General features: G+C 71.8%; 53 protein-coding genes, 1 tRNA gene and 1 riboswitch (1 of these 55 only partly in view). Of the genes, 16 read left to right on the forward strand and 38 right to left on the reverse strand.

Going from position 1 to position 55,140, the window contains the following annotated elements; genetic code table 11:
* Nucleotides 1–68 precede the first annotated feature (68 nt).
* Nucleotides 69–1,400 carry an aldehyde dehydrogenase family protein gene (locus ACFZDK_RS46220; protein WP_390982615.1) on the reverse strand — a complete coding sequence of 444 codons (1,332 nt, stop codon included), beginning with the start codon at nt 1,398–1,400 and terminating at the stop codon, nt 69–71.
* An 8-nt stretch (nt 1,401–1,408) separates the two neighbouring features.
* Nucleotides 1,409–2,383: an ornithine cyclodeaminase family protein gene (locus tag ACFZDK_RS46225; protein ID WP_390982617.1), complete on the reverse strand. Its 975-nt coding sequence runs from the start codon at nt 2,381–2,383 to the stop codon at nt 1,409–1,411.
* 153 nt (nt 2,384–2,536) lie between these two features.
* On the opposite strand from ACFZDK_RS46225, the gene ACFZDK_RS46230 reads away from it, so the two are divergent.
* The gene (locus ACFZDK_RS46230; protein ID WP_390982620.1) at nt 2,537–3,241 is read left to right on the forward strand and encodes an FCD domain-containing protein; all 705 of its coding nucleotides are present in this window, start codon (nt 2,537–2,539) and stop codon (nt 3,239–3,241) included.
* On the opposite strand, the gene ACFZDK_RS46235 is transcribed toward ACFZDK_RS46230, so the two are convergent.
* Nucleotides 3,238–4,146, reverse strand: coding sequence for a TIGR01777 family oxidoreductase (locus ACFZDK_RS46235; protein ID WP_390982623.1), 909 nt, complete (start codon nt 4,144–4,146; stop codon nt 3,238–3,240). The genes ACFZDK_RS46230 and ACFZDK_RS46235 overlap by 4 nt on opposite strands.
* A gap of 147 nt (nt 4,147–4,293) precedes the next feature.
* On the opposite strand from ACFZDK_RS46235, the gene ACFZDK_RS46240 reads away from it, so the two are divergent.
* The 6 genes from ACFZDK_RS46240 to ACFZDK_RS46265 all read left to right on the forward strand — a co-directional run bounded on the left by ACFZDK_RS46240 (nt 4,294) and on the right by ACFZDK_RS46265 (nt 11,137).
* Entirely contained in the window at nt 4,294–5,502 is a 1,209-nt protein-coding gene (locus ACFZDK_RS46240; RefSeq protein ID WP_390982626.1) for an ROK family protein, read from the forward strand.
* A 150-nt stretch (nt 5,503–5,652) separates the two neighbouring features.
* Entirely contained in the window at nt 5,653–6,978 is a 1,326-nt protein-coding gene (locus ACFZDK_RS46245) for an extracellular solute-binding protein (RefSeq protein WP_390982629.1), read from the forward strand.
* Between the two features lie 2 nt (nt 6,979–6,980).
* Entirely contained in the window at nt 6,981–7,979 is a 999-nt protein-coding gene (locus tag ACFZDK_RS46250; protein ID WP_390982631.1) for an ABC transporter permease subunit, read from the forward strand.
* Nucleotides 7,976–8,833, forward strand: a complete 858-nt coding sequence (locus tag ACFZDK_RS46255) for an ABC transporter permease subunit (RefSeq protein WP_390982634.1) — start codon at nt 7,976–7,978, stop codon at nt 8,831–8,833. Before ACFZDK_RS46250 ends, ACFZDK_RS46255 begins: the two co-directional genes overlap by 4 nt.
* 26 nt (nt 8,834–8,859) lie before the next feature.
* Complete coding sequence (locus ACFZDK_RS46260; protein WP_390982637.1) at nt 8,860–10,143, forward strand: 6-phospho-beta-glucosidase; 1,284 nt, start codon at nt 8,860–8,862, stop codon at nt 10,141–10,143.
* The gene (locus ACFZDK_RS46265) at nt 10,136–11,137 is read left to right on the forward strand and encodes a BadF/BadG/BcrA/BcrD ATPase family protein (protein WP_390982639.1); all 1,002 of its coding nucleotides are present in this window, start codon (nt 10,136–10,138) and stop codon (nt 11,135–11,137) included. Before ACFZDK_RS46260 ends, ACFZDK_RS46265 begins: the two co-directional genes overlap by 8 nt.
* 795 nt (nt 11,138–11,932) lie before the next feature.
* Here ACFZDK_RS46265 and ACFZDK_RS46270 read toward each other — a convergent pair.
* Genes ACFZDK_RS46270 through ACFZDK_RS46295 form a run of 6 tightly spaced genes read right to left on the reverse strand, consistent with a single transcriptional unit; the run spans nt 11,933 to nt 18,657 of the window.
* A complete protein-coding gene (locus ACFZDK_RS46270) occupies nt 11,933–12,943 on the reverse strand; it encodes an oligopeptide/dipeptide ABC transporter ATP-binding protein (RefSeq protein WP_390982642.1) in 1,011 nt (336 codons plus the stop codon).
* The gene (locus ACFZDK_RS46275) at nt 12,940–13,989 is read right to left on the reverse strand and encodes an oligopeptide/dipeptide ABC transporter ATP-binding protein (RefSeq protein ID WP_390982645.1); all 1,050 of its coding nucleotides are present in this window, start codon (nt 13,987–13,989) and stop codon (nt 12,940–12,942) included. Before ACFZDK_RS46275 ends, ACFZDK_RS46270 begins: the two co-directional genes overlap by 4 nt.
* Nucleotides 13,982–14,950: an ABC transporter permease subunit gene (locus tag ACFZDK_RS46280; protein WP_390982648.1), complete on the reverse strand. Its 969-nt coding sequence runs from the start codon at nt 14,948–14,950 to the stop codon at nt 13,982–13,984. The genes ACFZDK_RS46275 and ACFZDK_RS46280 overlap by 8 nt, the downstream gene beginning before the upstream one ends.
* A gap of 2 nt (nt 14,951–14,952) precedes the next feature.
* On the reverse strand, nt 14,953–15,993 hold the full coding sequence (locus tag ACFZDK_RS46285; protein ID WP_390982650.1) for an ABC transporter permease subunit: 1,041 nt from the start codon (nt 15,991–15,993) through the stop codon (nt 14,953–14,955).
* Entirely contained in the window at nt 15,990–17,729 is a 1,740-nt protein-coding gene (locus tag ACFZDK_RS46290; protein WP_390982653.1) for an ABC transporter substrate-binding protein, read from the reverse strand. Before ACFZDK_RS46290 ends, ACFZDK_RS46285 begins: the two co-directional genes overlap by 4 nt.
* Nucleotides 17,730–17,760: 31 nt before the next feature.
* A complete protein-coding gene (locus ACFZDK_RS46295; protein WP_390982656.1) occupies nt 17,761–18,657 on the reverse strand; it encodes a proline iminopeptidase-family hydrolase in 897 nt (298 codons plus the stop codon).
* A gap of 317 nt (nt 18,658–18,974) precedes the next feature.
* Here ACFZDK_RS46295 and ACFZDK_RS46300 point away from each other — a divergent pair, with 317 nt between their 5' ends.
* Nucleotides 18,975–19,691 carry an FCD domain-containing protein gene (locus ACFZDK_RS46300; protein WP_390982659.1) on the forward strand — a complete coding sequence of 239 codons (717 nt, stop codon included), beginning with the start codon at nt 18,975–18,977 and terminating at the stop codon, nt 19,689–19,691.
* Nucleotides 19,692–20,345: 654 nt separating this feature from the next.
* On the opposite strand, the gene ACFZDK_RS46305 is transcribed toward ACFZDK_RS46300, so the two are convergent.
* Nucleotides 20,346–20,422, reverse strand: a tRNA-Pro gene (locus tag ACFZDK_RS46305).
* A gap of 140 nt (nt 20,423–20,562) precedes the next feature.
* Here ACFZDK_RS46305 and ACFZDK_RS46310 point away from each other — a divergent pair.
* Nucleotides 20,563–21,264, forward strand: a complete 702-nt coding sequence (locus tag ACFZDK_RS46310; RefSeq protein WP_390982661.1) for a transketolase — start codon at nt 20,563–20,565, stop codon at nt 21,262–21,264.
* A 37-nt stretch (nt 21,265–21,301) separates the two neighbouring features.
* Nucleotides 21,302–22,213, forward strand: coding sequence for a transketolase C-terminal domain-containing protein (locus ACFZDK_RS46315; protein ID WP_390982663.1), 912 nt, complete (start codon nt 21,302–21,304; stop codon nt 22,211–22,213).
* On the opposite strand, the gene ACFZDK_RS46320 is transcribed toward ACFZDK_RS46315, so the two are convergent.
* From ACFZDK_RS46320 to ACFZDK_RS46360, 9 genes are all read right to left on the reverse strand, one after another.
* Nucleotides 22,214–22,573 carry an MmcQ/YjbR family DNA-binding protein gene (locus ACFZDK_RS46320; protein ID WP_390982666.1) on the reverse strand — a complete coding sequence of 120 codons (360 nt, stop codon included), beginning with the start codon at nt 22,571–22,573 and terminating at the stop codon, nt 22,214–22,216.
* Between the two features lie 30 nt (nt 22,574–22,603).
* Nucleotides 22,604–23,140 (reverse strand): GNAT family N-acetyltransferase, encoded by a 537-nt coding sequence (locus tag ACFZDK_RS46325; RefSeq protein ID WP_390982669.1) that lies wholly within the window; start codon nt 23,138–23,140, stop codon nt 22,604–22,606.
* A complete protein-coding gene (locus ACFZDK_RS46330; protein WP_390982672.1) occupies nt 23,137–23,718 on the reverse strand; it encodes a helix-turn-helix domain-containing protein in 582 nt (193 codons plus the stop codon). The genes ACFZDK_RS46325 and ACFZDK_RS46330 overlap by 4 nt, the downstream gene beginning before the upstream one ends.
* Nucleotides 23,719–23,776: 58 nt before the next feature.
* Nucleotides 23,777–24,679: a LysR substrate-binding domain-containing protein gene (locus tag ACFZDK_RS46335; RefSeq protein ID WP_390982674.1), complete on the reverse strand. Its 903-nt coding sequence runs from the start codon at nt 24,677–24,679 to the stop codon at nt 23,777–23,779.
* Nucleotides 24,680–24,968: 289 nt separating this feature from the next.
* Nucleotides 24,969–26,162, reverse strand: a complete 1,194-nt coding sequence (locus tag ACFZDK_RS46340) for a glycine C-acetyltransferase (protein WP_390982676.1) — start codon at nt 26,160–26,162, stop codon at nt 24,969–24,971.
* A gap of 19 nt (nt 26,163–26,181) precedes the next feature.
* A complete protein-coding gene (gene tdh, locus ACFZDK_RS46345) occupies nt 26,182–27,210 on the reverse strand; it encodes an L-threonine 3-dehydrogenase (protein ID WP_390982679.1) in 1,029 nt (342 codons plus the stop codon).
* A 175-nt stretch (nt 27,211–27,385) separates the two neighbouring features.
* Complete coding sequence (locus tag ACFZDK_RS46350; protein WP_390982681.1) at nt 27,386–27,763, reverse strand: YybH family protein; 378 nt, start codon at nt 27,761–27,763, stop codon at nt 27,386–27,388.
* 32 nt (nt 27,764–27,795) lie between these two features.
* Nucleotides 27,796–28,509 (reverse strand): SDR family oxidoreductase, encoded by a 714-nt coding sequence (locus ACFZDK_RS46355; protein WP_390982684.1) that lies wholly within the window; start codon nt 28,507–28,509, stop codon nt 27,796–27,798.
* A gap of 139 nt (nt 28,510–28,648) precedes the next feature.
* A complete protein-coding gene (locus tag ACFZDK_RS46360; RefSeq protein WP_390982687.1) occupies nt 28,649–29,578 on the reverse strand; it encodes a LysR family transcriptional regulator in 930 nt (309 codons plus the stop codon).
* Nucleotides 29,579–29,686: 108 nt separating this feature from the next.
* On the opposite strand from ACFZDK_RS46360, the gene ACFZDK_RS46365 reads away from it, so the two are divergent.
* Both ACFZDK_RS46365 and ACFZDK_RS46370 read left to right on the forward strand, forming a co-directional pair.
* Complete coding sequence (locus ACFZDK_RS46365; RefSeq protein ID WP_390982690.1) at nt 29,687–29,989, forward strand: muconolactone Delta-isomerase family protein; 303 nt, start codon at nt 29,687–29,689, stop codon at nt 29,987–29,989.
* The gene (locus ACFZDK_RS46370) at nt 29,986–31,209 is read left to right on the forward strand and encodes a YbfB/YjiJ family MFS transporter (RefSeq protein WP_390982692.1); all 1,224 of its coding nucleotides are present in this window, start codon (nt 29,986–29,988) and stop codon (nt 31,207–31,209) included. The genes ACFZDK_RS46365 and ACFZDK_RS46370 overlap by 4 nt, the downstream gene beginning before the upstream one ends.
* Before the next feature lie 20 nt (nt 31,210–31,229).
* Here ACFZDK_RS46370 and ACFZDK_RS46375 read toward each other — a convergent pair whose 3' ends face one another.
* The 8 genes from ACFZDK_RS46375 to ACFZDK_RS46410 all read right to left on the reverse strand — a co-directional run bounded on the left by ACFZDK_RS46375 (nt 31,230) and on the right by ACFZDK_RS46410 (nt 39,346).
* On the reverse strand, nt 31,230–31,832 hold the full coding sequence (locus ACFZDK_RS46375) for a TetR family transcriptional regulator (RefSeq protein ID WP_390982695.1): 603 nt from the start codon (nt 31,830–31,832) through the stop codon (nt 31,230–31,232).
* Nucleotides 31,833–31,889: 57 nt separating this feature from the next.
* A complete protein-coding gene (locus ACFZDK_RS46380) occupies nt 31,890–32,471 on the reverse strand; it encodes a GAF domain-containing protein (protein WP_390982698.1) in 582 nt (193 codons plus the stop codon).
* Between the two features lie 61 nt (nt 32,472–32,532).
* The gene (locus tag ACFZDK_RS46385; protein WP_390982701.1) at nt 32,533–33,132 is read right to left on the reverse strand and encodes an ATP/GTP-binding protein; all 600 of its coding nucleotides are present in this window, start codon (nt 33,130–33,132) and stop codon (nt 32,533–32,535) included.
* A complete protein-coding gene (locus ACFZDK_RS46390) occupies nt 33,110–33,481 on the reverse strand; it encodes a DUF742 domain-containing protein (protein ID WP_390982704.1) in 372 nt (123 codons plus the stop codon). Before ACFZDK_RS46390 ends, ACFZDK_RS46385 begins: the two co-directional genes overlap by 23 nt.
* Nucleotides 33,482–33,483: 2 nt before the next feature.
* Complete coding sequence (locus ACFZDK_RS46395; protein WP_355714767.1) at nt 33,484–33,918, reverse strand: roadblock/LC7 domain-containing protein; 435 nt, start codon at nt 33,916–33,918, stop codon at nt 33,484–33,486.
* A gap of 68 nt (nt 33,919–33,986) precedes the next feature.
* Entirely contained in the window at nt 33,987–36,473 is a 2,487-nt protein-coding gene (locus ACFZDK_RS46400; protein WP_390982707.1) for an ATP-binding protein, read from the reverse strand.
* 416 nt (nt 36,474–36,889) lie between these two features.
* A complete protein-coding gene (locus tag ACFZDK_RS46405; RefSeq protein WP_390982944.1) occupies nt 36,890–38,008 on the reverse strand; it encodes a DUF4037 domain-containing protein in 1,119 nt (372 codons plus the stop codon).
* 87 nt (nt 38,009–38,095) lie between these two features.
* A complete protein-coding gene (locus ACFZDK_RS46410) occupies nt 38,096–39,346 on the reverse strand; it encodes an MBL fold metallo-hydrolase (protein WP_390982710.1) in 1,251 nt (416 codons plus the stop codon).
* A gap of 119 nt (nt 39,347–39,465) precedes the next feature.
* Here ACFZDK_RS46410 and ACFZDK_RS46415 point away from each other — a divergent pair, with 119 nt between their 5' ends.
* Entirely contained in the window at nt 39,466–40,644 is a 1,179-nt protein-coding gene (locus ACFZDK_RS46415) for a Glu/Leu/Phe/Val dehydrogenase dimerization domain-containing protein (RefSeq protein ID WP_390982712.1), read from the forward strand.
* 4 nt (nt 40,645–40,648) lie between these two features.
* Here the strand turns inward: ACFZDK_RS46415 and ACFZDK_RS46420 are convergent, their stop codons facing one another.
* On the reverse strand, nt 40,649–41,797 hold the full coding sequence (locus tag ACFZDK_RS46420) for an MFS transporter (RefSeq protein WP_390982715.1): 1,149 nt from the start codon (nt 41,795–41,797) through the stop codon (nt 40,649–40,651).
* Complete coding sequence (locus ACFZDK_RS46425) at nt 41,794–42,405, reverse strand: helix-turn-helix domain-containing protein (RefSeq protein WP_390982717.1); 612 nt, start codon at nt 42,403–42,405, stop codon at nt 41,794–41,796. The genes ACFZDK_RS46420 and ACFZDK_RS46425 overlap by 4 nt, the downstream gene beginning before the upstream one ends.
* Between ACFZDK_RS46425 and ACFZDK_RS46430 the strand changes: the two genes are divergently transcribed.
* The gene (locus ACFZDK_RS46430) at nt 42,404–42,928 is read left to right on the forward strand and encodes a GNAT family N-acetyltransferase (RefSeq protein WP_390982720.1); all 525 of its coding nucleotides are present in this window, start codon (nt 42,404–42,406) and stop codon (nt 42,926–42,928) included. The two genes, ACFZDK_RS46425 and ACFZDK_RS46430, sit on opposite strands and share 2 nt — an antisense overlap.
* A 42-nt stretch (nt 42,929–42,970) precedes the next feature.
* Nucleotides 42,971–43,573: a TetR family transcriptional regulator C-terminal domain-containing protein gene (locus tag ACFZDK_RS46435; protein ID WP_390982723.1), complete on the forward strand. Its 603-nt coding sequence runs from the start codon at nt 42,971–42,973 to the stop codon at nt 43,571–43,573.
* A gap of 47 nt (nt 43,574–43,620) precedes the next feature.
* On the opposite strand, the gene ACFZDK_RS46440 is transcribed toward ACFZDK_RS46435, so the two are convergent.
* From ACFZDK_RS46440 to ACFZDK_RS46455, 4 genes are all read right to left on the reverse strand, one after another.
* A complete protein-coding gene (locus ACFZDK_RS46440; RefSeq protein WP_390982726.1) occupies nt 43,621–44,406 on the reverse strand; it encodes a GDSL-type esterase/lipase family protein in 786 nt (261 codons plus the stop codon).
* Between the two features lie 145 nt (nt 44,407–44,551).
* Nucleotides 44,552–45,268, reverse strand: a complete 717-nt coding sequence (locus tag ACFZDK_RS46445) for a DUF6250 domain-containing protein (protein WP_390982728.1) — start codon at nt 45,266–45,268, stop codon at nt 44,552–44,554.
* 227 nt (nt 45,269–45,495) lie between these two features.
* Nucleotides 45,496–46,449 carry a peptidoglycan DD-metalloendopeptidase family protein gene (locus ACFZDK_RS46450; RefSeq protein WP_390982731.1) on the reverse strand — a complete coding sequence of 318 codons (954 nt, stop codon included), beginning with the start codon at nt 46,447–46,449 and terminating at the stop codon, nt 45,496–45,498.
* Between the two features lie 4 nt (nt 46,450–46,453).
* A riboswitch (cyclic di-AMP (ydaO/yuaA leader) is annotated at nt 46,454–46,614 on the reverse strand.
* Between the two features lie 316 nt (nt 46,615–46,930).
* A complete protein-coding gene (locus ACFZDK_RS46455) occupies nt 46,931–49,003 on the reverse strand; it encodes an alpha-galactosidase (protein ID WP_390982733.1) in 2,073 nt (690 codons plus the stop codon).
* Between the two features lie 174 nt (nt 49,004–49,177).
* On the opposite strand from ACFZDK_RS46455, the gene ACFZDK_RS46460 reads away from it, so the two are divergent.
* On the forward strand, nt 49,178–49,975 hold the full coding sequence (locus tag ACFZDK_RS46460; RefSeq protein ID WP_390982735.1) for a tyrosine-protein phosphatase: 798 nt from the start codon (nt 49,178–49,180) through the stop codon (nt 49,973–49,975).
* A gap of 21 nt (nt 49,976–49,996) precedes the next feature.
* On the opposite strand, the gene ACFZDK_RS46465 is transcribed toward ACFZDK_RS46460, so the two are convergent.
* The 5 genes in view from ACFZDK_RS46465 to ispG are tightly spaced (at most 59 nt apart) and all read right to left on the reverse strand, a layout consistent with a single transcriptional unit that may run on beyond the window.
* The gene (locus ACFZDK_RS46465) at nt 49,997–50,119 is read right to left on the reverse strand and encodes a DUF6126 family protein (RefSeq protein WP_355714737.1); all 123 of its coding nucleotides are present in this window, start codon (nt 50,117–50,119) and stop codon (nt 49,997–49,999) included.
* Complete coding sequence (locus ACFZDK_RS46470; RefSeq protein ID WP_390982738.1) at nt 50,116–50,739, reverse strand: helix-turn-helix domain-containing protein; 624 nt, start codon at nt 50,737–50,739, stop codon at nt 50,116–50,118. Before ACFZDK_RS46470 ends, ACFZDK_RS46465 begins: the two co-directional genes overlap by 4 nt.
* A 59-nt stretch (nt 50,740–50,798) precedes the next feature.
* On the reverse strand, nt 50,799–52,184 hold the full coding sequence (locus tag ACFZDK_RS46475) for an aminotransferase class III-fold pyridoxal phosphate-dependent enzyme (protein ID WP_390982740.1): 1,386 nt from the start codon (nt 52,182–52,184) through the stop codon (nt 50,799–50,801).
* Nucleotides 52,181–54,175: a 1-deoxy-D-xylulose-5-phosphate synthase gene (gene dxs, locus ACFZDK_RS46480; RefSeq protein WP_390982742.1), complete on the reverse strand. Its 1,995-nt coding sequence runs from the start codon at nt 54,173–54,175 to the stop codon at nt 52,181–52,183. Before dxs ends, ACFZDK_RS46475 begins: the two co-directional genes overlap by 4 nt.
* Before the next feature lie 27 nt (nt 54,176–54,202).
* On the reverse strand, nt 54,203–55,140 hold the 3' portion of the coding sequence (gene ispG / locus ACFZDK_RS46485) for a flavodoxin-dependent (E)-4-hydroxy-3-methylbut-2-enyl-diphosphate synthase (protein ID WP_390982745.1). 220 nt of this gene lie beyond the right edge of the window; the window shows 938 of its 1,158 coding nt (coding positions 221–1,158); its start codon lies beyond the right edge, outside the window; it ends in the stop codon at nt 54,203–54,205.

Here is a 55,140-nt window from a genome sequence, read left to right on the forward strand (position 1 = left end):
GGAGGAATCGAGCAACTTCACGGCCGAATAGCGAGACAAGCTCGGGACCTCACCCTGCCCAAGCCTGCTCATCCACACATCTTGACAATTACTCCCGCCTCCAGGGCGGCACCGACCCGCCAGACGCGCTCGGCGTCGCGGGCGAACAGGTAGGCGGCGAGGCCGAACTCGGTGTCGTTGGCGGCGCGTACCGCGTCCTGTTCGTCGGTGAACCGGATCAGCGGGGTGAGCGGGCCGAAGGTCTCCTCCCGGGTCACGGCCATGTCGGAGGTGACGCCGGTGAGGACGGTCGGCTCGTAGAACAGCCCGCCGCGCGCGTGCCGTCGGCCGCCGTGCAGCACCTCGGCGCCCTTTGCGACCGCGTCGGCCACATGGGCCTCGACCTTGGCGACGGCGTCCTCGTCGATCAGCGGCCCCTGCTGCACGCCGTCCTCGAAGCCGTCCCCGACGACGAGCCCGGCGACCTTCTCGGCCAGCTTCGCGGCGAACGCGTCGTACACGCCGTCCTGGACGTAGACCCGGTTGGCGCTGATGCAGGCCTGCCCGGTGTTGCGGTACTTGGCCGCGAGCACGCCCGCCACCGCCAGGTCGAGGTCGGCGTCGTCGAAGACCAGGACGGGCGCGTTGCCGCCCAGCTCCATGGAGGTCCGCTTGACGGTCGCCGCCGACTGGGCGAGCAGCAGCCGGCCGACCTCGGTGGAGCCGGTGAACGTGATCTTCCGGACGAGGGGGTTGCCGGTCAGCTCGGGGCCGATCTCGCGCGGGTCGCCGGTGAGAACGTTGAAGACACCGGCGGGAACGCCCGCACGCTCGGCGAGTTCGGCGAGGGCGAGTGCGGTCAGCGGGGTCTGTTCGGCGGGCTTGAGGACCATGGTGCAGCCGGCGGCGAGCGCCGGGCCCGCCTTGCGTGTGATCATCGCGGCCGGGAAGTTCCAGGGCGTGATCGCCGCGCAGACGCCGACCGGCTCCTTGAGGACGACGATCCGCCGCGAGGCCTCGGGCGCCGCCATCACATCCCCGCGCACCCGCTTGGCCTCCTCGGCGAACCACTCCAGGAAGGAGGCGGCGTAGGCGACCTCACCGAGCGCCTCCGCGAAGGGCTTGCCCTCCTCCAGGACGATCAGCCGGGCCAGGTCCTCGGCGTGCGCGGTGACGAGGTCGTACCAGCGGCGCAGGATCCGCGACCGCTCCTTGGCGGCCAGGGCGCGCCAGGCGGGCAGCGCGCGGTGCGCCGCGTCGATCGCCGCGGCGCACCGCGCGCGGTCCAGGAGGGGCACCCGGGCCAGCACCTCACCGGTGGCCGGGTCGAGCACGGCGAAGGTGTCCGGGGACGTCAGCCATGTGCCGTCGACGTAGGCGGCGCTCTTCAGCAGGGAAGGGTCGTCGAGTTCGGTGCGCACGGGGGTCCTCACTTCGCGACCGGGGTGATGGTGACCGGCAGTTCGGTGCCGAGGGAGAGCGCGACGGCCCGGCGGACGCACATCGCGGCGACGGCGAGGTCCTGGACGGCGGAGCCGACGGACTTGTAGACGACGGTCGCGTCCGGGTCCGCACGCCCTGGGGTCCGCCCGGATATGACGTCGGCGAGCGGGACCAGCTTCCCGGCGAAGTCGACGCCCGCCTCCTTCGCGGCGATCAGGTCACCGGTCTCGTACGCCACTTCGTGGACCTGGTCGGCCACGATCAGGTCCGCCCGCTCGATCGCCTCCGCGCCCAGCTCCCGCTGTTCGGGCAGCGTGGAGCCGATCGAGACGACGGTGGCGCCCGCCGGCACCTCGCGCAGGGTCGGCTGTTCGTCGCGGGAGCGGGCCGCGCAGAGCACCAGGGCGGCGTCCCCGACGGCGGCTTCGGCGCTGTCCGCCGTGTGCAACGGCACGCCCAGGTCGGCGAGGCGGTCCGTGCAGCGGGTGCGGCTGGCCGGGTTGGGGCTGAAGACGGTGACCGAGGAGAGCGCACGGATCGCGGCGAGCGCGCGGACGTGGTGCTCGGCCTCGAAGCCGGAGCCGATCACGCCGACCTTCAGGGGGCCGGCGGGGGCGAGCGCGTCGGCGGCGAGCGCCGAGGTGGCCGCCGTACGGAAGCCGGTGATCGCGTTGCCGTCGAGGAGGGCGAGCAGTTCGACGGTGTCCTGGTCGAAGAGCGGGATCAGATACGAGGCGCGCCGGCCGCGCCGGGAGGCGGCGATCAGCTTGGCGCCCATCGGGGCACCGTCGCCCGGCACCCCGCTGAGGGTGCGCAACCACAGGCCCTCGCCGCGGGCCATCGTGCGGGACGGGAAGCGGGCCTCGTCCGGCGGCGCGGAGTAGGCGGCGCGCAGGGCGGCGACGGCCTCGGGCCAGCCGAAGGCGGCTCGGACGTCGGCGTCGGTGAGAAAGATCGTCACGGGTACTCCGTCGGGGATGTGCGGTCGGTCAGGGCATCCAATGCACTGGCATCCAATGTTCTGGACATTGAACATTGGATATTCTGTACAGACAAGGCCGTGACGCTAAGTTGTCCGCAGTCGGTAGAGGGAAGAACGAAGGAGCGGGTGGATATGCCCAGCATCCAGCGGCGCGCCGCTGACCTGGTGTTCGAGCACCTGCAGGAGCGCATCGTGTCCGGCGAGCTGGCCCCCGGGGACCGGCTCGACCCGACGGAGATCGCCGCGAGCCTGGGGCTGAGCCGCACCCCGGTCCGCGAGGCCATCCTCCAGCTGGACAGTGCCGGTCTGGTACGGCGGCTGCCGTACCGGGGCGTGGTGGTGGCCGAGGTGGATCTGGGGCTCGCGGAGGAGGTGGCCGCGCTGCGGATCCACCTGGAGACGCTGGCCGCCCGCATCGCCGTGCCGAGGCTGCGGGACGAGGACCTCGCGGCGATGCGGGACGCGCACGAGCGGCTGGACGCCGCGCTGTCCGGCGCGCATGCGCAGCGGGACTTCAACGAGCTCAACCGCCGCTTCCACATGACCCTCTACCAGCGCGCCGGGTCCGCGGTGCTGCTGCGCGAGATCGAGAGCCTCGCCGACCAGGCCGAGCGCATCCGGATGCACTTCGACCTGCGGCACAGCCCGGCCGGGCACCACCATGCGGCGATCCTTCAGGCCTGCGAACGACGGGACCCGGAGGCCGCCGTGGCCGCCACCCGCGACCACATCCTCACGGCGCACCGGATGGCGATGGGCGACGACTACCGGATCGAACCGGGCTCCTCGCTCGCGGCGGTCCTGACGGCGTCGGGGGCGGCGGACCCGATCGGCTAGCCCTTCGAGAGCGCGGCGCGCAGAGCCTCGTCGATGCCGGGCTGCCGGAAGGTGAAGCCCGTCTTCAGCAGGCCCGCGGGGACGGCACGGCAGCTGCCGGTGATGCCCTCGGCGAACTCGCCGAGGGCGATCCTCAGCGCGAAGCCGGGGACGGCGGCGAGGGTGGGCCGGTGCAGGACGCGACCCATGGCCCGGGTGATCTCACGGTTCGTCAGCGGTTCGGGGGCGGTGAGGTTGAGGGGTCCGGCGATGTCGTCGTGGTCGATCGCGTGGCGCAGGGCGGCGATGTGGTCGGGCAGGGAGATGAAGGGCCAGAACTGGTCGCCGGAGCCGAGCCGGCCGCCGAGGCCGAACCGGAAGAGCGGGAACAGCCTGCCCCAGGCGCCGCCGTCGGCGGAGACCACGAGACCGGTGCGCGGGTGGACGACCCGGACGCCGGCCCGCTCGGCGGGCGCGGCGGCGGCCTCCCAGCCGACGCAGACGGAGGCCAGGAAGTCGCCTCCGGCCGGGTCGGACTCCGTGACGACACGGTCGCCGGTGTCGCCGTAGTAGCCGACGGCCGAGGCCGAGACCAGCACCCGGGGCGGCCGGGCGGCCTCGGCGCACGCCTCGGCGACGGTCCGGGTCCCCTGGAGGCGGCTGAGCCGGATCTCCTGCTTGTACGTCTGGGTCCAGCGCCGGTCGCCGACCCCGGCGCCGGCCAGGTGCACCACGGCGTCGACGCCGTCCAGGACGGCCGGGTCCAGCCGGGCGCCGGGCTCCCAGACCGCGGATTCGGTCCCGTCCGATCGCTGTGGCGCGGTCCGGGCGCGGGTCAGACGCAGCACGCGGTGGCCGTCGGCGAGGAGGGAGCGGGTGAGGGCGGAACCGATGAGTCCGGTGGAGCCGGTGATCGCGACGCGCATGACGTTCTCCGATGAGCGAATGTTTGAGAATTCAAACTCTCACTTGTCAGAGTACTCCAGCCGGGAGGGTTGAATCCGGCCACCCCCCCAGCGTATAAATAAGCAACTTTCTTTCTTACAGAGTCCTGATGGCGAGATGAGGGCACCGTGACCCGCCGTTATCCAGCAGGCCCGCAGCGGTTGCTGCGTTCGCTCAACGGCCGTGCCGTTCTGGAGGCGATCGACGAGGCGGGTCCCGTCACGACCACGGACCTGGCGGGCCGGATCCCGCTCTCCCGGCCCACGGTCGCCGCCGCGGTCGGGCTGCTGCTGGAGCGCGGCGTCATCACCGAGGTGGGCCCGGCGACCGGCCGCAAGGGCCCGGCGCCGGCGCAGTACGGCGTGAACGCCGACTGCGCCTTCGGGATCGGCGTGGACGTCGGGCACCGCAGGATCCGCGCCGCGATCGCCGACGTCACGGGACGGATCCGCGGGCGTGCCGAGACCGAGCAGCACGGGGAACGGGGCGCCGACGCGTTCGTCGGGCAGATCCTGGACATGTGCGTGGACCTGGCCGGACAGGTCGGAAGGGCGCTCCCGGAGATCGCCCAGGTCGTCGCCGGGCTGCCGGCCGCGGTCGGCCCGGACGGACGGCAGCTGTCGTACACCACCGGACTGCCCGACGCCGGGAGCGGGCTCGGCGAGGCGCTCGGGCGGGCGGTCCCCGTGCCGCTGGTGCTGGAGAACGACGTGAACCTCGCGGCGCTGGCCGAGCGCACCCACGGCCTCGGCACCGAGACCGACGACTTCGTCCTGGTCAGTCTGGGCGTCGGACTCGGCCTCGGGCTGGTGGTGGACGGCAAGGTCCGGCGGGGCGCCACCGGGGTCGCGGGTGAGGCCGGCTACCTGCCCAGCGACCGCATGATCGCGCCGGCCGGACAGCGCCGGGACCTGGTGCAGGAGCACCTGGGCGCCCGCTACATCAGCGCCGAGGCCCGGCGGCTGGGACTGCCGGGCGACGGCAGCCCGCTCACCGTCTTCGCGCTCGCCCGCGCCGGCGACCCCGGCGCGCTGGAGATCGTGGACGACACCGCCCGCAGCGTCGCCTACGTGGTCGCCTGTGTCGTACCCCTGATCGACCCGGCGCTGATCGTGCTGGGCGGCGCCATCGGCGCCAACGGCGATCTGCTGCTCGAACCGGTCGCCCGCCACCTGGCCGATTTCAGTACGTTCCGGCCGACCGTCGTCGCCTCCGGGCTCGGCCAGGACGCCGTGCTCACCGGAGCGACCACCATGTCGGCGAAGCTGGCCCGCGAGGCCGCCTTCGCCGCCGCCACCACTCCTGTCCCCCAGACCGAGCCCTCGGCTCTGTCCTGAGGAACGCCGCGGCGACGCCGTCTTGCCGGACAGCGCCGCCGCTTCAGGTCACCGGGCATTGCCCTGCCCGTCGACCGACGACCGATCCGTCACCCAGGGAATCCCGTCTCCGAGGAAGGACGATCAGTGTTCAAACCTATCACCGGGGCCGTGTCCGCCACGGCCGCCGGAGTGCTGCTGCTGGCCGGCTGCACGTCCACCGGGGCCTCGTCGTCAGAGCCCGACACCGCCATCTCCGCGGGTGCCTCGCACCAGCCCACCACCGTCACCGTCTGGACCTTCAACCACCTCCCCAACGAGGTGGCCGCCTTCAAGGCGACCCTGAGCCGGCTGCACGCCAAGTACCCCTGGCTGACCGTGAAGTTCGTCCCCAACAAGGACGACGCCGCCTATGCCAAGGCGGTCGCCGCGGGTGACCCGCCCGACGTCTTCATCAGCTCGGCACCCGACAACGTGGCCAAGTTCTGTTACAACGGCACGGTCGCCGACCTCGGCCCCTACCTGTCCTCGGCCAGGATCGACACGGCGAAGACCTTCCCCGCCGCCACCCTCGCCTACACCCGCTACCAGGGCAAGCAGTGCGCGCTGCCGCTGCTGACCGACGCCTTCGCGCTCTACTACAACAAGCAGATGCTCAAGGCGGCCGGTATCACCAAGCCGCCCACCACCCTCGCCGAACTCACCGCCGCCGCGAAGAAGCTGACCGTCAAGAACGCGGACGGCTCGATCAAGACCTACGGCTTCGTGCCCCGCTCCGACTACGACGTCAACCGCTACCTGTTCACCGGCGCGCACAGCGGCACCGAGTTCTACGGCAAGGACGGGAAGACCACCTTCGCCTCCGACGCCAAGTGGCAGCAACTGCTGAAGTGGGACCAGGACCTCATCGGCTACTACGGCGAGGCGAACGTCCAGAAGTTCGTGGGCCGTTACCAGCCGCACGCCGACGACGCCGGCAACCCGCTGCTGACCGGGGCCGCGGCCATGGAGTACGACGGCGAGTGGCACGTCGGCGAGATCGCCTCGGAGAAGAAGGACTTCGACTACGGCGTCGTACCGATGCCGGTCCTGGACGGGTCGTCGGGCACCTACGGCGCGGGCAGCACGCTCGGCACGGTCGCCTACCTGTCGGCGGGCTCCCAGCACAAGCAGGAGGCGTTCTTCGCGCTCCAGCAGCTCACCACCGACACGACGTTCCTGAACACCCTCGCGGACACGGTCTACAACATCCCGACCACGTTCGCCGCGCTCAAGGCCTGGGACAAACGCGACGACCCGCACTGGAAGCCGTTCGTCGACATCTTCGAGAACCCGCACTCCACCTACAAGACGCTCACCCCGGCCGGCATCGAGGACATGGACACCTGGCGGGCCTTCCTCCTCGACTACGAGCAGGGCAAGGTGAGCAGCGCCGCGAGCGGCCTTGCCGGGGTCGGGAAGAAGATCGACGACCTCAACTCCGAGAGCGGGCAGTAGGGATGACGACCACTCTCGCCCCCGTCGGCGAGGCCCCGGGCACCGCGCGCACGCGCGCCGCCCGGGGCGGGCGGCGGCGCGCGAGCGGGGCCCGCTGGTGGGTCGTACTGGCCTTCCTCTCCCCGTTCGTCATCGGGTTCTGCGTCTTCGTGCTCTACCCGGTGGCCGCCACGCTCTACTACTCGCTCACCGACTTCCAGGCGGGCTCCTACCGCCCGGTCCAGTTCGTCGGACTGCGCAACTACCGCGCCCTGTTCGGCCAGTCCGACACGTTCTGGGTGGCCGTGCGCAACACCCTGTGGATGGTCGTCGTCATGGTGCCGCTGCGCACCGCCTGGGCCATGTTCACCGCCTGGGTGATCATCCGCGTCAAGCGCGGCCGGGCGGTGTACCGCACGCTGTTCTTCCTGCCGTCGATGGTGCCGGTGGTGGCCGCGGCCCTGTCGTTCATCGTGCTGCTGAACCCGGTCGGCCCGCTCAACCGGCTGCTGGGCTGGGTGGGGATCAGCGGCCCCGGCTGGTTCTCGGACCCGGCCTGGTCCAAGCCCAGCCTCGTCCTGATGGCGCTGTGGGCGAGCGGCAACGTGATGGTGATCTTCTCCGCCGCCATGCTCGACGTACCGCGCGAGCTGTACGAGGCCGCCGAACTCGACGGCGCGGGCACGCTGCAGAAGTTCCGCAGCGTCACCCTCCCGGCCATCTCCCCGGTGATCTTCTTCGCCCTGCTCACCGGGATGATCTACACCTTCCAGTACTTCACCGAGGCGTTCGTCGCCTCCAGCTCCGCGAACGCCACCTCCTCCAGCAACGACCTGATCGGCTACCCCGCCAACTCGCTGCTGTTCTACTCCACCGAGCTGTACCGGCAGGGCTTCGCGTACTTCAAGACCGGCTACGCCTCGGCCATGGCCTGGCTGCTGTTCCTCGTCATCTTCGCGGCGACCGTGGTCTTCATCCGCGCCTCGCGCCGTTTCGTGCACTACTCGGGCGGTGGCCGATGAGCACTGTTCCCCTGACCAGGCCCCGTGCCGGGCGCCGCCTGCTGTACGTGATCGCCGAACACGCGCCCGCCATCGCCGTGGCGCTCTGCTTCCTGCTGCCGCTGACGATCGGCGTGCTCACCGCGTTCATGACCCAGCACCAGGCCGGCACCGGCTCGCTGTGGCCCTCGCCCTGGGAGTTCGGCAACTTCGGCGAGGTCTTCAAGGCCATGCCGTTCGGCCGCGACCTGCTCAACACCATGCTGTACGCCGGGCTGTCCACGATCGGTGTCGTCGTCTCCTCGGTGCCCGTGGCCTACGCACTGGCCCGGCTGAAGTGGCGCGGCCGGGAGGCGGTCTTCCTCGTCGTGCTCGCCGCGATGATGATCCCGGCCCAGGTCACCAGCCTGCCGCTGTACGTCATGTACGCGCACGCCGGATGGGTCGGCACCCTCAAGCCGCTCATCGTGCCGTCGTTCTTCGGCGACGCGTTCAGCATCTTCCTGCTGCGCCAGTTCTTCCTCACCATTCCGGACGAGTTCACCGAGGCGGCCCGGGTGGACGGCGCGGGCGAACTGCGGATCCTGTGGCGGGTGCTGATCCCGATGGCCCGGCCGGCGATCGCCGCGGTCGGCCTGTTCGCCTTCCTCTACGCCTGGAACGACTTCTACAACCCGCTGCTCTACACGGGCAACAGCGACACCGGCCAGACCCTCGCGGTGGCCCTCAGCCAGCTCGCCAAGAACGGGCACCAGAACGCCTACCAGCTGCAGATGGCGGCCTCGCTGATGTTCCTGCTGCCGGTCCTGGTGCTGTTCTTCCTGGCGCAGAAGGTCTTCGTCGAAGGCATCGCGCTCACCGGCGTCAAGGGCTGACCCCCGCATACCTCATGGGAGCACGAGTGAAGATCACCGTTGTCGGCGGTGGCAGTACCTACACACCCGAGCTGATCGAGGGCTTCGCCCGGCGCGCCGACGTGCTGCCGGTCGACGAGCTCGTCCTGCACGACATCGACGCCGAACGCCTCACCGTCATCGGCGGCCTGGCCCGCCGTATCCTCGCCCGCCAGGGTTTCCCCGGCCGGCTCACCACCACGACCGACCTCGCCGAGGCGGTCGACGGAGCCGCCGCTGTCCTGATCCAGCTGCGGGTGGGAGGGCAGGCGGCCCGGCTGGTCGACGAGACCCTCCCGAACCGGTTCGGCCTGCTCGGCCAGGAGACCACCGGCCCCGGCGGCTTCGCCAAGGCGCTGCGCACGGTGCCGGTGGTCCTCGACATCGCGGAGGAGGTACGGCGCCGGGCCCGCCCCGGCGCCTGGATCGTCGACTTCACCAACCCGGTCGGCATCGTCACCCGCGCCCTGCTGGACGCCGGGCACCGCGCGGTCGGCCTGTGCAACGTGGCGATCAAGTTCCAGCGGCAGCTGGCCGCCCGCCTCGGCACCGACCCCGGCCGGGTGCGCCTCGGCCACGCGGGCCTCAACCACCTGTCCTGGATCCGCTCGGTCACCGTCGACGGCGTGGACCGCCTGCCGGAACTGCTGACCGGGCCCGCCCTCGACCGACTCGCCGCGGAGCTCCGCGTCCCCGCCGGGGCGCTGCGCGACCTCGGCGCCGTCCCCTCCTACTACCTCCACTACTTCTACTGCACGGAACAGGAGGTCCGTGCCCAGCGGGCGGGCGGCCACCGGGCCGAAAAGGTCCTCGCCATCGAGAAGGAGTTGCTCGCCCTCTACGCCGACCCCGCCCTCGACCACAAGCCCGACCTGCTGGAGCAGCGCGGCGGCGCCTACTACAGCGAGGCCGCGGCCGCCCTGGTCACCAGCCTGCTCACCGGCGACGGCGCCCACCACTACGTCAACGTCCGCAACGACGGCCTGCTGGCCGGACTGCCCGACGAGGCCGTGGTCGAGGTGGCCGCCGACGTCGACACCGCAGGACCCCACCCGGTGCCGGTGCCGCCGCTGCCGCCCGAGATGCTCGGGCTGGTCCAGGCGGTCACCGCGTACGAGACGCTCGCCGTCGAGGCGGCCCTGACCGGGGACCGTACGGTGGCTCGCAGAGCGCTGGTGGCCCATCCGCTCGTCCGCGAATGGGGGCTCGCCGCCGAAGTCCTCGACGCCCTGCTGGAGGCCAACCGCCGCCATCTGCCCCGGTTCTTCGCGAGCGAGGCCGCCGATGCCTGAGCTGGTGGTGGGCGTCGACGGCGGGAACTCCAAGACCGACCTCGTCCTCGCGGACACCGAGGGACGGCTGCTGTCCTGGGTGCGCGGCGCGGGCACCCGCCCGCACACCGAGGGCATGGAGACCACCACGGAACGGCTCGCCCGCCTCGGCCGGCACGCGCTCGCGCAGGCGGGCCTGCCCGGGACGACCCCGCTCTCGGTCGGCGCGTACTTCCTCGCGAACGTGGACCGCCGGGCCCAGGAGCGGCTGGCGCTGCGCCAGTTGACCGGGCTGGGTGCGGCGGAACGCATCCTCGTGCGCAACGACACCCTGGCCGTCCTGCGGGCCGGCGCGCCGGACGGCTGGGGGGTGGCGGTGGTGTCCGGTGCCGGTATCAACGCGGCCGCCGTCCATCCGGGCGGCCGCTCGGCCCGGTTCCTCTCGCTCGGCGACATCACCGGGGACTGGGGCGGCGGGCTCGCGGTGGCCCGGGCCGGCCTGGGCGCCGCGGTGCGCGCGGGCGACGGGCGGGGGCCGGCGACCCGGCTGCGCCAGGAGCTGCCGGTGTGCTTCCGCCTTGACAGCGTGGAGGCCGTCGCGCTGGCCGTGAGCGCCGGCGAGATCCCGGTGACCGCTCTGCACGGCCTGTCGCCCGTGGTCTTCGCGGCCGCGGAGAGCGGTGACGCCGTGGCGCGGGGCATCGTGGAACGCCTCGGCGACGAGATCGTCACCATGGTGACCGCCCTGCTGCGCCGGCTCCGCCTGCTGCGCACCGGGACCCCGGTGGTCCTGGGCGGCGGCACCCTGCAGAACGATCAGCAGCTGCTGCGGGACCACATCGGCTCCCGCCTCGCCGCCGAGGCACCGCTGGCGCGTCCCGTGGTCCTCGACGTGGCCCCGGTCGCGGGCGCGGTCGCGCAGGCACTGGTGACCGCGGACGCCCCCGCCGACGCGCAGGACCGTCTCCGCAAGACCATCGCCCACCGGAAACCACCGACCGACCGCGTCGACTGACCGCCCGACAGACCCGACAAGACGCTCGGCGTCCACGGCCTGAGGCGTACAAACGCAACCAGCGGGTCTGCCGATGTCGGCAAACCCGCTGGTGAGCACCGTCGGGACGACAGGATTTGAACCTGCGACCCCTTGACCCCCAGTTGGGTGGTCCGTGAGCGGCGTGCGACGGGTCGTTTCTGTTACACGCTGGGCCATGCTGAGCGGTGCGGTGTTCACCGGCGTCGAAGGCCGTCCAGCAGTCGGATGCGGGGGCGCGCGCATGGACGTTCGCCAGCAGCACTCGTCGCCGAGGTCGCGGACGCCTTCCGCTCGGTGCGGGTGGGGTTGTGGAACCAGCCGGTCGACATGGGCCCCCTGATCAACGTCCGGCAGGAGAAGAGGGTGCTGGACTACCTGGTTGATCGGCCGGCAAGAAGGCGGCGAAGTGGTCGTCAGGGGCGGCAAGCTCACCGGCGAGCTGTACGACAGCGGATAGGTCGCGGTCGCCAACGGCACCCGGTACGGACTGACCGCCACCGTGTGGACGCGAGACATGACCGAGCGGGGACATCGGCGCTTCCTTCGGCGGCTACAAGCACAGCGGCTTCGGCCGCTCCATGGGCCCCGACTACCTGGAGGACTGGGCCCAGGTGAAGGCAGTGGTCACCAGCGGCGGCTGCAGGGCCACTCGGGAGGGTGTCCGCATCGCCGACGGGACCGACGCCCCGGACGAGGTCCGCGCGATGGCCGCCAGGCACCACGACGATGAGCAGCTCATCGCCCTGGTGTCCCTGATCGCGGCCATCGCTCCGTTCAACCGTCCAGCGGGAAGTGGCAGGCCACCTGGCGGCCGGCGGCGCCCGGTGCGAGCCGTGGGCGTTCCGTCGCGCACCGCTCCTGGGCGTAGGGGCAGCGGGTGCGGAACGGGCAACCTGTGGGTTTGTCCACCGGGTTGGGCACCTCCCCGGTCAGGACGATCCGTTCTCGGGGCGGCCCGTCGTCCGCGAGCGTTCCGTCGTCGATGTCCGGGACCGCCGACAGCAGGGCCTGGGTGTACGGGTGCGCGGGGGCCGTGTACAGCGCCTCCGTCTCGGCGAGTTCGACGATCTCGCCGAGGTACATGACGGCGATCCGGTCCGACACGTGCCGTACGACTCCGAGGTCGTGCGCGATGAAGACGTACGTGAGGGCGAACTCCTCCTGGAGGTCGGCGAACAGGTTCAGCACCTGGGCCTGGATCGACACGTCGAGCGCGGACACCGGTTCGTCGGCGACGATCAGCTTCGGACTGGTGGCCAGGGCCCGCGCGATGCCGATGCGCTGGCGCTGGCCGCCGGAGAACTCGTGCGGATACCGGTCCAGATGGGCCGTCGCCAGTCCTACGACGTCGAAGAGCTCGGCGACCCGCCGGCGCACCGCGCCCGCGTCGCCGTACCGGTGTACGAGCAGCGGCTCGGCGACGATGTCCCCGGCGCGGCGGCGGGGGTTGAGGGAGGCCTGCGGGTCCTGGAAGACCAGTTGCATGCCCGGCCGCAACGGGCGCAGGCGGCGCGTGGAGAGGGTGGAGATGTCCTGCCCGTCGAACTCGACCCGCCCGCCGGTGAGTTCGGTGAGCCGGACCAGACAGCGGGCCAGTGTGGACTTGCCGCAGCCCGACTCGCCGACGACACCGAGGGTCTCGCCGCCGCGCACCTCCAGAGAGACACCGTCGACGGCGCGCAGGACCCGGCGCGCGCCCCGGAGGGGGTAGTGCTTGGTGATGTCCGTGGCGCGCAGCAGTACGTCGTGCGCGGGGACGGTCGTACCGTCCTGTGCTGTCGTCACGACGCCACCTCCGCGTCCTGGTCCCTGCCTTGCTTCCCGTCGGCCGCTCGTGCGGTCAGCCGCAGTCCCGCGCGGTCGTCCGGTGCGAGCCAGCACGCGTCCAGGTGCGAGGCGTCCTCGCCGCCGGAAGTCAGCACGGGCCGCTCCGCGCACCGGTCGTGGCGGAACCGGCAGCGCGGGGCGAACGCGCAGCCCTCCGGAAGGGCACCGGGAGAGACCGGCACGCCCGCGATGGTGGGCAGCCGCCGCAGCCGGGGGCCGCCCACGCGGGGCACCGAGTCCAGCAGGCCCCAGGTGTACGGGTGCCGCGGGCCGTGGAACACCGCCCGCCGCGGGCCCTCCTCGGCCGCCCGGCCGCCGTACATGACGAGGACCCGGTCGGCGATCTGCGAGACCACCCCCATGTCATGGGTGATGAGCACCATCGCTGAGCCGCGGGCGTTCAGCTCCCGCATCAGATCGAGGATCTGCGCCTGGACGGTGACGTCCAGCGCCGTGGTCGGCTCGTCGGCGATCAGCAGCGCGGGATCGCAGGAGAGGGCCATCGCGATGACCGCTCGCTGGCGCATGCCGCCGGAGAACTCGTGCGGGTAGGCATGCGCCCGGGAGGCCGCGTCGGGGATGCCGACGTCGGAGAGCAGCCGTACCGCGCGGGCCCCGGCCTCCTTGCGGGAGACTTTCTCGTGTGCCCGGATCTGTTCGGCGATCTGCCAGCCCACGGTGTAGACGGGGGTCAGGGCGGTCATCGGATCCTGGAAGACCATGGCGATCTCCCGGCCGCGCACCGCCCGCATCTCCTTGTCGGGCAGGGCCATCAAGTCCCGTCCCCGGAAGCGGACTTCGCCCGACACGGTGACGTTCGGATTGGTGAGCAGTCGCAGTACGGCCAGCATCGACACGCTCTTGCCCGAGCCCGACTCGCCCACCACGCCCAGGACCTCGCGGGGCGCGACGGAGAAGGAGAGTCCGTCGACGGCGGTGACCAGGCCTTGGCGGGTGCGGAACCGTACCCGCAAGTCTCGTACGTCCAGCAGGGGTTCAGGCATGGCGGGCCCTCGGATCGAGTCGCGCGTACAGGATGTCCACCAGGGCGTTGGCGAGGACCACGAAGAACGCCGCGTACAGCACGGTCCCCATGATCACCGGCAGGTCGAGGTTCTGGAGGGCGTCGTAGGTGAGCTTGCCGATGCCGGGCAGTCCGAAGACCACCTCGGTCAGCAGCGCGGCCCCGCCGACGAGCGCGCCGAAGTCCAGGCCGAACAGCGACACGATCGGGATCAGGGAGCAGCGCAGCGCGTGCCGGAGCAGGATCCGCCGTTCCGAGAGGCCCTTGGCACGGGCCGTGCGGACATAGTCCTCGCCCAGCGCGGTGACGACCTCGCCGCGCAGCAGCCGGGCGTAGATCCCGGCGTACAGCAGGGCCAGGGTCAGCCAGGGGAAGAGCATGCGCAGTGCCCACTGGCCGGGGTTCTGGCTCAGGCCGACGTAGCCGGGCGGCGGTACCCAGGAGAAGAGGGAGTCGTGGAACTGCTTCTGGGTGAGGAGGTTGACGACCTCGCCGAGCCAGTAGGCCGGCAGGGAGACGCCGACGACACCGACCAGCATGATCAGCGGGTCGGCGGCCCTGCCGCGCAGGGTCGCCGCCGCCGTGCCCATGAGGATCCCGGCCGTCATCCAGATCAGGGCCGCGCCGACGACCAGGGAGAGGGTGACCGGGGTGGCCTGCACGATCTGCGGGATCACCTTGGAGCCGCGGTTGACGAACGACTCCAGGTCCCGGTCGATCAGCAGGTGCCGCATCATCAGCAGATAGCGGACGGGCAGCGGCCGGTCCAGGCCGAAGGAGTGCCGCACCTGGGCGAGGGTGGCCGGATCCGCGTTGCGGCCCGCGATCCGGGCCGCCGGATCGACGCCCGGGGTGGCGAAGAAGATCAGGAACACCATCACACTGATCGCGAACATCACCAGCAGGGCCGAGCCGAAGCGTTTGAGGGCGAAGACGAGCATGGTCACCCCCCTCCGCGCAGCCGGGCGCCCGGGTCGAGGGCGTCGCGCACCCCGTCGCCGAGGACATTGAGCGCGGCCGTGGTCAGCGCGATCAGCAGACCGGGGGCGATGGTCACGGTGGGACGGGTGTAGAGCAGTCCCAGGCCGTCCTGGATGATCGTGCCCCAGCTGGCGTCGGGCGGCTGGACACCCACCGACAGGAAGGACAGCGCCGACTCGGTCAGCATGGCCAGCGCGGTCATCAGCGGCACGAAGACGATGGCCGTGGGGACGACGTTCGGCAGCACCTCGCGGCGCAGGATGCGCAGGGTGGGGGCGCCGGAGCCGATGGCCGCCTGGATGTACTCCTTGTTCCGCAGCACCAGCACCTGACCGCGCAACGGCCTCGCGATGTACGGCACGTAGATCGCCGCGATGATCGTGATCGGCAGCCAGAGGCTGCCGGCCTCCACGGTGACAGGGCCCAGCTTGAGGCCGTTCGTGAGCAGGACCACCGACAGACAGATCGCCAGCAGGTATACCGGGAACGCCCAGATGACGTCCAGGATCCGGGAGATGACCGAGTCCACGACCCCGCCCGCGTACCCGGCGACCACACCGACGGCCGTCCCGACGGCGCAGGACAACAGGGCCGCCGTCACCCCTATGAACAGGCTCGTGCGGCCGCCGTACAGAAGGCGGGCCATGACGTCGCGGCCCTGGTTGTCGGCGCCGAGGAAGTAGTGGGCGGGGTCCCAGGTCGGGCCGATGGGCGTGACGCCGAGGCCGAGGCCGGTGCTGCTCGGGGTGAGCACCGGCACGGTCTTGCCGTCGATGACCGTGGTGCCGGAGACATGGGACTGGAACGGGTCGGTGTGGGCGATGTGGTCCGCGTACAACGGTGCGCACAGGGTCGCCAGCACGACGAGGAGCAGGACCGCTGCGGCGGCCAGCGCCGGCCTGTTGCGGAGCAGGTCGGCGGCGGCCGTCCGCCAGGGGCCCGGCGAGCGCCGGGCCCCGGTCGACGGGGCGGGGTTCACCGCGGGAGCGACTGCGGGGGTCATTTCACCCACAGTTGCCCGAGCAGCATGTAGAACTGCTTGCTGAACCGGTAGTTGCCCACCTTGGTCGAAGTGAAGTCGATCAACTTCGGGTTGATCAGCGGGACCACCGGCGACTCACCCATGATCTCCTGGTCGATGGCGCCCCACTGCTTGTTCGCGGTCGCCTGGTCGGTCTGCGCGGTCTTGATCGCCGTCTGCATCTTGGCGTCGACGCCCTTGTCGCAGAACCCGGAGATGTTGATGCTGGAGTCGCTGCCGGGGTGGTAACTGGCGCAGGACAGCAGGACGTTGAGGAAGTCGGAAGGCGCCGGATAGTCCTGGTACCAGGACGTGAGGGCCAGCTGCACCTTGTTCTTGGTGTTCTGGATGTAGGTGAACTGGATGTTCGCCGACAGCGGCTTGAGCGTCGCCTTGTAGCCGAGTTGGGTGAGCAGGCTCTGGAGGTACTGCCCGATCGATTTGTTGACGTCGTCGTCCTGGACGACGATCCCGACCTCCTGGCCGGCCGTACCGGACTTCTTCACCAGCTCCTTGGCCTTGGCGAGGTCCGCGGCCTTCCAGGTGGTGCCGCCGCCCTTGGTGTAGTCGCACGTGTCGACGTGTCCGGGGAAGCCCGGCGGGAGGATCGTGCAGGCGGGGGAGGCGAGGTTCGCGCCGCCGTACAGGCGGACGACGGCGGACCGGTCGACGGCGTAGTTGATCGCCTGGCGGGCCAGTTTGTTGTTGAACGGCGCCATGTTGACGTTGAGAGTGGCGTACCAGAACGCGGTCAGCGGATTCACATGCGCCTGGGAGGCGTACTTGGTCCCGATCTCGTTGAGGCGATCGGCGGGCGGCGGGTCGTACATCCAGTCCGCCTGGCCGTTCTCCACGGCGGTCACCTCCGACTCGACCGTCTGGCCGAAGGTGTAGTCGATGTCGTCCGGGTAGCCCTGCGGCTGCGCCTCGCGCGACCATTCCTTGAAGTGCGGGTTACGCACCAGCTTCAGCGCGCGGTTGGGGTCGTACGACGCTGCCATGTACGGGCCCGTTGTCGGGAGCGGCTTGGTGCCCGCGTCCTTCGCCGGCGAGTCCTTCGGGACGATGCTGGCGTGCGGGACGGCCAGCTTGTACGCGAACTCCGGGTCGGCGGCCGTCAGGTTGATGGTGACCGTGCCCGTTTTCGCGTCGCCGATCACGCCCTTGGGCAGGGCGCAGGAGGCCGGCGTCTTCAGACAGGCGTCGGCGCCGACGATGCCGTTGTAGAAGGTGCCCGCGGTGGGGCTGGAGACCTTGAAGATCCGTTCGAAGGACGCCACCACGTCGTCGGTGGTCAGGGCCTTGCCGTTGGAGAAGGTGACGCCCTTGCGGAGCGTGAAGGTGTAGGTCTTGCCGCCGTTGCTGACCTTCGGCATGGCGGTGGCCAGGTCCGGGACGACGGTGAAGGACTCCTGCCCGTTCACCTTCTTGAAGGCCAGCAGTCCGTCGTACATCGACTGGTACAGCTGCCAGTACTGGAGTGTGTAGTTGACCTGCGGGTCGAAGCTGCCCGCCGCCGCGTGGGCGACCAGCTTCAGGGTGCCGCCCTTGTGCTGTGACTGGAAGGCGGCGGAACTCGAGCCGGAGGCGGAGCTGCCCGGGTCGGAGGAGGAGCCGTCGTCGGAGGACGAACAGGCGGCGGCGGTCAGGGCGAGCGCGACGGTGGCGGCGGCGAACCCGCTCCGTCTGGCGCGGTGCGGTAGGGCGCTGCGAGGCATGGCGGTGAACTCTCCCGGTCTCGGTCGGGGATCAGTCGGTGGAGTCGAGGAACTCGCCGACGACCCGGAGGTAGAGCTCCTCCTCCTCGACGTGCGGCATGTGGCTCGAATGCTCGAACATGTGCCAGCGCACATCGGGGATGCGGTCGGCGAAGGGGCGGAGGGTCTCGGGAGTGGCCTCGTCGAAACGTCCCGACACCAGCAGGGTCGGTGCCTCGATCAGGTGCAGCCGGTCGATGACGGACCAGTCCTTGAGGGTGCCGACGACGTGGAACTCGTTCGGACCGTTCATCGTGTGGTACACGGTCGGGTCGGCCTCGATGTTGTCCCAAGTCGCCTGGACCTCTGGCGGATTGGGGGTGAGGCGGCAGACATGGCGGTTGTTGAAGACCTGTTCGGCCGCCCGGTAGTCGGGGTGGTCCGTGGTCCCGGCCTCCTCGTGGGCGAGCAGGGTCCGCTGGACCTCCTGTGGCAGTTCGGCGCGGAGTTCGGCCGCCGCCTTGAGCCACAGCTCCATGGACGCGGGGGAGTTGGCGATGACCAGACCTCGCAGCCCGGCTGGGCGGCGCACCGCGTGCTCGGCGGCGAGAATGCCGCCCCAGGACTGGCCGAGGATGTGGTACGCGTCGGCGATGCCCAGTTCCCTGAGCAGGTTGTCGAGTTCGTCGAGGAAGAGCTGGACGGTCCAGAAATCGGCGCCCTTGGCGGGCAGATGGGTGGAGTGTCCGGTACCGAGCTGGTCGTAGTGGATCACGCAGCGGCCCTGTCGGGAGATGCCCGCGATGCTGAGGGTGTAGTTGTGCCCGGCGCCGGGGCCGCCGTGCAGGACCACTAGGGGTGTCCTGCCCGGTTCGCCGGTGATCCGGTACCAGGTGGAATAGCCGTTGAAGTCGGCGGTTCCGGTGTGGTTCGGTTCGGGGATCGCCACGGGGAAGCCTCCCAGACCGGCCGGAATCAGCCGACCGCTGTCTGAAAACGTTGGGGGGTGACGGATGAGTGAGATAGTGATGGGGAAAAAGGTCAGCCCACAAGACCTTTTGGTCGGGCCAGGGCAAGACGTAACGGCGGGTTTACGTGGGTCGCCTGCGTTTACAGAAGCGACGATTTTCGGGAGGACACCTGACATCCGCATCAGAGTCGGCAGAGTCACCTGACTCGCTCGGGCCTTCGGGAAGCGGTGATGAGTACGCGCGCCTGATCGACCGCGTCCTCCTCGGCGGCAGCCTCTCGTCCACGCTTCGCCCGGTGCGGGTGACCTCGGCCGTCGACGAGGTCGCCGACCGGCTCCTCACCGCGATCGCCGTGGGCGACTTCCTGCCCGGCGAACGGCTCCCGGCCGAGCGCGAGCTCACCGGGCTGCTGCACGTCAGCCGCCCCACTGTGCGCGAGGCCGTCGGGCGGCTCCAGGCCCTCGGGATCATCGAGATCCGCCGGGGCCGCAACGGCGGGGCGTTCGTGCAGGACAGCTGGAGCGAGTCCTCCGGGGCCGCGGTCCGACGGACCCTGCTGCCCCGCTGGGAGGAGTTCGAGCAGCTCTTCGACCTGCGCGGGCTTGTGGAGGGCATGGTGGCCGCGACGGCCGCCCGGCGCCGGCGGCCCGAGGACCTGGCGCCGATGCGGGAGGCCCTGTCCGCGCATCTCTCCGCGAGCACGCCCCGCGAGGAGCAGGCCGCCGACAGCGCCTTCCACCGCGCCATCTGCGAGGCCACCCATAACCCCCAGATCACCCGGCTCAGTCGCGAACTGCTGACCCGGATCAGCCTCGGCTTCCCGATCGAGCCGTGGGGAAAGGGCGAGCGCAGCCACTTCCACCGGGCGGGCGAAGGGCACGCCGCCCTCTACGAGGCGATCGCGGCGGGAGAGCCGGAGCGGGCGGAGGAGATCGCCCAGGAGCACTTCATGATCAGCGCGGAGATGATCCGGGAGGTACTGGCACGGGTGAGCGGGGAACGGGCTGGGTGAGGGAAGGGCGTGGCGAGGCCGAGCCGAGCGGGCGGAGGGGACGGTCACGTCCCCGAAGACGAGGAGCATCCTTTCCTGTACTCGCCCTTGCCCGCGCACGACGCCGCACCATTGCTCTCCGACGTACCCGGACCCCCGCGGAACGTACGCGCGTGCCCCGCCCGTCTGACGGCCTGCCCACGGTGACCGCCCATGACACCGCCACCGGCCATTCGGGCTCGCCACAGCCGGGAGCGGACCTCGCTCACCCCTGAGCCCCTGGCCGCCACCCACACCATCGCCGCCGGCGTCCCCTCACCGAGGTCGCCAAGACACTGCGCCACTCCACCCTGTCCACCACGGCCCACACATACAGCCACCTCACCCAGCAAGCCGCCCGAAAAGCCGTCGACACCATCGAGCGGACCCTCACACAAGCCGAACAGAGAGCCGACCGGCAGGCCCGGCAGAAGCAGCTGCGATCACCACGCGACCACATCCAACGGCTCCGCGAAGCCCTCCATCGGCTCCGCTCCCCCGCCCCGCCGTCCTTCAGCGCCACCGCAGCCCAGCCCCGAACCCGGCCTGCGACCACACTGCGACCACCAGCCGTCCGGAAACGCGAAAGGCCGCCCTCCCGCAAACGAGAGAACGGCCTCCGACCTGCAACAAAGCTGGTCGGGACGACAGGATTTGAACCTGCGACCCCTTGACCCCCAGTCAAGTGCGCTACCAAGCTGCGCCACGTCCCGGTGCCGTTTGACCTGGGGTTTCCCCGGTCGAAACGCGCAAGGAAACAATACCGCACCGGGCTCGGTGGTCGCGCACGCGTTTCGTCCGGGTCGGGTGACGGCTTGACCTGAAGTTTGGTTGAGGTTGGACGATCGCAGTCATGACGATCACCGAGGAACGGCCACTCGGCCACGCGGACCTGCCCGCCCTGATGAGCCTGATGACCGGCGACGAGAAGCACGGTCCGGCGGCGACCTCCACGCTCGACGTGCTGTGGGTGCTCTACGACCGGGTGCTGCGGCTCACGCCGGGGCGCGTCGACGACCCGGCCCGGGACCGGTTCCTGCTCAGCAAGGGGCACGGGCCGATGGCGTACTACGCGGTGCTGGCCGCGAAGGGGTTCGTGCCGCGGGAGTGGCTGGCGGGCTTCGGCTCCTACGACTCCCCGCTCGGCCACCATCCCGACCGGACGCTGGTGCCGGGCGTCGAGATCGGCAGCGGTTCGCTGGGGCACGGGCTGCCGATCGCCGTCGGGACCGCGCTCGGGCTGCACGCCCAGGGGCTGGACGAGCCGCGGGTGTGGGTGCTGATCGGGGACGCCGAACTGGACGAGGGCAGCAACCACGAGGCGATCGCCTTCGCCGGGCCGGCCGGGCTGGAGCGGCTGGGCACCGTCGTCGTCGACAACTCCTCCGCCCGTCATGCCCGGCCGGGCGGGATCGCCGCCCGCTTCGAGGCGGCCGGCTGGTCGGCGGTGACCGTCGACGGACGTGACCACGAGGCGCTGTACGCCGCGTTCACCGCCCCGCATCCGGGCCGCCCGCATGTGGTGGTCGCCCGGGTCGAGCCCAAGTCCGCCTGAGTCGTCAGGTGGTTCACCGAGAAGGGAACCCACGTCCATGGACACCATGCGTGACCGCTTCGCCCCCGTCGCCGCCCGGCTCCTCGACGAGAACCCCCGGGTCGCGGTGATCCTCGCGGAGATCGGCGCGGCCGGCTTCGAGGAGGCGCTCCGCCGGCACCCGGACCGGGTGATCAACGTGGGCATCCGCGAACAGCTCCTGGTCGGGGCGGCGGCCGGGCTGGCGCTGACCGGGCTGCGGCCGGTCGTGCACACCTTCGCCTCCTTCCTCGTCGAGCGCCCCTTCGAGCAGCTCAAGCTGGATCTCGGCCACCAGGGCGCCGGCGCGGTGCTGGTCAGCGCGGCCGCCTCGTTCGACTGGCCGGCCGGTGGCTACACGCACATGGCACCCGGTGACGTCGCCCTGCTCGACACCCTGGACGGCTGGACCGTGCACGTGCCCGGTCATCCCGACGAGGCGGAGACCCTGCTGCGGCACGCGGTCGCCGCGGGCGACGACAAGGTGTACGTCCGCCTGTCCGCGCAGTCGAACCGGTCGGCGCTCCCGGTCGACGGCCGGTGCTCACGTACGGTCCGCGAGGGCCGCTCCGGCGTGGTCGTCGCCGTCGGGCCGATGCTGGACGCCGTTCTGGAGGCCACGGAGGGCCTCGACGTCACGGTTCTCTACGCGGCGACCGTACGGCCCTTCGACGGGGCCGCGCTGCGCCGGGCCACGGAGTCCGCGGGCACCGATGTCGTGCTGGTCGAGCCGTACCTGGCGGGGACGTCCACGGCGGCCGTGGCCGAGGCGCTCGCCGACGTGCCGCACCGGACGCTCGGGCTGGGCGTGGGGCGGCGCGAGCTGCGGCGGTACGGGACGGTGGCGGAGCATGTGACCGCGCACGGGCTGGACGCGCGGAGTCTGCGGGAGCGGATCGAACGGTTCGTCGCGGCGCCGGTGCCGGGGTGATCAGCTCTCGCCGGGCAGCCCCAACTCCGGGTGGGAGTCCAGGAGTCGGGGCGGGGCCGCCTGTCTCCAGGAGTCCGCGAGGATGTCGCGCAGTTCGGCCTCGTCCTCCAGCGCGGCGAGGCGCACCCGGACCCAGGCGAACTGGGCCTCGTGATCGGCGATCCAGAACTTGCCCGGCTCGGCGAGCACCAGTTCGTCGCGCTCCTCCTTCGGGCAGCGCACGGCGATGGAGGTCTCGTCCTCGGGGAGGGTGGCGAACATCTTCCCGGCGACCCGGAAGGTGGGCATGCTCCAGGCGACCTTCTCGCTGGTGTCCGGCAGGGACAGGGCGACACGGCGAACGTCTTCGGCTTCCGGCATGCCACGAACGGTAGCCCCTGGCACTGACAGTCACCCGGCCGGAACGTCCAGGTGCTTGTAGTAGAGGGTCGTCGGCCGCAGCACCCCGGCGGGGTCGGCCGCGTAGTCGGGGATGACCCCGGCCCGGGTCCAGCCCGCCGTGCGGTAGAGGTGTTCGGCGGGGCTGCCGGTCTCGGTGTCCAGGTGCAGCAGGGTGATCCCGGCGGCGGCCGCGGCCTCCTCGGCGACGGCCAGCAGTCGGCGTCCGAGGCCACGGCCCCGGGCGTCGCGGTGGACCATCAGCTTGACCAGTTCGGCGCGGTGCCGGCTGTTGGGCTTGTCGGGGAAGGGGAAGGACAGGCTGACGGTCCCCACCACCCGGTCCCCGCCGTCCAGGGCCACCCACACCGCGAGCCGCCCCGTCGCCACGGCGTCCACCCGTCCCTGCCACCAGGCGGCGGCCCGCTCCCGCTCGAAGGGCGCCAGGAAGCCGATGGAGGCCCCGGCGTTCACGGTGTCGGCGAGCAGGTCGGCCAACTCCCCCACCCGCTCCGGCAGTCGGTCCGCCCCGAGCCGCAGCGCCGTCACGGCCGCACCACCGCCAGGACGTACCGCGTCTCCTGCGGCCCGGCGCAGCGGAAGCGCGTCGGCCCCCACACCCGCAGCCGCAGACAGTCGCCGGTGTCCAGGTGGTGCTCGGTCCCCTGCGCGGTGACGGCGAGCGTCCCGTCGAGCACCCAGATGTGCTGCTCCAGGCCGGGCACGGGCGGACGGTCGTAGGCGAGGTCCGCGCCCACCGCGAGCCGGCCCTCGACGAGTTCGCCGCGCAGTCCGCCGTGCGGCGGCGACACGGACCGTCGTACGAAACCGGAGGCGCGGTCCTCCCACACCTGCTGTTCGGCGGCGCGCAGCACCGGCGCGGGCTCCGCCTCGACCTCGCTGAGCAGCTGGGACATGGTCCGGCCGTAGACGTTGCAGAGCCGGTTGAGGAGGGCGGCGGTGGGGCTGATCTCGGCGCGCTCGGCCCGGGACAGGGTCGACTTGCTGATGCCGCTGCGCTCCGCCAGCTCGCCCAGGGACCAGCCGTGTTCGGCCCGCAGCTCGGCGAGGCGGCTGCCGAGCCGGGCGTCGACGGGGTCAGGGGCCGTCGTCTCGTCTCGTTCCATATCCGGGACACTATCCCTGATATGAAACATCCGTGTTAAGGGCCGCGTTACGGAAGGCTCACAGCCGGGCGGCCTCGCCCAGCGCCTCCAGCACCGGGCGGATCAGCGGATGGCCCTCGGCCCCGCGTCGTACGGCCGCGAACACGCGGCGGGTCGGAGCGACGCCGTCGACGGGGCGTACGACCACTCCGGTCAGGTCCGTGCCGCGCAGGGCCGAGCGGGGGACGAGGGCCACGCCCGCGTCGGCCGAGGCCAGCGCCACCACGGCGCGGAAGTCGTCGGAGGAGTGTTCGAGGCGGGGCTGGAAGCCGGCGTTCTCGCAGGCCAGGACGACCACGTCATGGCAGGGGTTACCGGGGTAGGGGCCGATCCAGGGGTCCTTGGCCAGCTCGGCGAGGGGGACCTCGGAGGCCTCGGCCAGGCGGTGGTGGAGCGGGACGACCGCGTCGAAGGGCTCGGCGTACAGGGGCACGTGGGTCAGGCGGGGGTCGTCGGCGGGCGGGGCGCCCCGGTACTCGACGGCCACCGCGACGTCGACCTGCCGGTCCAGCACCATCGGGAGACTGGCGTCGCCCTCGGCGTCCTGGACGCGGATGCGGATGCCGGGGGCGGTGCGGGCGAGGTGGGCCACGGCCGGGGCGACCACCTGCGCGATGCCGGTGGCGAAGGCGGCGACGGTGACCGTGCCGGCCTCGCCGGAGCCGTAGGCGGCCAGTTCGGCCTCGGCCCGCTCCAGCTGGGCGAGGACCGCGTTGGTGTGGGCGAGCAGGATCTCGCCGGCCGGGGTCAGCCGTACGCCCTTGGCGCTGCGCTCGACCAGGCGGTGACCGGTCTCCTGTTCGAGGGCTGCCAGCTGCTGGGAGACCGCAGAGGGGGTGAGGAAGAGCGCGGCGGCAGCCGCCGTCACCGTGCGGTGGTCCGCCACCGCACGGAGGATGTGGAGCCGCCGCGCCTCGATCATGGGATTGATTATCGCAATATGTCGGCGCCGCTCGGTCCGGCGGCTCCGGCGTCGACCGGACCGGCGATTCCGGCGTCGACCGGACGGCCGCCTCCGCAGCCCGTCGATCCGCCGACGCCTCCACCGCCGGTCGATCCGCCGGAGCCCGGGCGCCGACCAAGTCGCCGACGCCCGGGCTCCGCCCAAGCCACCGCCGGTCCGCCGCCTCCCAGGCCGCTGCCGGTCCGGCCGCCGCCGCACCGACCGCCTTCTTCGCCCAGGCCGCCGCCGCACCGACCGCCTTCTTCGCTCAGCCCGCCAGTTCCGCCCGGGCCGCGACGAAGGCGTCCACCGCGCGGTCGACGTCGTCCGTGGAGTGCGCCGCGGAGAGCTGGACGCGGATCCGGGCGTGGCCCTGCGGGACCACGGGGTAGGAGAAGCCGATCACGTACACCCCGCGCTCCAGCAGCAGCTCGGCCATCCGGGCGGCCTGTGCGGCGTCGCCGATCATCACGGGGGCGATGGCGTGGTCGCCGGGGAGGACGTCGAAGCCCTCGGCGGTCATCCGGCGGCGGAACAGGGCGGTGTTCTCGGCGAGCCGGACGCGCAGGTCGTCGGCCGACTCCAGCAGGTCGAGGACCTTGAGGGAGGCCGCCGCGATCACCGGGGCGAGGGAGTTGGAGAAGAGGTAGGGGCGGGAGCGCTGGCGGAGCAGGGCGACGATCTCCGCGCGGGCGGCCACATAGCCGCCGGAGGCGCCGCCGAGGGCCTTGCCGAGGGTGCCGGTGATGATGTCGACGCGGTCCATCACGCCGTGCAGCTCGGGGGTGCCGCGCCCGGAGGGGCCGACGAAGCCGACGGCGTGCGAGTCGTCGACCATGACCATCGCGTCGTAGCGGTCGGCGAGGTCGCAGATCTCGCGGAGCGGGGCCACATAGCCGTCCATGGAGAAGACGCCGTCGGTGACGACCAGGCGGCGCCGGGCGGACTGCGCCTCCTTCAACTGCTGCTCCAGGTCGGCCAGGTCGCGGTTGGCGTAGCGGAAGCGGCGGGCCTTGGAGAGGCGGATGCCGTCGATGATCGAGGCGTGGTTGAGGGCGTCGGAGATCACCGCGTCCTCGGGGCCGAGGAGGGTCTCGAAGACACCGCCGTTGGCGTCGAAGCAGGAGGAGTAGAGGATCGTGTCCTCCTGGCCGAGGAACGCGGCGAGGCGTTCCTCCAACTCCTTGTGGACCTCCTGGGTTCCGCAGATGAAGCGCACGGAGGCCATGCCGTAGCCCCAGCGGTCCAGGGCCTCGTGTGCGGCGGCGATCACCTCGGGGTGGTCGGCGAGGCCGAGGTAGTTGTTGGCGCAGAAGTTGAGGACCTCGCCGGGGCGGCCGCCCGCGGTGACCCCGACGGTCGCGGACTGGGGGGTGCCGATCACCCGCTCGGGCTTGTGCAGGCCGGCGGCGCGGATCTCGTCGAGGGTGGCGCGCAGGTCGTCGCGCACGGAGTCGAACATCGCAGAAGCTCCTAGGGGATTACGCGGTCCAGTCGAGGATGACCTTGCCGCCGCGGCCGCTCGCCGCGTCGGCGAACGCGGCCTCGAAGTCGCGGTAGCCGTAGCGGCCGGTGATCACGGGGGTGAGGTCGAGTCCGCCCTCCAGGAGGACCGACATCGCGTACCAGGTCTCGAACATCTCACGGCCGTAGATGCCCTTGATGGTGATCATCGAGGTGACCACGCGGGCCCAGTCGACGGGGAACTCCTGGGCGGGCAGGCCGAGCATGGCGATCCGGCCGCCGTGCGTCATGTTGGCGATCATGTCCCGCATGGCCTCGGGGCGGCCGGACATCTCCAGGCCGACGTCGAAGCCCTCGCGCAGGCCCAGCTCCCGCTGCCCGTCGGCGATCTCGGCCTGCGCCACGTTCAGTGCCAGGCTCACGCCGATCTTGCGGGCGAGGTCCAGGCGCTCCTCGCTGACGTCGGTGACCATGACGTGCCGGGCGCCCGCGTGCCGGGCCACGGCGGCGGCCATGAGGCCGATCGGCCCGGCGCCGGTGATCAGGACGTCCTCGCCGACCAGCGGGAAGGAGAGCGCGGTGTGCACGGCGTTGCCGAACGGGTCGAAGATCGCGGCCACGTCGAGATCGACGGGGACGCGGTGCACCCAGACGTTGCCGGCGGGCAGGGCGACGTACTCGGCGAAGGCGCCGTCGCGGCCCACGCCGAGGCCGACCGTAGCCCGGCACAGATGGCGCCGTCCGGCCTGGCAGTTGCGGCACTTCCCGCAGACGAGGTGGCCCTCGCCGCTGACCCGGTCGCCGACCCTGACGTCGGTGACGTCCCGGCCGGTCCCGACGACCTCGCCGGCGAACTCGTGCCCGAGCACCAGCGGGGTGGTGATGGCCTGCTGGGCCCAGCCGTCCCAGGCCCGGATGTGCAGATCGGTACCGCAGATACCGGTCCGCTCCACCTTGATCAGTACGTCACCCGGTCCGACCGTGGGCTCCGGCACGTCCGCGAGCCACAGCCCGGGCTCCGCCTTCTCCTTGACCAGCGCCTTCAACGCTACGGCTCCTGTGCGTGAGGTCCCGGCCGCGGGCACGCCGGAGCGGCCCGCGGCCGGGCATGGGGGGTGGTATGTCGCACAGCAATCTGCCGCACCGGGCGCACCGGGTCCATCGAGGTTTTCTTAAGCGCCGCCACAGCTGCGCTTCACGCCGCCCGGACGGCCTTGTGGGTCACGCCTGTTCGAGGCGGGAGACCTGGTAGTGACCGATGTACCACTCCTGGGCCACCCGGGTGACGAGCACGGAGAGTTTCACGTCCACCGGGGGCCGGTCCGTGAACGAGAACTCGACGGCCAGATAGCCGAGGACGACGCCGTCCGCGAGCCGCCGGGTCTCCAGGACGCGGTACTCCGCCTTCATGCCGAGGGGCTGGGACGCGTAGTAGTCGGCGACGCCCTGTCGTCCGACGCTGTAGGGGTGCAGCCCCTGGAAGACGGCGTCCTCGGTGAAGAGGGCGGCGACGCGGTCGGGCCGGTGCGCGTCGACGCCTGCCTTCCACTGGTCGAGCACTCCGCTCAGGATCGCCGTGTCGTCCGTCGTCGTGGTCATGTCCGCTCCTTGGTCAGAGACTTGGCGTACGGTCAGTGACCGGCGCTCATACCGCCGTCGACGTGCAGGATCTCGCCGGTGACGAACGGTGCCGTCTCCAGGAAGAGCACCGCGTCGACGATGTCGCTCACTTCACCCATCCGGCCGACCGGGTGCAGGGCGGCGAGGAACTCGTGGGTCTCCGCCGCGTGCATGGGGGTCTTGATGGTGCCGGGCGACACCGCGTTGACGCGGACGCCGCGGGTGGCGTACTCGATCGCCAGGGACTTGGTCGCGGACTGCAGACCGCCCTTGGTCAGCGAGGCCAGGACGGAGGGGACCCGGGCGTCCGCGCTGTCGACCAGGCTGGTGGTGACGCTGACGATGTGCCCGCCGCCCTGGGCGAGCAGGTGCGGCAGGGCCCGCTGGGTGAGGTGGAAGAAGCCGGCGACGTTGATGCCGGTCACGGTGGCGTAGTCCTCGGCCGTGTAGTCGGTGAACGGCTTGGCGACGAAGACACCGGCGTTGTTGACCACGGTGTCGATGCGGCCGAACCGCTCGAGTGCGGCTGCCACGACCCGCTCGGCGGTCGCCGGGTCGGCGATGTCGCCCTGCACGGTGAGGACGCCGTCGTCGTCGACGGGGGCGATGGTGCGCGAGGTGGCGACGACGGCGTGGCCGAGCTTGCGGTAGCCCTCGACGAGGGCGGCGCCGATGCCCTGCGAGGCGCCGGTGACGATCGCGACCTTCTGCTGCTGCGTGCTCATGGTGACCTTCTCTCCAGTGGCTGACCGGTTACTAGCCGACCGGTCGACTATTTGGAGGCTAGGCCGGGTGGATCCGAGGCGCCACGATCGGTTTCCTCACTGCTGGGAGCCACAGCCTCCCAGCACGGCTCGGCCCGGCTCAGCGCGGGAGCTCGTACGGGTCGCCGGCCGGCAGCCAGGCGTCCGGGGCGTGGATCCCGAGGTCTCCGACGCCGTCGCACAGGGCGTCGACGGTGGCCAGGACACCGGCCCGGTCCTCGCTCGCGCGCCGGACCAGGGACCAGGTCCAGTACACCTTCGGCGCGACGACCTCACGGCGGACCAGGTCGGACGGGAGCGGAGCGGTCTGCCCCTTGGGCGAGTTGAGGACGGGGCGGGTGCAGCGGCGGACGTGGTCGAAGAAGGCGGGGCCGGTGACGGCACCGTCGGAGATGCGGACCTCGCGGGCCCCGACGGCCTGCGCCAGTTCCGTGCCGTACTCGTTCCAGGAGGCCCAGGAGGTGATGTCGTCGTCGATGAGGACGTCCACGTCCCGGGCCGCCAGGTCGCCGGTGTCGGTGCCCTTCGCGACGGCGTACAGCCGGTCGGCGCCGATCAGCCGGGCCCGCAGTCCGAGCCGTTCGAGGTCCTCGGTGCGCACCCAGCAGACGGCCAGGTCCAGGCTGCCGTCGGCGACCCGGGCGGCCTGGGTGTGGGACGGGGCGACCCAGGCGTCGATGTGCACCCGGGCCACCGCGGCCGTCCGCGAAGCCAGGTCCGGCGGGAGCCAGTTGACGTAGCCGAGCCGTACCGGCTGCGAACCCGAGAGGCGCCCGGCCCGGCGCTCCAGGTCGGCGGCCCGCTCCAGCAGGGCGCGGGTGTCCGGGAGCAGGGCGGCACCGGCCGGGGTGAGGGAGACCGAGCGGCGGTCCCGGTCGAACAGCCGGACACCCAGGTCCCGTTCGAGGGCCTTGATCTGCTGGGAGAGGGAGGGGCCGGCGATGAGCAGCCGCTCGGCGGCCCGGCCGAAGTTCAGTTCCTCGGCGACCGCGACGAAGTACCGCAGCTGGCGCAGTTCCACGCGCGCCATGCTACGCGCGGTGCGAGGCCGCGCCTCCCAGCAGCGAGGCAGCCGGTCGTGGCACCGGCGCCGGTGCCGGAAGCACGATGAGGTGAGCGACAACGGAGGGAGCACATCGTGCGGGAGTTCCTGGTGGAGATCACCACCACCGTCCCCGAGGGCACGGACCAGGACGAGGTCGACCGGCGGCGGGCCGCGGAGGCCGTCCGCGCGCGGGAACTGGCCGAGGCCGGCCGGCTCGCCCGACTGTGGCGCCCCGTGGGCGAGTTGCGCAGCATCGGCATCTGGCGCGCCGCCGACGAGGAGGAACTCCACGAGAAGGTGCTCGGCACCCTGCCGCTGCGCCCCTGGATGACGTTGACGGTCACCCCGCTGGAGTCCCACCCCAACGACCCGGGCCGGGCCGACGGCTCCCGATGACCGCTCCCGCTGCCGCCCCGTCCCCCCGGGCCCATGTCGCCCGGGCCGCCGCCGCGCTCGCCGCGGGCATGGGGGTCGGCCGCTTCGTCTACACCCCGATCCTGCCCCTGATGCACGCCCGGGCGGGGCTGTCCGCGGGTGCCGGGGCGAACCTGGCCACCGCCAACTACGTCGGCTATCTCGTCGGCGCGCTCGCGGGCACCCTGGCCCCCGGGCTGGTCCGCTCGCGCGCCGTGCTGCGCGGCTCCCTGCTCCTGCTGACCGCCACGCCGGCCGCGATGCCCCTCACCCACAGCGTGTTCGTGTGGGGCGCGCTGCGGCTGCTGGCTGGTGCGGCGAGCGCCCTGGTCTTCGTCGTCGCCGTCGCCTCCCTCCTGCACCACCTGCGGGACCACCCGGCGCACCTGCCCGGCTGGGCCTTCGGCGGGGTCGGCGCGGGCATCGCGCTGTCCGGTCTGCTGGTCCTGGCCCTGCGGCCGATCGCCGACTGGCGGGCCGCCTGGTGGTCCGCCGCCGCGCTCACCGCGCTCCTGGCCGCGGCTGCGTGGCGGCTACGGCCCGAGGAGGCGCCCACCGCCGCTCCGGTGGCCGGAAGCGGGGCGCGGGCCCGCGGCCACCGCTGGTTCGGCGCCCTGTTCGTGAGCTACTTCCTGGAGGGCGTCGGCTACATCGTCGCCGGTACCTTCCTGGTCGCGGCGATCGGCCAGGGCTCCCCCGGCTGGCTCGGCAGCGGCGCCTGGGTGCTGGTGGGACTGGCCGCCGTACCGTCCTCGGCGCTGTGGGCCCGGCTCGGGCGCCGGTGGTCGCGCCCCGGCCTGCTGCTCACCGCGCTCACGGTCCAGGCGGCCGGCATCGCCCTGCCCGCGCTGACCGGGAGCACCGCCGCCGCCCTGGGCTCGGCCGTGCTGTTCGGCGCCACGTTCCTGGGCGTCAGCACCCTCGCCCTGGCCACGGGGGCGCAGCTGCGCTTCCCGCGCTCCGTCGCCCTGCTGACCGCCGGATACTCCGTCGGCCAGATCCTCGGCCCCCTGGTCGTCGCCCCGCTCCTGCGCCACGGCTACCACCAGGCCCTGCTGCTGGCTGCCCTGGTGGTCCTCGTCGCGGCCGCGGCCGCCGCCGTCCTGCGGATCGGCTTCCCGCACGACCTGGCCGGCCACATGGGCGGGGACCACACCCCGCCGGTACGACGGCGGCAGGCGGCCGAGGTCACGCGTCCTTAGACACCGTCACTGGGACACCGTCACCGGGGCTCTGTCACGCCGAGCAGCGCCCGGCAGTTGTGCCACAGGGGACTCAGCCGCCGGGTGCTGTTGTACAGCTTGGCGAACATCACCTGGCCCTCCAGCTGGGCCACCACCGCCCGCGCCGCCTCCCGGGTGTCGGTCACGCCCACCTCGCCGCGCTCGCGGGCCTCGGCGACGACGGACTCCACCATGTCGACCTGCGCGTCGAAGATCTCCTGCAGCCGGCCGCGGACCGCTTCGGTCTGGTTGCTCAGTTCCAGGGTGAGGTTCCCGAACAGACAGCCCGCCACCGTGCCGCAGCCCTGCTGGACGGCGAGTTGACCGGCCTCCGTCTCCTCGAACAGCCGCCGCAGCCGCTCCAGCGGCTCCGCGTCGCTCCCGAGGGCCCGGGTCCAGTCGCGTTTCTGGGCCGCCCAGTGCTCGTCGACGACGGCCAGCGCGAGGGACTCCTTGGAGTCGAAGAAGTAGTAGAAGCTCCCCTTCGGCACCCCGGCCGCCTTGCAGATCTCGGCCACGCCGAGCGCCGAGTAGCCGCGCCCCTCGATCAGCGACCGGGCGGCGTCGAGGATCTTCCGCTTGGCGTCACTGGTACGTCCCATACCGCAAGAGTACGGAGGTACTAGACCGGTCGGCTAGTGATGGGGCTGTTCCCGTCGTCACAACAGCGGGAGGCCGTCGGCCTCGCGGCGCTCGATGCGGGCCACCAGCTCCGCCGCCGACGCCTTGATGGTCTCCAGACCGGGCCGGCCCCAGGGCCGGGGCTCCACGTCGATCACGCACACCGTGCCGAGCACCGTCCCGGTGCTGTCGATGAGCGGGGCGCCGAGGTAGGAGCGGATACCGAACTCGTCGACGACCGGGTTGCCCGCGAACCGCGGGTAGTCGCAGACGTCCTCCAGGACGAGCGCCTTGCGCCGGACCACCACATGGGGGCAGAAACCATGGTCGCGGGGCAGTTCACGGCCCAGCACGGGGATGGTTCCGTCGGGCTTCACCACGGGCGGTGCCACGGCCGGCAGGTGCAGGCCCGCGAAGAACTGGCGGTCCCGGTCGATGAAGTTGACCATGGCGTACGGCGCCCCGGTGACCTCTGCGAGCCGGTCCGCGAAGACGTCGAGCTCGGGCTCCGGGCGCTCGCCCAGGCGTAGTTGGCCGAGGCGGCGGGTGCGCTCGGGTGCCTCCTTGTCCTCCGGCGTGAGCAGCAGACGACCGGCCGGGCGCGACGGGTCGTACCTCATGCGCGGGCTCCGTCGTTGTGGACGTGGGTCATATACGGGCTCCGTGAGGGGTGTGTGGGGATCACATGTGGGCGCCGTGGCTCGGCGCGGAGACCGGAGCGTGGGCGATGAGATGGCGGACGAGGGTGAGCAGGGTCTGGACGCCGGAGCTGGAGATCCGGGCGTCGCAGCGGACGACCGGGATCTCCGGGTCGAGGTCGATGGCGGCGCGCACCTCCTCGGGGTCGTAGCGGAAGGAGCCGTCGAACTCGTTGATGGCGACGATGAAGCCGAGGCCGCGCTCCTCGAAGAAGTCGACGGCCGCGAAGCAGTCCTCCAGGCGGCGGGTGTCGGCGAGGATGACCGCGCCGAGCGCGCCTTCGGACAGCTCGTCCCACATGAACCAGAATCGCTCCTGCCCGGGCGTGCCGAACAGGTAGAGCACGTGTTCCGCGTCCAGGGTGATGCGGCCGAAGTCCATCGCCACGGTCGTCTCGACCTTGTTCTCGACGCCGTCGAGACTGTCGGTCGCGGCGCTGACCGTGGTGAGGAGTTCCTCCGTGGACAGCGGCGCGATCTCGCTGACCGCGCCCACGAAGGTGGTCTTGCCGACCCCGAACCCACCGGCCACCAGGATTTTCAGCGCGGTGGGGAAGGGGTCAGAGCTGTCGTCGTAGTCCATCGAGCACTGCCTCCAGTAGGGACCGGTCCGTGGGGTTGTGGTGGAAGGCGGGGGGCTTGGCGGTCAGCGCCCCGCAGTCGACGAGGTCGGAGAGCAGCACCTTGGTGACCACGGCGGGCAGTTCGAGGTGCGCGGCGACCTCGGCGACCGGGACGGGCGCGCGGCACAGGTCGAGCGCCTGCGCGTGCTCGGGGCCGAGGTAGCCGAGCGGGGTGGCCCCGGTAGCCATCACCTGCGACATCAGGTCGAGGGCGATGCTGGGCTCGGTACGGCCATTGCTGACCGTGAACGGGCGCACGAGGCGTCCGGCCGCGTCGTCGAGCCACGGCCCGTCGCCGGCTGCCGCCACCCTCAAGGCCTCATCGCCGTGGGTTCGACGGCGTGCTGCCGGGGCGCGGTGACGAGGTACGGGCGGACGCTCTTGACCAGCATCGCCATCTCGTAGCCGAGGACGGCGGCGTCGGCCTCGCGGCCGGCCATGACGGCGAGGCAGGTGCCGGAGCCGGCGGTGGTGACGAACAGCAGCGTCGAGTCGAGTTCGACGACGACCTGGCGGACGTCCCCGCCGTCGCCGAACCGGACGCCCGCGCTGCGGCCGAGCGAGTAGAGGCCGGAGGCGAGCGCCGCCATGTGGTCGGCGCTGTCCGGGTCGAGGCCGTGGACGGACTTCACCAGTCCGTCGCAGGACAGGAGCACCGCGCTGGTGGTGTGCGGTACGCGCTGCACTAGGCCGCTCATCAGCCAGTCGAGGTCGGATACCTGGGCGGTCGGCGCATCGCTCGCCATGGTGGATCGACTCCTTGGGGTACGAAGGTCTGCGGGAGCGCTGGGGGTGAGGGTGAACACGGTGCTGGTCATCCGGCCGGTGCGCTCCCGTCGGGCCGGGCGGTGAAGTCGGAGGTGTGCACCGGGCGCAGGGTCGGGGAGTGTGGCTGGGGCTGGGGTCGGGACGCTGACCGGGGGTCGGCCGGGTCGCGGTGGCTTCGGCTCTGGGGTGCCGGGGCCATGTGGTCTCCGGCGAGGTACTCCGGGGCCGCGTGGTCCCCGGGCAGGTGGTTCGGGAGCGAGTGATCCGGGACGTTGTGTGCCGAACCCGTGTAGCCCGCGCCCACGTACTCCGGGCCCGTGTATGCCCGGCCCGTGTAGTCCGGGCCCATGTGGTCCGGGCCGCCCGTGTGTTCTGGTCCCATGGGTTCCCCGGCCGACTGGTCCAGCACGCTCTGGCCCAAGGCGCTGTGGTTCGGGGTGGTGTGCTCCGGAGCCATGTGCCCGGCATCCACATGGGCGGGATCTCTAGGGGTCGCCCCCATGTGTGCGGTCTCCATGTGTGTGGCGTCGGCATGTGTGGCGTGGGACGTGCTGGTCGCCGCTTCGCTTCTCAGGCCGGCCGCCGTGCTCATGTCGTCCGCGCCCATGTCGGCAAAGCCCATGTCGGTGGGACCGGTGCGGAGGAAGTCTCCCTGCGCCCCGCCGCCCGTCCCGTCGGCGACCGCGGGCTCCCCCTGGGTGGCCTCCAGGTGCTGCTGGGCCTCGGCGAGACCGATGCCTCGCTGGAAGGCGGCCATGAGGCCGGGGTCGTGTCCGGCCGGGTTCTCGTTGTCCTGGCGGGGCGCGGGACCGCCGCGGAGCTGGGGGACGATGTGTTCCTGGGCACGGCGGCGCGGCAGTTGGGGTTTGCCCATGGTGCCGCGCACGGCGCCGACGCGCGGGACGGGCGCGGTGCCCGCGTGCTCGGCCACCACGGGCCGGTCCTCGGGCCGGATGCCGGGCAGCGCCTCGGCGGGGTTGGGCCGGCTCTCCTGGGAGCCGCGTACCGGCAGCGGTGTGGGGGCGCCCGCACCCCCCTGCTGCGCGCGCCGACGCCGCCCGCCGACAGGGGTCGTGGTCGGGTCCTCGGGCGGCTCGGGCCGCCGACCCGTGGGCCCACCGCCCGCACTGCCTGCACCGCCCGCGGCGGCCGTCCGGCCCCCGGCGCCCCCGGTGTTCGGCCCGGCGGTGCCGCGAACGACCTCCACCGGACCGGTGCCGTCGGACGGCCGCGCGGCTCCGCCTCCCGGCGCACCGCCCGGTACCCCCGGCACGGCGCCTCCGGCCCCCGGGTCACGCGGCTGCGGTACGGCCCCGGGTGAGCCCGGTGTCGTACCCAGCAGGCCCTGCGGGACGACGAGGACGGCCTGGACACCGCCGTAGATGTTGCTCTGGAGGCGGACGTTGATGCCGTGGCGGCGGGCGAGCTGGGAGACGACGAAGAGGCCGATGCGGCCGTCGGCCAGCAGGCTGGCGACGTTGACCTGGTCGGGGTCGGCGAGCAGGGCGTTCATCCTGGACTGTTCGCCGACGGGCATGCCGAGTCCGCGGTCCTCGACCTCGACCGCGAGGCCGGAGGTGACGAGGTTGGCACGGAGCAGCACCTGGGTGTGCGGGGCGGAGAACACGGTGGCGTTCTCGACGAGTTCGGCGAGCAGGTGGATGACGTCGGCGACGGCGTGGCCGCGCAGTTCGCCGTCGATCGGCGGGACGAGCTTGACCCGGGAGTACTGCTCGACCTCGGCGATGGCGGAGCGCAGCACCTCGGTCATGGAGACGGGGTTGCTCCACTGCCGCCGGGAGACGGCGCCGCCGAGCACGGCGAGGTTCTCGGCGTGCCGCCGGATGCGGGTGGCCAGGTGGTCGACGTGGAAGAGGCCCTTGAGGAGGTCCGGGTCCTCGATCTCGTTCTCCAGGTCGTCGAGGATCGAGATCTCCCGGTGCACGAGGGACTGAAGCCGCCGTGCCAGGTTGACGAAGACCTCCAGCTTCTGTTCGCTGCCGGCCTGGCTGGAGAGCTGGGCCGCCTGCACGACGGCGGTGACGGCGCCGTCGTGCGCGCGGGACAGGTCGGCGGCGAGCAGTTCGAAGTCGTCGGCGTCCTCGGGCGGTCCGCCGCGCGGGGTGCGGTGCGGCGGGGTCTCGCCGCGGCGCAGCGCGTCGACGAGGGCCAGCAGGTCGGCCTCGCCGCGGGCGGCGTTGCGGCGCAGGGTGCCGAGGCGGTCGCTGACCGAGCGGGCGGCGCGGCCCGCGGCCACGGCGGCGATCACGACGGCCGCGGCCGTCACCGAGACCGCCCCGGCCAGCACGGCCAGCAGGGTGAGACCGGGCCGCGCCCCGGTGGAGCGGACGGTGAACAGGACGGCCGCGCAGCCGCTGAGCGCCACCGCGACCGGCGGCAGCACGGCGAGACGCATCAGCTGAGGCCGTATGTGGGTCTCGGGCAGCGCGGGAACGGGTCGGGCGACCGGACGTCCGTGCCGGCCGCCCTCACGGCGGTCGGCGCGGGCGGCCGGTGCACGGAGGTGAGACATCTGCGTCCTCGTACTGGTCCGTCGGGCCTGATTCCTCGCGCGGGGCGCGCGAGGTGGGCATGCGCCATCGCGATGCCGGACGAGGAGACCGCAAAAGAATTCGGCCCCGCGCCGTCCGACGGACACTCACAGTAGTCGCCGACACATCATGTGCGGTGGGCAGTTGACAAAGTCCCCCGGAGAGGAACCCGCTCTGGTATGAGCCGTCGCACGAAAGACCGATAACCCCCTCGACGCCTCGCCCCCGAACAGGCGGCAACCGATCCGACCTGCTCAAAAAAGGTCACACGCAGGACATGAGGACCGGGGCGCCCCACGCTCCCCGTCCGCGCACCGAGCGCCCGCCCGTGCGCCCTCGGCCGCCCCGGCAGCACGCCCGCACGGCCCCCATACCCCTGCCATCACCCCCCAGAACATCACTCACGGTGACTTCGCTGGGTGTCGACGCCCGTCACCGCGTCGGTCGCGGCCCCGGCCAGGGCCGGGCGGCTCAGGACGTCGGTGCTGTCGATGAACTGGTCCACCGCCCCGGCCGTCCGCAGCTCCCGTATGTCCGGGTCCTTGATGCGGGCGATGAGGGCCCGGGTGAAACGATCGGCACGCAGGACGCGGAACGGCCTGGAGTGGTAGGGGCGGGTGCCGGGGTCCACCCGGTCGGTGAGCTCCAGTTCGTTGTGCAGGTGGGCGACGATCTCGTAGGCATGGGCCAGGTGCCCCTCACGGGTGGGCCAGTCCGTGGCGGCGAACACGGCGGTGAGCTCGGGGGTGAGCCGAGGGGCCGCTGGAGTGCGGGCGAAGGCGCTGCCGAGCCATTTGCCGTACGGCGGATAGCGCCGGTCCATGAGCAGGCAGAGCCGCATGAGGTCGCGGACCAGGCGGGCGGCCTCGACGGCGGAGCCCAGTTCGTCGCCGACCTCGCCGCAGCGGCCGACGAAGGCCTCCTCCTGGGCGATGCGCCGCCACTGGCAGGCGAGGACATGGAGCCAGAGGTCGTGGGGGTACCAGCGCAGCGCGGCCCGGGCCGGGGTGAGCGTGCGGAGTCCGTCGTGGAACACGGCGCCGGCCGTGGCCTCGGCGAGCAGCTGGGTGGGGGTGGCGAGCCAGTGCGCCGGGGAGACTCCCGAGGCCGGGTCGAAGCCGAGGGCGGCCCGGAACCAGGGCGACACGGCGGTCACCTCGACACGGTGGTGCACGGGACCGTCGGTGACCTGCATGACCCGGATGTCCCGGTCCTTGGTGGCGGCGAAGTGGGTGGGCCAGCCGTGGAAGGTCTTCGGGAGGTGTTGGGCGAGCACATGTCTGATGCGGGCGGCGTGGCGCGGCACATCGTGGGGGTGGAGGAAGAGCTGGAGGCGTGGGCCCCATTCGTGGTCGGCGGAGCGTTCGGTGTCGTAACCGAGGACTTCGGAGCCCGGGCCGATACGGGCCGCCGTGTGGGGTATTCCGGGGGCGGCCTCCTCCAGCAGCGGGCGCACGGCCTCGGTGTAGAAGCGCCGGGACAGCTCAAGTCCAGGTAAGAAGGCGGGGGTTGGCATATGTGCATGGCTCATGCCCATGCCCCTGCCCAGGTTGTGCAGGGGCATGCGCGCCTTTTTCACGCCACCGCCACAACGGTGGCGCAACTACTTCACAAGATCGTCCGCGTCCGGTGCCACCGTGTCGCCGGGCAGGTCGAGGTCGCCCGGTCCGGCCTCGCCGCGCGGCTGCAGGGCGCGGCGCCAGGGCCGGGCGATCGGCGCCGACACCTCGCGCCACCACGGGTCGACGGGCGGCTTCCCGGAGGGTTCGAAGGGCTCCCCGGGGCGCGGCAGCGCGACCGTCTGGCCCACCGCGTCCCCGGCGTCCTTCGTCCACTCCCCCGGTTCGGCCCAGGCGTGCGGGGCGAGGTTGAACGTGCCCCAGTGGATCGGCAGCAGGACGCCGTGCGGGCCACCGCCCTGGAGGTCCAGGTGGGCGCGCACACCCTCCTCGGGCGTCATGTGTATGTCGGGCCAGTACTCGCTGTACGCCCCGATCTGGATCATCGTCGCGTCGAACGGGCCGTGGTCGGCGCCGATGTCCTTGAAGCCGTCGAAGTACCCGGTGTCACCGCTGTGGTAGATCCGGTGCTCCTCGCCGGCGACGACCCAGGACGCCCACAGGGTGTGCTGGGTGTTGCGCAGCCCGCGGCCGCAGAAGTGCCGGGCGGGGGTGGCCGTCAGGGTGAGTCCGCCGATCCTGGTCTCCTCGTGCCAGTCCAGCTCGCGCAGCCGGTCGGCGGAGACACCCCAGTGTTCGAGATGGGCGCCGACGCCGAGCGGCACGGCGAACAGGGTGTCCGTGCCGGCCAGCGCCTTGATGGTGGGCAGGTCGAGGTGGTCGTAGTGGTCGTGCGAGATGACCACGACGTCGACCTTGCCGAGCGCGGCGATCGGCAGCGGCACCGGGTGCAGCCGCTTGGGCCCGGCGAACGGGAACGGCGAGCAGCGCTCGCCCCAGACGGGGTCGAACAGGACGCGGTGCCCGTCGATCTCGGCGAGCACGCTGGAGTGGCCCGTCCACGTCAGCCGCAGGCCGCCGACGGCGGGCCTGGCGAGGTCGGCGAGCGTGGTGGCGTGCACCGGGACGGTGCCCCGGGGGGCGCGGCGGGCGCGCTGCTCCTTCTCGAAGTAGGTCTTCGCGAACTCGAGCATCGAACCGGAGGGGCGGGTCCGGGCGGTACCGCCCGGGTTCTGGAAGACACCGTCCTTGAAGTGCGGTGAGCCCTGGATGCGGGCCAGGCGCTCGCCGCCGGGGTCCGCGCCGAAGGCGGCGGGCCGCAGCGCACGGAGCCCGGAGCTCAGGGAACTCGAACCGGTCACGGTACCTCCAGTGGTGTAGCTGAGGTCCTCCATTATGGTCGGCTCCTCCGACAATCGGCGTTGACACCGGACCGCCCACCTCCCGATACTGACCCACTGTTCAGTAAGAAGCGGCTCGCCGCCCGCTCAGCGCCTTCCTGCGAGGAAACTCCATGACCGCTCCCCTGATGTCCCTCGTCTGGACCGACCACGTCACCGGCCGCCGGGGTTTCCTGGTCGTCGACCGGCTGGTGCGGGGCGTGGCCAGCGGCGGTCTGCGGATGCGGCCGGGCTGCACCCTGGAGGAGGTCACCGGGCTCGCGCGCGGCATGACGATGAAAGAGGCCCTGCACTACAACCCCGAGGGCCGCTACGTCCCCCTGGGCGGCGCCAAGGGCGGCATCGACTGTGATCCGCAGGACCCGGGGTCGTACGCCCTGCTGGTCCGCTACCTGCGGGCCATGCGGCCGCACATCGAGAGCTTCTGGACCACCGGCGAGGACCTCGGACTCACCCAGGACCTGGTGGACCGGGCGGCCGCCGAGGCGGGTCTTGTCTCCTCGATCCAGGCCGTGTACCCGCTGCTGGACGACGAGGCCGCGGCCCGGCGGCGGCTGGCGGACGCCTTCGCGGTCGAGGTGGACGGCATCGGGCTCGACGAGCTGGCGGGCGGCTGCGGGGTCGCCGAGTCGGCGCTGGCGGCGCTGGACCGGGCCGGGGTGCCGTACGCGGGGACGCGGGTCGCGGTGCAGGGCCTGGGCACGATGGGCGGGGCCACGGCGCGGTTCCTCACCCGCGCGCGGCTCACGGTGGTGGCCGTCGCCGACGTCAAGGGCACGATCGCCAACCCTGCGGGCCTGGACGTGGAAGCACTGCTGCGCGCGCGGGACGCGTACGGCACCGTCGACCGCGCGGTGCTGCGTCCCGGCGATCTGGAGCTGCCGGGCGACGCCTGGCTGTCCGCGGACGCGGAGGTGCTGGTGCCGGCGGCGGTCTCGTACGCGATCGACGCGGCCAACGAGCACCGGGTCACCGCCCGCTGGATCGTGGAGGCGGCGAACATGCCCGTACTGCCGGAGGCGGAGGAGCGGCTCGCCGCGCGGGGGGTGACCGTGCTGCCTGACGTGGTGGTCAACTCGGGGACCAACGCCTGGTGGTGGTGGACCCTGTTCGGCGACATCGGCCCGGACGCGGACGAGGCGTTCGCCCACACCCGGCGTTCGATGCGGGCCCTGGTGGAGCTGATGCTGGACCGCGCGGAGTCCGACGGCACGACCCCGCGGGCCGCCGCCCACGCCCTGGTGACCGACCGGCTGCCGGTGATCGCGGAACGGTTCGGCTGGTACCGGTGACGGGTCAGCGGCGCCCCAGGGCCGCGGCGAGAAGCAGCGCGCCCAGGGCCGTGAGGCCGGTGCCCTGCCAGCCGAGGGTGTCGAGCAGGGGTGCGGCGACGGCCGTGCCCAGGGCGCCGATCGTGAAGTACACCACGAGGTAGACGCTGCTGAGGCTGCCGGAGCGGGCGGGGTCGAGGGCGATGACACGGCTCTGGTTCGCGGCCTGGGCGGCGAAGCAGCCGGCGTCGAAGAGGGCGAGCCCGAGGGCGGTGCGCCAGGGGGTGTCCAGGCCGGTGGCCAGCAGGGCGGTACCGGCCGCGGCGGCAAGCAGGGCGACGGTGATCACCGTACGCGGGCCGTACCGGTCGGTGAGGCGGCCGCTGAGCGGGAGCGCGGCGAAGCCGAGGAGCCCGGCCAGGCTGTAGAGGCCGATGGCGGTCGGGCCGAGCGAGTGCGGCGGCTGGGCCAGGGCGAGGGCGAGGGCGATCCACACGAGGTTGAAGGCGAAGTACCAGAGGGCTCCGGTGGCCACCGCGCGGCGCAGCCGCGGCTGGTGCAGGAGCAGCGGCGGGAGGGCCGCCAGGGTGGCGCGGTAGCCGCGGTCGGCGTGCGGCCGTCGCCGGGGCAGGAGCGTGGCGGCGGCGAGCGCGCCGAGCAGCGCGAGGGCGGCGAAGACGAGGAGCATCCGCCGCCAGCCGAGGGCGTCGGTGAGGGCGCCTCCCACCATCCGGCTGAGCAGGATGCCGGCCGACATGCCGGCGGCCACCAGGGCGACGCCGGTTCCGCCGCGGCCCGGCCGGGCGTGCCGGCCGGCGATGTTGCCGGCCTGCGCGGCCACACTGGCGGCGGCGCCGACGAGCAGGTAGGCGGCCAGCAGCACGACCGCGTCGCGCGCGGTCGCGGCGAGCGCGAGGGCGGCGGCCAGGGCGGTGAGCTGCGCGGTGACCAGGCGGCTGGGGGCGAGGTGGTCGGTGAGCGGGAGCAGCAGGGCGAAGCCCGTCATGCAGCCGGCGAGCGCGGCGGTCGGCGCCAGGCCGATCACGGAGAGCGGCACGTCCAGGTCGGCGGCGACGGCGGCGAGCGCGGGCTGCACGGCGTAGTTGTTCGCGATCGCCGTGCCGGCTATGGCGGCCAGCAGGAGCGTGCCGCCGCGGGGCAGCGTCCGGCTCACGGCTGGGTGTCGCGGGTGAGGACGACGGCGTAACGGCATTCGGCGTCGGTGGTGTTGGCGAAGACGCGCTCGGCGGGTGCGCCGAGTTCGATGGTGTCGCCGGCGTCGAGTTCGTGGACGGTGTCGCCGTCGTGGAAGGTCAGCCGGCCGTCGAGGACCCAGACGAGCTGGCGTACGAAGGCGAAGGCCGCGGCCGGGTACGGCACCCGGGCTCCGGCGGGCAGCCGGATCTCGGCGATCTCCGCGGGGAAGCGCGGGCCGGTGATCTGGCGGCGCCGGTAGCCGGTGCCGGGGTCGCGCCACTCGGCGGCGTCGGCGCCGCGCCGCACGCCCCGGGTGTCGGCCACGGACTCCTGCGCGCCCTGCGCGCCTTCGGCGAGGGCCAGCAGCGAGGCGACGCTGAGCTGGAAGGCGGCGGACAGCTTGCCGAGCACGACCGCGGTGGGGCTGCTCTCGCCGCGTTCGATCCGGCTGATCATCGCCGGGGAGACACCGGAGGCGTCCGCGAGCTGCGCCAGCGTCCAGCGGCGGCGCTCCCGCTCGGTGCGGACCCGGGCGGCGATCTGCCGCACCAACGGGTCCGCCGATGGTTCTACTATGTTGGACATGAATCCAATATACGAGAGAAGCGCGGTGACGGTCCGCCCGGCCCGTCCCGAGGACCAGGAGGCCGTCCGCGCGATCCGCAATCACGCGATCGAGCACTCCACGGCCCTGTGGACGGAGACCCCGCAGTCCCCCGCCGAGGGCGCGGTGTGGTTCGCCGCGCACCTGGAGCGCGGATCGGCGCTCGTGGCCGAAGTCGCCGACGCGCCGGGCGAGGTGGCCGGGTTCGCGACCTACGGCCCCTGGCGCGCGCTGGACGGCTACCGGCACACGGTGGAGAACTCCGTCTACGTCCGCGAGGGCAGCCACGGGCTCGGCATCGGCTCCGCGCTGCTCGGCCCGCTCATCGCCTCGGCGCGCGAGGCCGGCCACCATGTGATGATCGCCGGCATCGAGGCCGGGAACGCCGCGTCGATCCGGCTGCACGACCGGTTCGGCTTCGAGCACGTCGGCACGGTCCGGGAGGTGGGCACCAAGTTCGGCCGCTGGCTGGACCTCACGCTCATGCGGCTGCCGCTGGCCTGAGACGGCGACGCGGGCAGGGGGACGACCGATTAGGGTGACCGCGTGGCGAGAGTGCGGTTGAGCGTGGCCGAGCGGCGGGAGGAACTGCTGCGGGCGGCCATCGAGCAGATCGAGGCGCGGGGCGTGGCGGCGGTGCGGATCGCCGATGTGGCCTCGGCCCTCGGGGTGAGCAACGCGCTGGTGCTGTATCACTTCTCGACGAAGGAGAAGCTGGTCGCCGCCGCCTTCACCTATGCCGCCGAGGACGATCTGGCGCATCTGGGCAAGCTGCTGGGCCGCCGTACGTCGGCGCTGCGCCGACTGCAGGCCGCAGTGCGCTGGTACGCGCCGACCGGGCAGGCCAAGGGCTGGCGGCTGTGGATCGAGGGCTGGGCGGTGGCCTTGCGCGAACCCGCGCTGCGGGACGTCACCAAGGGCCTGGACCAGCAGTGGAAGGCGGCGCTCACCGAGGTCATCGCCGAAGGGGTGGCCGCGGGCGAGTTCCGGTGCCCGGACCCCGCGGCCACGGCACTGCGCCTGACCGCCCTGCTCGACGGGCTCGCCGTCCAGCTGACGTCGTATCCGGGCGGCGTACCGCGGGCCCGGGCGCAGCAGTGGGTCGACGAGGCGCTGGCGCGCGAACTGGGACTGCCCGAGCACGAGTAAGGGGCGGCCCGCAATGAGACCACCCCTTACCCGTCGGCGCCGCCTCCTCAAGCCACGGAGGCGATCCGCATCTTGATGTCGTCCGGGGAGAGCGCCCCCTTGGCCGTCACATGGTCACCCGACGACTCGCCGCGCAGCCGCCGACCGATCCACGGGACCAGGTACTCGCGGGCCCAGTGCACATCGTCCCGGCGGACCTCCAGGGTGCCGCGGGGCGGCAGCGGGGGCCACGGCTGGTCCGGGTCGGCCGGCACCTCGACGCCGAGCACCTGGCCGGCGCGCAGCGCCACCCGCGTGTGCCCTTCGGGGGACAGGTGCAGCCGGTCGCCGTCCCAGGCCCGCCGGTCCTGCACGGTCTTGAGGGACCACAGGTCGAGGACCGGGCAGCCGTACCGGTCGGCGATGGCCCGGACATGCCCGTTGTACGTGGCGATCTTGCCGCGCAGATGCTTGAGGACGGGCACGCCCCGGGTGTCGAATCCGGTGGTCACCAGCACCGTGCCGATGGCCTCGGTCAGTTGGGCCACGGCCCGCTCGAACCGCTCGGCCACCTCGTCGGGGTCGGTGCCGGGACGGATGATGTCGTTGCCGCCCGCGCAGAAGGAGACCAGGTCCGGGGCGAGTTCCAGGGCCTGCGGCACCTGGTCCGCCACGATCTGGTCGAGCAGTTTGCCGCGCACGGCGAGGTTGGTGTAGTTGAAGTCGCCTTCGGGCTGCCGGTCCGACAGCAGTACCGCGAACCGGTCGGCCCAACCGACGAACGCCCCGTCGGGGCCGGGGTCGCCGACGCCCTCGGTGAAGCTGTCCCCCACCGCCACGTACGACCCGATCACTGATGCAATGTCACTCTTCGAATCGTCTGCCACGTCGGGCCATGATTCCCCTTGAGGTGTGACCTACGCGACCGTAATAAGGGGTTGACGATCGGTGAGATAAGACACTTTTAAATACTTTGCCAAGCCTGGAATAAGGCTCCCATCAGGGACGTTGACGGGTTGATCCCCAGACCCGGAAGTCACTGACACGGAAGTGGCTCCACGTGGTCCGGAACGCGAAGTGCCCACCCGTGTAAGGCTCCGGGTCGGTGTAGTCGAACACCGGCCGGCCGTTGTTCCACCACTGCACGGTCGGGCCGTCAGAGACGATCCGGACGTGGTTCGGTTCGTTCGCGACGAGCAGCGGCTCGGTGTAGTCGTAGATCAGGGGCCGGACGCCGGGTTCGCCGACGTAGCGGCGCAGCCGGGTGGTGGTGTTGTAGTTGGCGCCGAAGCCGGCGTAGTAGGTCGTGAGGTAGTCGTACTCGGCGAGGGCGCCGCCGCGCGGGGTGGCGAACAGGTCGTCCGGGGAGCGGACGTCGGTGGCGTTCCAGAAGTTGTTGAGGTCCGAGACCCGGTCGTCGGGACCGCCCGCCGAGACCGGGGTCGCGGTGTACTCCAGGACGTACGGCCCTTCGAGCCGGCGCCGGAACCAGACGGTCGCGCCGGCGGGCACGTCGACCTCCAGGATCCCGTGCGACGCGGTGACCGAACCGCCCTGTTCCAGTTCGACGAACCACTGGCCGAGGCCGTGGCGGAAGTCGTCGTGGGCGAGCAGCCGGCGGTGCCGGGGCGCGGCGCTCGCGGACGCGGCGGGAGCGAGGGCCGCGAGGGCGGCTCCGGCGGCCAGGGCTCCGAAGGCGCGGCGGGTGGTCGTCATACGCGGGATTCCTTCCGGCGGGGCGACAGTGACAGTGGCATGACAGCCACAAGGTCAGGGGCAGGGATGGAAAGCGCTTGCAGTCCAGGGGATCACTGTGCCGCCGTACCCCCTTCGTTGTCGATGCCCCGAGCGCTCCCGCCACAAGAACGCAACGCGCCGAAGGCCGGACCCGGGGATCGGGGGTCCGGCCTTCGGAGTGTGTGTCAGGACGGCGGGGCGTCGGATCAGCCGACGGCGAGGCCCTTGGAGCGGAGGTAGGCGACCGGGTCCACGTCCGAGCCGTAGTCGGGGGTGGTGCGGATCTCGAAGTGCAGGTGCGGGCCGGTCACGTTGCCGGTCGCGCCGGAGAGGCCCACCTGCTGGCCCGCGGCCACGGTCTGACCGACCGAGACGGAGAGGGCGGAGAGGTGGCCGTACTGCGCGTAGTAGCCGTCGGCGAGCCGGATGACGACCTGGTTGCCGTAGGAGCCGCCCCAGCCGGCCGTGACGACCGTGCCGGCACCGACGGCCTTGACCGGGGTACCGGTCGGGACGACGAAGTCGACGCCCGTGTGGTAGCCGCTGGACCACATGCCGCCGGCCACGTGGTAGCCGGTGCCGACGGTGGCGCCGACGACCGGGAGGCTGAAGCCGGAGGCGTTCGTCGCGGACGTGTCCGCGGCGGACGACGCGGACGAAGAGGATGGCGAGGACGAAGAGGACGGCGAGGACGAAGAGGAGCCGGAGGACCGCGCCTCGGAGCGGTAGCCGGAGTCCGTGCTGTCGTCCGTCGTCGCGGCGTGACGGCCGCCGAGCGTGAGCTTGAGACCCGGGTGGATCAGCGAGGGGTTGTCGCCGACGGCCTGCCGGTTGTCGGCGTAGAGCCGGTACCAGCCGCCGGTGACGTTCTGGTCGCGGGCGATCTTCGAGAGATAGTCGCCGGGGACCACCGTGTAGGTGCGGTGCGCGGAATGCGCGGCGGCGGCCTTCCGCACGGCCGCCGTCTTCCTCATTGCCGTCTTCTCGACGCCCGGAAGCGACTGCGCGGCCTTTTCGGGAACGGACTGCGCAGTGGCCGCGTGGGCACCGGTGGCCCCCATGAGCGGCAGCGCCAGCGCCGCGCCGCCGGTTCCGGCGACGGCCATCGAGCGGGTGATTCGCTGGGTCTTGGGACGGCGGTGCTTACCCTTCGCGGGCATGGCGCATTCCTCTCCGGCGCCTGCGAGGTGAGCTGTCGGGTTCGGGCTGGAGCTGCCCGGCCACACGTGAATGCGTGACTACACCCCTAGCCGTCCCGGGAACCGGAACAGGCGGTCGTACCTGGTGGGTCCCCCGCTCCTGCCGGGCACGGGTGAGTGTGTGGGGAGTCCGGACGGCGGCAGGATTCGGCGTTCCGTCCGGATGCGTGGCGAACGTAAGCGAGCAAGACGTACCCGGACAAGCGACTGGTTCCCTCTGTCCGAGTTTCGCTTGATCCGTTACGGGAAATCACGGTCACCCTCCGTGAATTCCACCGGCCCGCGTTTATCAATTCCTCAGCGAAAACCGATAATTACGTGAACATGACGCGCGACGGACGGTCACGAATATGACGCTTCTCACGCACCCGCCCATTACCCCCCTTTATTCCAGAGCGAGTTGGAATGAAGGGGGGTGAAGGCTCTAATTCGGACAGATGACTCAGATGCGGCGCAGTCGGAGCACCGTCGCATCCAGGTCGCCCTTCAGGCCGGTACGCAGCCCGTGATGCAACAGAACGGCACCTCGGTGCACTTCGCCCGTTTCGCGGCATTCGTACGACGCGGTCGGGTCGAGCCCCCGCAGCCGCAGCGCCGGCGCCGGTTCGCCGTAGCTCTGCGCCTGGAGCCAGGCGAGGACGACCGTCTCGTCGCCGAGGGTGTACTGCACCGCGCTGAGCCCGCCGGCCGGCGGCCGCAGCCGGAACTGGTCGCCGCGCTGTACCAGTGGCCGGATCTCCTTGTAGAGCTCTACCCAGCGACCGGCCTCGGCGAGTTCCTCCTCGGTCCACTGCGAGAGGTCGCCGCCGACGCCGAGCGCACCGGCCATGGAGCTGACGAACCGGAAACGCAGCGAGCTGACCCGGCCGTTGAGCTGGTGGTTCGGGCTGTCGGTGACCCAGGCGGACATCACCCGCGCGGGGTGAATCTGGCTGAAGCCGTGCTGGATGGCGAGCCGGTCCAGCGGGTCGGTGTTGTCGGAGGTCCACACCTCGTCGGTACGGCTCATGATGCCGAGGTCGATCCGGCCGCCACCACCGGAGCAGGACTCGATGGCGACGTTCGGGTGGGCCGCGCGGATCCGGTCGAGCAGGGCGTACAGCCCGCGCACGTGGTCGACCCACAGGCGCTGCGGGTAGGGCTCACCGGGCCAGCCCGCGTCGGTGAAGCAGCGGTTGAAGTCCCACTTGACGTAGTCGATCGGGGCGCTGGACAGCAGGGTGTCGAGCTGCTGCCAGAGGTACTCCTGGACGTCCTCGCGGGCGAGGTTGAGGACGAGCTGGTTGCGCAGTTCCGTCCGCTTCCGTCCCTGCTGGTACTGGACCCAGTCGGGGTGGGCGCGGTACAGGTCGCTGTCCGCGTTGACCATCTCGGGCTCGACCCAGATACCGAACTGCATGCCGAGGGCGTGCACATAGTCGGCGAGGGGCTTGAGGCCCTTCGGGAAGCGGTCCGGGTTGGGGGTCCAGTCGCCGAGGCCCGCGCGGTCGCTGGTGCGGGCGCCGAACCAGCCGTCGTCCACCACGAACAGCTCGACGCCGATCGCGGCGGCCCGCCGGGCGAGGGTGGCCTGCTGCTCCTCGGAGATGTCGAAGGTAGTGGCCTCCCAGGAGTTGAACAGCACCGGCCGGTCGCGGTCGGCGTCCGGGATGATGTACGCCCGCTGGTAGGCGTGCCAGGCGCGGCTGGCCCCGCCGAAGCCGCCGTCGGTCCACAGGGCCGCGAAGACCGGGCTGGTGTACGACTCGCCCTCGGCCAGCATCAGCAGGCCCGAGTCGTCGTACCCGGCGCCGCCGGTGATCTGGACGTGTGCGTCCGGGAGTTGGGCGACGGCGATCCGCCAGGAGCCGGACCAGCCGAGGGCACAGCCCCAGACCTCGCCGCGCTCCTCGGTGGCGTCGATGTCGAGGGCGACCCAGGGCAGGTGCTGGTGGCCGGTGTGGCCGCGGCGGCTGCCGATGACCTTCTCACCGTAGGTCAGCGGGGCGCTGACCAGCCGGGACTCGGCCGCCCAGCGGCCGTGCAGCTGGGAGAGCCGCCAGCCCTCGCGGTCGGGCAGCGTCCAGGTGGCGGGGTCGGCGCGCAGCACCTCCAGGGGCGCGTGCCCCCCGTTGCCGACGGTCACCCAGCGTTCGACGACATCGCCGCGCATCCGGTAGTGGAGGGTGATGCCGATGCCGTCGTCCGTGAAGCGCAGCCGGAGCTCGTCCTCCTCGACCTCGTACGCCTCGAAGGCCCACTCGGTGCCTCGGCGCTCCTCGGTGCGCACGGACAGCGCGGGGCGCACGAACCGGGGGCCGCCCTCGACCGGGTACTCCTCACGGCCGTCGAGCGGGGACTCGAAGGGCCAGTACTCGGGCAGCGCCCGAGTACTGAGCTGCTCGGCGTCGGCGAGCTGGATCCTGGGCCCCCAATGCAGGTGGAGCAGCTCGTCGGCCTCCGTCAGATGCAGCGCGTAGCTGCTGCCGGGGCCCGACAGGAGCCAGGTACGACCGTTTTCGGCGATGTCCACCATCGAGAAACCTCACACAGGTGCCAACAGATCCGCTCAAGCACCAACATCATCAAGGTCTATCGCCCCTGAGGCAACGCCTGTGGACAACTCATTGCCCGCGGAAACCGATGTCGTATGGTCGGTCCAGTGCCCGTCGACGAGCAGCGCCGACGGGGCCGGCCGGGAGGAGCCCCCGTGACGCAGCAGGTCCCGTCGACCGAACCCGAGCTGGCCGGTGTGCGCAACTTCCGTGACGTGGGCGGCCTGCCGACCTTGGACGGGCGGCGGGTGCGGCACGGCGTGCTCTTCCGCAGCGGGCATCTGGCACACGCGACGGAGTCGGACGCGGAGTTCCTCGCCTCCCTCGGCCTGCACACGATCTTCGACTTCCGCAACACGGCCGACCAGAAGCTGGAGGGCCCGGACGTCGAGCTGCCCGGCGTACGGAACCTGAACCTGCCGCTGACCGACCCGGCGCACGGTGCCGACTTCTGGAAGATGGTCCGCGAGGGCGACATCGAGCAGCTGCGCGCGCTCCTGGGCGACGGCAAGGCCGCGAACCGGATGGTCACCTCGTACCGCACGATCGTGAAGGACCGCACCGAGGAGCACTCGCGCGTGCTGCACGCCGTCGCCGAGGACAGCGTCCCGGCGCTGATGCACTGCGCGGCCGGGAAGGACCGGGCAGGCATCTCCATAGCCGTGACGCTGCTCGCGGTGGACGTGGAACGGGACGCGATCCTCGCCGACTACCTGGAGTCCAACGCCAAGCACCGGCGCTACAAGGTGCGGCGCAGCGGCGGCGGGGAGTCCGCGTACAGCCCCGAGGTGATGGAACTGCTCAGCCCTCTCTTCGACGCCCGCGCGGAGTACCTGACGGCGGCCTTCGAGAGCATCGACGAGACCTGGGGCGATGTCGACACGTACCTGGAGCAGGGGCTGAAGGTCACCGCGCAGACCCGGGAGCGGCTGCGCCAGCGTCTCCTCGACTGAGGCCGGGCGGAGGGCAGCGGCTCAGCCCTTGCCGCCGAGGGAGAACAACAGAAAGAGGAAGCCTGCCAGGACGTGCCCGACGGCCAGGTAGATGACCAGCCGGATCCACAGGGACCGGGGGAATTTCTCCTCGATGTTGCTCACGGCAGCTCTCCAGTGATCGGTCCCAGGCACAGCGTGGCCGTGGGACTCTGCAGCAGGGTGTGGACGAACAGGAGCTCGACCCCGTCCTGGTCCTCGGCGGCGAGCCGGTGCGGGGTCAGCGAGTCGAAGTGCGCGCTGTCGCCGGGCGCGAGCAGGTGCGTGGTGTCGCCGAGGCGCAGCCGGAGCCGGCCGCGCAGGACGTACAGCCACTCCTCGCCGGGATGCACCCGCACGATGTCGCCCTGGGAGCCGTACGGCACCCGGACACGCAGGGCCTGCATCCCCCGGCCGGACGCCCCGGCCTGCCAGTAGGTCCAGCCACCGGCGCGGGTCGGTTCCATGTCGCCGGCGCGCACGATCGCGTCCCGGTCGGCGACGGTCTCACCGAGCAGCTCGGAGACTGTCGTACCGTAGACACGTGCGAGCGCGAGCAGCATCGGCAGCGAGGGCTGCCGCCGGCCCGTCTCCAGCCGGGACAGGTGCGCGGGCGACAGCCCGGCGTCCCGTGCGGCGGCCTCCAGGGTGAGGCCGGCGCGGCGGCGCAGGGAGCGCAGCTGCGGGGCGACGGCGGGCAGGTCCGTGACCGGCCCGCCCGCGCCCTCGCTGTCGGAGGGGTTCATGCCTCCATTCAGCCGCAGTTTTGCCTCTGCGGCAATTTCTTTGCCCCAGAGGCAAAAAGCTAGCGGTTGGCCACCGCCTGCTTGATCAGCGTCTTGCCGAAGTCCCACATCAGGCCGCCGCCGCTGTGCGCGTCGTCCATGACGTCCGTGAAGGCGTCGACGAAGCGGTCGACGTCCGCCTCGTCGACGATCAGCGGCGGGATGAGCTTGATCACCTCCAGGTGGTCACCGGAGACCTGGGTGAGGATCCGGTGGCGCTGCAGCAGCGGTACGACGACCATCTGGGCGAACAGGCCCTTGCGGGCGGCCTGGAGCATGGTCCAGCGGCTGCGCAGCTTCAGCGAGCCGGGCCGGCCGAACTCGATGCCGATCATCAGGCCCCGGCCGCGCACGTCTGCGAGCAGCTCGTACTTGTCGGTCAGCGCGGCGAGCCGGGACTTGAGCTGCTCCCCCACGGCCCGGGCCCCCGCCACGATCTGGTCGTTCTCCATGACCGACAGCACGGCGAGCCCGGCCGCCATCGCCTGGGCGTTGGCGCCGAAGCTCGCCGAGTGGACCAGGACGCGGTCCATGGACGAGTAGACCTTCTTGAAGATCCAGTCCTTGCCGAGCGTGGCGCCGACCGGCACATAGCCGCCGGACAGCGCCTTCGCCACGCACACCAGGTCCGGCTCCACGCCCTCCTCGTGCTGGTACGCGTAGAAGTCACCGGTGCGGCCCAGGCCGGTCTGCACCTCGTCGGCGATCAGCAGCGCCTTGTGCCGGTGCAGCAGCTCCTGGGCGGCACGCAGATACCCGGGCGGGGCTTCGTGCACGCCCTTGCCCTGGATCGGCTCGACGATGAGGGCGGCGACATCGCCCTTCTTCAGCTCGCGGGCGAGCGCGTCCAGATCGCCGAGGGGTACGGCGGTGTCGGGCAGCAGCGGCGCGAAGCCGTCCCGGAAGCCGTCCTCGCCGTTGACCGACAGCGAGCCGGTGGTCAGGCCGTGGAAGGCGTGGTCGCAGTAGAGGACGCGCGGTCTGCCGGTGGCGAACCGGGCGAACTTCAGGGCCGTCTCGACCGCCTCGGTGCCGCTGTTGCCGAAGAACACCCGGTCCAGGTGCGGGCTGTGGGCGAGGAGCCGCTCGGCGAGCAGACCAGGCAGCGGCTGGCAGTCGAAGCGGGTGAGGTCGGCGAGCTGGGCGTCCAGCACGTCGTGCAGGGCCTTGCGGACGACAGGGTGGTGGCGTCCCAGGCCCATCACCCCGAACCCGGCGAGCATGTCCAGGTAGTCGTTGCCCTCGGCGTCCCAGAAGTGGGCACCCTCCGCCCGCTCGTAGACCTTGTCGAACCCGATGGTGTGCAGCATGCGCGGGAGCTGGTGGTTCAGGTACTTGCTGTGCAGTTCGTACCGCTCACCACCACGCTCGGCGAGCAGCGCACCGAGGTCGAACTCCGTACTCATTGCCTCTCCTTGTCAACGCCCTCGGCATCAGCGCCCCGCAGGGGCGCGGGGAACTGCGCGACCAGCCCGGACGGCGCCGCACCCGCCGAACGACCCCCCGCCGCACCCCCCTTGGCGTCGGCCCCCCGCCCCGCGAGGCTCGCCCCGATCCGCCCCGCGATCTCCACCGGCGTCAGCCCGATGTCGGCCAGTACCTCCCCCCGCTTGGCATGTGCCAGGAACTGCTCCGGAATCCCGAACCGCCGTACCGGCACGTCCACTTCGGCGTCGCCGAGCGCCAGCGAGATCGCCGCGCCCACGCCGGCCGCCCGGCTGTTGTCCTCGACGACGGCCACGAGCTCATGGTCCGCCGCCAGCACGGGCAGCGCCGGGTCCACCGGCTTCACCCACCGCGGATCCACCACCGTGCAGCCGATGCCCCGCGCCGCCAGCAGTTCGGCGGCCTGCAGGCACACCGGCGCCATCACACCGACCGCGACCAGCAGCACCCGCGCGTCCTCCCCGCGGTGCAGGACATCGACCCCGCCGACCCGGTCGACCGCAGGGATCTCCGGTCCCACCGACTCCTTCGGGAAGCGCACCAGTGTCGGCGCGTCGTCGACGGCGACCGCCTCCCGCAGCTGGAGGCGCAGTTGCTCGGCGTCGCGCGGGGCGGCGATCCGCAGGCCCGGGACCACCTGCAGGATCGACATGTCCCACATGCCGTTGTGGGAGGCACCGTCGACCCCGGTCACCCCCGCCCGGTCCAGTACGAACGTCACCCCGCAGTGATGCAGCGCCACGTCCATCAGCACCTGGTCGAAGGCACGGTTCAAAAACGTGGCGTAGACGGCGACGACGGGATGCAGCCCCCCGGTCGCCAGCCCCGCCGCCGAGACCGCCGCGTGCTGTTCGGCGATGCCGACGTCCCAGACCCGGTCCGGGAAGCGCTCGGCGAACCTGCCGAGGCCGACCGGGTGCAGCATGGCCGCGGTGATCGCGACGACATCGTCCCGCTCCTCGCCGATCCGGACGATCTCGTCGCCGAACACCGAGGTCCAGGAAGGCCCGTTGGACGGCGCGAGCGGCTCGCAGGTGAGCGGGTCCATCACGCCGACGGTGTGGAAGTGGTCCTCCTCGTGGGCGAGGGCGGGCTCGTAGCCGCGTCCCTTCTCCGTGAGGCAGTGCACCAGCACCGGCCCGTGGAAGCGTTTCGCGCGCCGCAGCGCCGACTCGACGGCCTTGATGTCGTGGCCGTCGATCGGGCCGACGTACTTCAGGCCCAGGTCCTCGAACATGCCCTGCGGGGCGAAGGCGTCCTTGAAGCCCTTCTTGGCGCCGTGCAGGGACTCGTAGATGGTGGTGCCGACGATCGGGGTGCGCAGCAGGACGTCCTTGCCCCAGGCCAGTACCTTCTCGTAGCTGTCGGTCGTCCGCAGGGTCGCCAGGTGGTTGGCGAGGCCGCCGATGGTCGGCGCGTACGACCGCTCGTTGTCGTTGACGACGATGATCAGCGGCCGGTCCTTGGCGGCCGCGATGTTGTTGAGCGCCTCCCAGGCCATCCCGCCCGTCAGCGCGCCGTCGCCGATGACCGCGACGACATGGCCCTTCTCCCCCTGCACCTGGCGGGCCTTGGCGAGGCCGTCGGCCCAGCCGAGCGCGGTGGAGGCGTGGCTGTTCTCGATGACGTCGTGCGCGGACTCCTCGCGCGAGGGATATCCGGACAGGCCGCCCTTGCCCCGCAGCTTGGAGAAGTCCTGACGGCCGGTCAGGAGCTTGTGGACGTAGCTCTGGTGGCCGGTGTCCCAGAGGATGCGGTCCACCGGGGACTCGAAGACTCGGTGCAGCGCGACGGTCAGTTCCACGACGCCCAGGTTGGGCCCGAGGTGACCGCCGGTCCTGGCGACCGCGTGCACCAAAAACTCGCGTATTTCTTCGGACAGTTCACCGAGTTCCGCCTCGGACAGCGCCTTCAGGTCGCGTGGTCCCCGGATCTTCTCCAGAATCGTCACGCTCGGCCCCCTCTCGGTCCGTGCTGATCAGCTCACGGTGACGGCGGGTGCTCCGGACCCGGCGCCGTCCTGCTCCATCTGCTCGGCGATCTTCATCGCTTCCTCGATGAGGGTCTCCACGATCTTCGACTCGGGCACGGTCTTGACGACCTCGCCCTTGACGAAGATCTGGCCCTTGCCGTTGCCGGAGGCGACCCCGAGGTCGGCCTCCCGCGCCTCGCCGGGGCCGTTGACCACACATCCCATGACGGCCACGCGCAAGGGCACTTCCATACCCTTCAGACCGGCCGTCACCTCGTCCGCCAGCTTGTAGACGTCGACCTGGGCGCGCCCGCAGGACGGGCAGGAGACGATCTCCAGGCGCCGCTGCCGCAGGTTCAGCGACTCCAGGATCTGGATGCCGACCTTGACCTCCTCGGCAGGCGGCGCGGACAGCGAGACCCGGATGGTGTCGCCGATGCCCTGGCTCAGCAGCGCCCCGAAGGCCACCGCCGACTTGATCGTGCCCTGGAAGGCCGGGCCCGCCTCGGTCACGCCGAGGTGCAGCGGGTAGTCGCACTGGGCGGCCAGCTGCCGGTACGCCTCGATCATCACGACCGGGTCGTTGTGCTTGACCGAGATCTTGATGTCCCGGAAGTCGTGCTCCTCGAAGAGCGAGGCCTCCCAGAGAGCGCTCTCCACGAGCGCCTCGGGCGTCGCCTTCCCGTACTTCTCCAGCAGCCGGCGGTCGAGCGAGCCGGCGTTCACCCCGATCCGGATCGGCGTGCCGTGGTCCTTGGCGGCGCGCGCGATCTCCCGTACCTGGTCGTCGAACTTCTTGATGTTGCCGGGGTTCACGCGGACCGCCGCGCAGCCGGCCTCGATCGCGGCGAACACGTACTTCGGCTGGAAGTGGATGTCCGCGATCACCGGGATCTGGGACTTGCGCGCGATGGTCGCCAGGGCGTCCGCGTCGTCCTGCGTGG

Origin of the sequence: Streptomyces sp. NPDC007901, from assembly GCF_042959465.1 — a bacterium.
Lineage (GTDB): Bacteria > Actinomycetota > Actinomycetes > Streptomycetales > Streptomycetaceae > Streptomyces.

What these genes read in the sequence shown, in the direction of transcription:
- ACFZDK_RS46230 (WP_390982620.1), top strand. Translation starts at nt 2,537, where the DNA reads ATGCCCAGCATCCAGCGGCGCGCCGCTGACCTGGTGTTCGAGCACCTG.
- ACFZDK_RS46235 (WP_390982623.1), bottom strand. Translation starts at nt 4,146, where the DNA reads ATGCGCGTCGCGATCACCGGCTCCACCGGACTCATCGGTTCCGCCCTC.
- ACFZDK_RS46250 (WP_390982631.1), top strand. Translation starts at nt 6,981, where the DNA reads ATGACGACCACTCTCGCCCCCGTCGGCGAGGCCCCGGGCACCGCGCGC.
- ACFZDK_RS46255 (WP_390982634.1), top strand. Translation starts at nt 7,976, where the DNA reads ATGAGCACTGTTCCCCTGACCAGGCCCCGTGCCGGGCGCCGCCTGCTG.
- ACFZDK_RS46265 (WP_390982639.1), top strand. Translation starts at nt 10,136, where the DNA reads ATGCCTGAGCTGGTGGTGGGCGTCGACGGCGGGAACTCCAAGACCGAC.
- ACFZDK_RS46275 (WP_390982645.1), bottom strand. Translation starts at nt 13,989, where the DNA reads ATGCCTGAACCCCTGCTGGACGTACGAGACTTGCGGGTACGGTTCCGC.
- ACFZDK_RS46280 (WP_390982648.1), bottom strand. Translation starts at nt 14,950, where the DNA reads ATGCTCGTCTTCGCCCTCAAACGCTTCGGCTCGGCCCTGCTGGTGATG.
- ACFZDK_RS46285 (WP_390982650.1), bottom strand. Translation starts at nt 15,993, where the DNA reads ATGACCCCCGCAGTCGCTCCCGCGGTGAACCCCGCCCCGTCGACCGGG.
- ACFZDK_RS46290 (WP_390982653.1), bottom strand. Translation starts at nt 17,729, where the DNA reads ATGCCTCGCAGCGCCCTACCGCACCGCGCCAGACGGAGCGGGTTCGCC.
- ACFZDK_RS46310 (WP_390982661.1), top strand. Translation starts at nt 20,563, where the DNA reads ATGACGATCACCGAGGAACGGCCACTCGGCCACGCGGACCTGCCCGCC.
- ACFZDK_RS46315 (WP_390982663.1), top strand. Translation starts at nt 21,302, where the DNA reads ATGGACACCATGCGTGACCGCTTCGCCCCCGTCGCCGCCCGGCTCCTC.
- ACFZDK_RS46320 (WP_390982666.1), bottom strand. Translation starts at nt 22,573, where the DNA reads ATGCCGGAAGCCGAAGACGTTCGCCGTGTCGCCCTGTCCCTGCCGGAC.
- ACFZDK_RS46330 (WP_390982672.1), bottom strand. Translation starts at nt 23,718, where the DNA reads ATGGAACGAGACGAGACGACGGCCCCTGACCCCGTCGACGCCCGGCTC.
- ACFZDK_RS46335 (WP_390982674.1), bottom strand. Translation starts at nt 24,679, where the DNA reads ATGATCGAGGCGCGGCGGCTCCACATCCTCCGTGCGGTGGCGGACCAC.
- ACFZDK_RS46340 (WP_390982676.1), bottom strand. Translation starts at nt 26,162, where the DNA reads ATGTTCGACTCCGTGCGCGACGACCTGCGCGCCACCCTCGACGAGATC.
- ACFZDK_RS46350 (WP_390982681.1), bottom strand. Translation starts at nt 27,763, where the DNA reads ATGACCACGACGACGGACGACACGGCGATCCTGAGCGGAGTGCTCGAC.
- ACFZDK_RS46355 (WP_390982684.1), bottom strand. Translation starts at nt 28,509, where the DNA reads ATGAGCACGCAGCAGCAGAAGGTCGCGATCGTCACCGGCGCCTCGCAG.
- ACFZDK_RS46360 (WP_390982687.1), bottom strand. Translation starts at nt 29,578, where the DNA reads ATGGCGCGCGTGGAACTGCGCCAGCTGCGGTACTTCGTCGCGGTCGCC.
- ACFZDK_RS46370 (WP_390982692.1), top strand. Translation starts at nt 29,986, where the DNA reads ATGACCGCTCCCGCTGCCGCCCCGTCCCCCCGGGCCCATGTCGCCCGG.
- ACFZDK_RS46375 (WP_390982695.1), bottom strand. Translation starts at nt 31,832, where the DNA reads ATGGGACGTACCAGTGACGCCAAGCGGAAGATCCTCGACGCCGCCCGG.
- ACFZDK_RS46380 (WP_390982698.1), bottom strand. Translation starts at nt 32,471, where the DNA reads ATGAGGTACGACCCGTCGCGCCCGGCCGGTCGTCTGCTGCTCACGCCG.
- ACFZDK_RS46385 (WP_390982701.1), bottom strand. Translation starts at nt 33,132, where the DNA reads ATGGACTACGACGACAGCTCTGACCCCTTCCCCACCGCGCTGAAAATC.
- ACFZDK_RS46395 (WP_355714767.1), bottom strand. Translation starts at nt 33,918, where the DNA reads ATGGCGAGCGATGCGCCGACCGCCCAGGTATCCGACCTCGACTGGCTG.
- ACFZDK_RS46400 (WP_390982707.1), bottom strand. Translation starts at nt 36,473, where the DNA reads ATGTCTCACCTCCGTGCACCGGCCGCCCGCGCCGACCGCCGTGAGGGC.
- ACFZDK_RS46405 (WP_390982944.1), bottom strand. Translation starts at nt 38,008, where the DNA reads ATGCCAACCCCCGCCTTCTTACCTGGACTTGAGCTGTCCCGGCGCTTC.
- ACFZDK_RS46410 (WP_390982710.1), bottom strand. Translation starts at nt 39,346, where the DNA reads ATGGAGGACCTCAGCTACACCACTGGAGGTACCGTGACCGGTTCGAGT.
- ACFZDK_RS46415 (WP_390982712.1), top strand. Translation starts at nt 39,466, where the DNA reads ATGACCGCTCCCCTGATGTCCCTCGTCTGGACCGACCACGTCACCGGC.
- ACFZDK_RS46430 (WP_390982720.1), top strand. Translation starts at nt 42,404, where the DNA reads ATGAATCCAATATACGAGAGAAGCGCGGTGACGGTCCGCCCGGCCCGT.
- ACFZDK_RS46425 (WP_390982717.1), bottom strand. Translation starts at nt 42,405, where the DNA reads ATGTCCAACATAGTAGAACCATCGGCGGACCCGTTGGTGCGGCAGATC.
- ACFZDK_RS46445 (WP_390982728.1), bottom strand. Translation starts at nt 45,268, where the DNA reads ATGACGACCACCCGCCGCGCCTTCGGAGCCCTGGCCGCCGGAGCCGCC.
- ACFZDK_RS46450 (WP_390982731.1), bottom strand. Translation starts at nt 46,449, where the DNA reads ATGCCCGCGAAGGGTAAGCACCGCCGTCCCAAGACCCAGCGAATCACC.
- ACFZDK_RS46455 (WP_390982733.1), bottom strand. Translation starts at nt 49,003, where the DNA reads ATGGTGGACATCGCCGAAAACGGTCGTACCTGGCTCCTGTCGGGCCCC.
- ACFZDK_RS46470 (WP_390982738.1), bottom strand. Translation starts at nt 50,739, where the DNA reads ATGAACCCCTCCGACAGCGAGGGCGCGGGCGGGCCGGTCACGGACCTG.
- ACFZDK_RS46475 (WP_390982740.1), bottom strand. Translation starts at nt 52,184, where the DNA reads ATGAGTACGGAGTTCGACCTCGGTGCGCTGCTCGCCGAGCGTGGTGGT.